This window comes from Aeromonas sp. 603757 (genome assembly GCF_049171255.1).
Classification (GTDB): Bacteria; Pseudomonadota; Gammaproteobacteria; order Enterobacterales; family Aeromonadaceae; genus Aeromonas; species Aeromonas veronii_A.
Genome location: NZ_JAAKOE010000028.1, coordinates 1 through 45,697, shown reverse-complemented (window position 1 = coordinate 45,697; position 45,697 = coordinate 1). Strand labels below are relative to the sequence as shown.

At 60.5% G+C, this 45,697-nt stretch carries 47 protein-coding genes, 1 tRNA gene and 1 pseudogene; 22 read left to right on the top strand and 27 right to left on the bottom strand.

The window, feature by feature from the left end; genetic code table 11:
* Positions 1-26 precede the first annotated feature (26 nt).
* Positions 27-566, top strand: a complete 540-nt coding sequence (locus G5332_RS19605; RefSeq protein ID WP_421173182.1) for a gamma carbonic anhydrase family protein — start codon at positions 27-29, stop codon at positions 564-566.
* A 90-nt stretch (positions 567-656) separates the two neighbouring features.
* Here the strand turns inward: G5332_RS19605 and polA are convergent, their stop codons facing one another.
* Positions 657-3,422 carry a DNA polymerase I gene (gene polA, locus G5332_RS19600; protein WP_421173177.1) on the bottom strand — a complete coding sequence of 922 codons (2,766 nt, stop codon included), beginning with the start codon at positions 3,420-3,422 and terminating at the stop codon, positions 657-659.
* Positions 3,423-3,822: 400 nt separating this feature from the next.
* Here polA and elbB point away from each other — a divergent pair, with 400 nt between their 5' ends.
* On the top strand, positions 3,823-4,473 hold the full coding sequence (gene elbB, locus G5332_RS19595; RefSeq protein WP_227341734.1) for an isoprenoid biosynthesis glyoxalase ElbB: 651 nt from the start codon (positions 3,823-3,825) through the stop codon (positions 4,471-4,473).
* 77 nt (positions 4,474-4,550) lie between these two features.
* Here elbB and G5332_RS19590 read toward each other — a convergent pair whose 3' ends face one another.
* The 4 genes from G5332_RS19590 to G5332_RS19575 all read right to left on the bottom strand — a co-directional run bounded on the left by G5332_RS19590 (position 4,551) and on the right by G5332_RS19575 (position 8,007).
* Entirely contained in the window at positions 4,551-4,760 is a 210-nt protein-coding gene (locus tag G5332_RS19590; RefSeq protein WP_005342050.1) for a cell division protein ZapB, read from the bottom strand.
* Positions 4,761-5,006: 246 nt separating this feature from the next.
* Positions 5,007-6,287 carry a hypothetical protein gene (locus G5332_RS19585; RefSeq protein WP_227341733.1) on the bottom strand — a complete coding sequence of 427 codons (1,281 nt, stop codon included), beginning with the start codon at positions 6,285-6,287 and terminating at the stop codon, positions 5,007-5,009.
* A gap of 20 nt (positions 6,288-6,307) precedes the next feature.
* The gene (gene cysE, locus G5332_RS19580) at positions 6,308-7,087 is read right to left on the bottom strand and encodes a serine O-acetyltransferase (protein ID WP_005339552.1); all 780 of its coding nucleotides are present in this window, start codon (positions 7,085-7,087) and stop codon (positions 6,308-6,310) included.
* Positions 7,088-7,095: 8 nt separating this feature from the next.
* On the bottom strand, positions 7,096-8,007 hold the full coding sequence (locus G5332_RS19575; RefSeq protein WP_227341732.1) for a cation diffusion facilitator family transporter: 912 nt from the start codon (positions 8,005-8,007) through the stop codon (positions 7,096-7,098).
* 85 nt (positions 8,008-8,092) lie between these two features.
* Between G5332_RS19575 and G5332_RS19570 the strand changes: the two genes are divergently transcribed.
* The 3 genes from G5332_RS19570 to trmL all read left to right on the top strand — a co-directional run bounded on the left by G5332_RS19570 (position 8,093) and on the right by trmL (position 10,679).
* On the top strand, positions 8,093-8,788 hold the full coding sequence (locus tag G5332_RS19570) for a response regulator (protein WP_227341731.1): 696 nt from the start codon (positions 8,093-8,095) through the stop codon (positions 8,786-8,788).
* Positions 8,770-10,140: an ATP-binding protein gene (locus tag G5332_RS19565; RefSeq protein WP_408082979.1), complete on the top strand. Its 1,371-nt coding sequence runs from the start codon at positions 8,770-8,772 to the stop codon at positions 10,138-10,140. Before G5332_RS19570 ends, G5332_RS19565 begins: the two co-directional genes overlap by 19 nt.
* 74 nt (positions 10,141-10,214) lie before the next feature.
* Complete coding sequence (gene trmL / locus G5332_RS19560) at positions 10,215-10,679, top strand: tRNA (uridine(34)/cytosine(34)/5-carboxymethylaminomethyluridine(34)-2'-O)-methyltransferase TrmL (RefSeq protein WP_005339545.1); 465 nt, start codon at positions 10,215-10,217, stop codon at positions 10,677-10,679.
* A gap of 13 nt (positions 10,680-10,692) precedes the next feature.
* Here trmL and dinF read toward each other — a convergent pair whose 3' ends face one another.
* The 4 genes from dinF to lexA form a co-directional block, all read right to left on the bottom strand.
* Positions 10,693-12,054, bottom strand: a complete 1,362-nt coding sequence (dinF, locus tag G5332_RS19555; RefSeq protein ID WP_227341730.1) for an MATE family efflux transporter DinF — start codon at positions 12,052-12,054, stop codon at positions 10,693-10,695.
* Positions 12,055-12,056: 2 nt separating this feature from the next.
* A complete protein-coding gene (locus G5332_RS19550) occupies positions 12,057-12,683 on the bottom strand; it encodes an SCO family protein (protein ID WP_158114375.1) in 627 nt (208 codons plus the stop codon).
* Positions 12,684-12,893: 210 nt separating this feature from the next.
* Positions 12,894-13,109 carry a hypothetical protein gene (locus G5332_RS19545; RefSeq protein ID WP_019446524.1) on the bottom strand — a complete coding sequence of 72 codons (216 nt, stop codon included), beginning with the start codon at positions 13,107-13,109 and terminating at the stop codon, positions 12,894-12,896.
* A gap of 484 nt (positions 13,110-13,593) precedes the next feature.
* Positions 13,594-14,217 carry a transcriptional repressor LexA gene (lexA, locus tag G5332_RS19540; RefSeq protein ID WP_139433841.1) on the bottom strand — a complete coding sequence of 208 codons (624 nt, stop codon included), beginning with the start codon at positions 14,215-14,217 and terminating at the stop codon, positions 13,594-13,596.
* Between the two features lie 204 nt (positions 14,218-14,421).
* Here lexA and plsB point away from each other — a divergent pair, with 204 nt between their 5' ends.
* Positions 14,422-16,845 (top strand): glycerol-3-phosphate 1-O-acyltransferase PlsB, encoded by a 2,424-nt coding sequence (gene plsB, locus G5332_RS19535; RefSeq protein WP_421173179.1) that lies wholly within the window; start codon positions 14,422-14,424, stop codon positions 16,843-16,845.
* 69 nt (positions 16,846-16,914) lie between these two features.
* Here plsB and ubiA read toward each other — a convergent pair whose 3' ends face one another.
* Complete coding sequence (gene ubiA, locus G5332_RS19530) at positions 16,915-17,784, bottom strand: 4-hydroxybenzoate octaprenyltransferase (protein WP_005339536.1); 870 nt, start codon at positions 17,782-17,784, stop codon at positions 16,915-16,917.
* Entirely contained in the window at positions 17,781-18,317 is a 537-nt protein-coding gene (locus G5332_RS19525; protein WP_005339534.1) for a chorismate--pyruvate lyase family protein, read from the bottom strand. Before G5332_RS19525 ends, ubiA begins: the two co-directional genes overlap by 4 nt.
* A gap of 145 nt (positions 18,318-18,462) precedes the next feature.
* On the opposite strand from G5332_RS19525, the gene G5332_RS19520 reads away from it, so the two are divergent.
* Positions 18,463-18,903 carry a flagellar basal body-associated FliL family protein gene (locus G5332_RS19520; RefSeq protein WP_216952370.1) on the top strand — a complete coding sequence of 147 codons (441 nt, stop codon included), beginning with the start codon at positions 18,463-18,465 and terminating at the stop codon, positions 18,901-18,903.
* Between the two features lie 112 nt (positions 18,904-19,015).
* Positions 19,016-19,180, top strand: a complete 165-nt coding sequence (locus tag G5332_RS19515; RefSeq protein ID WP_098971330.1) for a hypothetical protein — start codon at positions 19,016-19,018, stop codon at positions 19,178-19,180.
* A gap of 18 nt (positions 19,181-19,198) precedes the next feature.
* On the opposite strand, the gene G5332_RS19510 is transcribed toward G5332_RS19515, so the two are convergent.
* The 4 genes from G5332_RS19510 to G5332_RS19495 form a co-directional block, all read right to left on the bottom strand.
* Positions 19,199-19,531, bottom strand: coding sequence for a DUF2799 domain-containing protein (locus tag G5332_RS19510; RefSeq protein WP_216952374.1), 333 nt, complete (start codon positions 19,529-19,531; stop codon positions 19,199-19,201).
* Positions 19,532-19,668: 137 nt separating this feature from the next.
* Positions 19,669-19,806, bottom strand: a complete 138-nt coding sequence (locus G5332_RS19505; protein WP_216952376.1) for a hypothetical protein — start codon at positions 19,804-19,806, stop codon at positions 19,669-19,671.
* Positions 19,807-19,880: 74 nt separating this feature from the next.
* Positions 19,881-20,861 carry an MDR family oxidoreductase gene (locus tag G5332_RS19500; RefSeq protein ID WP_421250003.1) on the bottom strand — a complete coding sequence of 327 codons (981 nt, stop codon included), beginning with the start codon at positions 20,859-20,861 and terminating at the stop codon, positions 19,881-19,883.
* Positions 20,862-20,895: 34 nt separating this feature from the next.
* Positions 20,896-21,918: a LacI family DNA-binding transcriptional regulator gene (locus G5332_RS19495; RefSeq protein ID WP_041210783.1), complete on the bottom strand. Its 1,023-nt coding sequence runs from the start codon at positions 21,916-21,918 to the stop codon at positions 20,896-20,898.
* 251 nt (positions 21,919-22,169) lie between these two features.
* On the opposite strand from G5332_RS19495, the gene G5332_RS19490 reads away from it, so the two are divergent.
* The 3 genes from G5332_RS19490 to G5332_RS19480 are packed head-to-tail and all read left to right on the top strand — an operon-like array spanning position 22,170 to position 24,247.
* Positions 22,170-22,613: a PTS sugar transporter subunit IIA gene (locus tag G5332_RS19490; protein ID WP_215802633.1), complete on the top strand. Its 444-nt coding sequence runs from the start codon at positions 22,170-22,172 to the stop codon at positions 22,611-22,613.
* 35 nt (positions 22,614-22,648) lie between these two features.
* Complete coding sequence (locus tag G5332_RS19485; protein ID WP_005356014.1) at positions 22,649-22,936, top strand: PTS sugar transporter subunit IIB; 288 nt, start codon at positions 22,649-22,651, stop codon at positions 22,934-22,936.
* Between the two features lie 51 nt (positions 22,937-22,987).
* Positions 22,988-24,247 carry a PTS ascorbate transporter subunit IIC gene (locus G5332_RS19480; protein ID WP_042030406.1) on the top strand — a complete coding sequence of 420 codons (1,260 nt, stop codon included), beginning with the start codon at positions 22,988-22,990 and terminating at the stop codon, positions 24,245-24,247.
* 78 nt (positions 24,248-24,325) lie between these two features.
* On the opposite strand, the gene waaA is transcribed toward G5332_RS19480, so the two are convergent.
* Both waaA and waaF read right to left on the bottom strand, forming a co-directional pair.
* A complete protein-coding gene (gene waaA, locus G5332_RS19475) occupies positions 24,326-25,591 on the bottom strand; it encodes a lipid IV(A) 3-deoxy-D-manno-octulosonic acid transferase (protein ID WP_421311564.1) in 1,266 nt (421 codons plus the stop codon).
* A gap of 1 nt (position 25,592) precedes the next feature.
* The gene (gene waaF, locus G5332_RS19470; protein ID WP_421311562.1) at positions 25,593-26,627 is read right to left on the bottom strand and encodes a lipopolysaccharide heptosyltransferase II; all 1,035 of its coding nucleotides are present in this window, start codon (positions 26,625-26,627) and stop codon (positions 25,593-25,595) included.
* 276 nt (positions 26,628-26,903) lie between these two features.
* Here waaF and G5332_RS19465 point away from each other — a divergent pair, with 276 nt between their 5' ends.
* Positions 26,904-27,680: a glycosyltransferase family 2 protein gene (locus tag G5332_RS19465; protein ID WP_421311560.1), complete on the top strand. Its 777-nt coding sequence runs from the start codon at positions 26,904-26,906 to the stop codon at positions 27,678-27,680.
* Between the two features lie 51 nt (positions 27,681-27,731).
* On the opposite strand, the gene G5332_RS19460 is transcribed toward G5332_RS19465, so the two are convergent.
* Positions 27,732-28,769 carry a glycosyltransferase family 9 protein gene (locus G5332_RS19460; RefSeq protein WP_005339514.1) on the bottom strand — a complete coding sequence of 346 codons (1,038 nt, stop codon included), beginning with the start codon at positions 28,767-28,769 and terminating at the stop codon, positions 27,732-27,734.
* Positions 28,770-28,903: 134 nt separating this feature from the next.
* On the opposite strand from G5332_RS19460, the gene coaD reads away from it, so the two are divergent.
* Complete coding sequence (coaD, locus tag G5332_RS19455; protein ID WP_005356008.1) at positions 28,904-29,386, top strand: pantetheine-phosphate adenylyltransferase; 483 nt, start codon at positions 28,904-28,906, stop codon at positions 29,384-29,386.
* Positions 29,387-29,492: 106 nt separating this feature from the next.
* On the opposite strand, the gene G5332_RS19450 is transcribed toward coaD, so the two are convergent.
* The 6 genes from G5332_RS19450 to radC all read right to left on the bottom strand — a co-directional run bounded on the left by G5332_RS19450 (position 29,493) and on the right by radC (position 33,155).
* Positions 29,493-30,365: a VirK/YbjX family protein gene (locus G5332_RS19450; RefSeq protein WP_216952390.1), complete on the bottom strand. Its 873-nt coding sequence runs from the start codon at positions 30,363-30,365 to the stop codon at positions 29,493-29,495.
* A 177-nt stretch (positions 30,366-30,542) separates the two neighbouring features.
* Positions 30,543-31,355, bottom strand: a complete 813-nt coding sequence (mutM, locus tag G5332_RS19445) for a bifunctional DNA-formamidopyrimidine glycosylase/DNA-(apurinic or apyrimidinic site) lyase (protein WP_005357390.1) — start codon at positions 31,353-31,355, stop codon at positions 30,543-30,545.
* Positions 31,356-31,379: 24 nt separating this feature from the next.
* Positions 31,380-31,835, bottom strand: a complete 456-nt coding sequence (locus G5332_RS19440; protein WP_216952392.1) for a hypothetical protein — start codon at positions 31,833-31,835, stop codon at positions 31,380-31,382.
* Between the two features lie 93 nt (positions 31,836-31,928).
* The gene (gene rpmG / locus G5332_RS19435) at positions 31,929-32,096 is read right to left on the bottom strand and encodes a 50S ribosomal protein L33 (protein WP_005307500.1); all 168 of its coding nucleotides are present in this window, start codon (positions 32,094-32,096) and stop codon (positions 31,929-31,931) included.
* A gap of 11 nt (positions 32,097-32,107) precedes the next feature.
* Positions 32,108-32,344, bottom strand: a complete 237-nt coding sequence (rpmB, locus tag G5332_RS19430) for a 50S ribosomal protein L28 (RefSeq protein WP_005307492.1) — start codon at positions 32,342-32,344, stop codon at positions 32,108-32,110.
* Between the two features lie 136 nt (positions 32,345-32,480).
* Entirely contained in the window at positions 32,481-33,155 is a 675-nt protein-coding gene (radC, locus tag G5332_RS19425; protein ID WP_033113596.1) for a RadC family protein, read from the bottom strand.
* 148 nt (positions 33,156-33,303) lie between these two features.
* Between radC and coaBC the strand changes: the two genes are divergently transcribed.
* The 6 genes from coaBC (at position 33,304) to G5332_RS19395 (ending at position 38,873) form a co-directional block, all read left to right on the top strand.
* Positions 33,304-34,506 carry a bifunctional phosphopantothenoylcysteine decarboxylase/phosphopantothenate--cysteine ligase CoaBC gene (coaBC, locus tag G5332_RS19420; protein ID WP_005357385.1) on the top strand — a complete coding sequence of 401 codons (1,203 nt, stop codon included), beginning with the start codon at positions 33,304-33,306 and terminating at the stop codon, positions 34,504-34,506.
* A gap of 80 nt (positions 34,507-34,586) precedes the next feature.
* The gene (gene dut, locus G5332_RS19415; protein WP_005339498.1) at positions 34,587-35,045 is read left to right on the top strand and encodes a dUTP diphosphatase; all 459 of its coding nucleotides are present in this window, start codon (positions 34,587-34,589) and stop codon (positions 35,043-35,045) included.
* 68 nt (positions 35,046-35,113) lie between these two features.
* On the top strand, positions 35,114-35,710 hold the full coding sequence (slmA, locus tag G5332_RS19410; protein ID WP_005339495.1) for a nucleoid occlusion factor SlmA: 597 nt from the start codon (positions 35,114-35,116) through the stop codon (positions 35,708-35,710).
* 165 nt (positions 35,711-35,875) lie between these two features.
* Positions 35,876-36,712, top strand: a complete 837-nt coding sequence (locus G5332_RS19405) for a mechanosensitive ion channel domain-containing protein (protein WP_041210774.1) — start codon at positions 35,876-35,878, stop codon at positions 36,710-36,712.
* 338 nt (positions 36,713-37,050) lie between these two features.
* Positions 37,051-38,700, top strand: coding sequence for a glucose-6-phosphate isomerase (pgi, locus tag G5332_RS19400; RefSeq protein ID WP_005339491.1), 1,650 nt, complete (start codon positions 37,051-37,053; stop codon positions 38,698-38,700).
* A complete protein-coding gene (locus G5332_RS19395; protein WP_378006418.1) occupies positions 38,688-38,873 on the top strand; it encodes a hypothetical protein in 186 nt (61 codons plus the stop codon). Before pgi ends, G5332_RS19395 begins: the two co-directional genes overlap by 13 nt.
* Here G5332_RS19395 and ilvC read toward each other — a convergent pair.
* Positions 38,870-40,351 (bottom strand): ketol-acid reductoisomerase, encoded by a 1,482-nt coding sequence (ilvC, locus tag G5332_RS19390; RefSeq protein WP_041210772.1) that lies wholly within the window; start codon positions 40,349-40,351, stop codon positions 38,870-38,872. The two genes, G5332_RS19395 and ilvC, sit on opposite strands and share 4 nt — an antisense overlap.
* A gap of 221 nt (positions 40,352-40,572) precedes the next feature.
* On the opposite strand from ilvC, the gene ilvY reads away from it, so the two are divergent.
* Positions 40,573-41,466: an HTH-type transcriptional activator IlvY gene (ilvY, locus tag G5332_RS19385; RefSeq protein ID WP_005342097.1), complete on the top strand. Its 894-nt coding sequence runs from the start codon at positions 40,573-40,575 to the stop codon at positions 41,464-41,466.
* On the opposite strand, the pseudogene G5332_RS19380 reads toward ilvY, so the two are convergent.
* Positions 41,458-42,315 (bottom strand): annotated as a pseudogene (locus tag G5332_RS19380) (hypothetical protein); the annotation flags it as partial. The gene ilvY and the pseudogene G5332_RS19380 sit on opposite strands and share 9 nt — an antisense overlap.
* 192 nt (positions 42,316-42,507) lie before the next feature.
* On the opposite strand from G5332_RS19380, the gene G5332_RS19375 reads away from it, so the two are divergent.
* A complete protein-coding gene (locus G5332_RS19375; RefSeq protein WP_124930448.1) occupies positions 42,508-42,699 on the top strand; it encodes a hypothetical protein in 192 nt (63 codons plus the stop codon).
* A gap of 73 nt (positions 42,700-42,772) precedes the next feature.
* Positions 42,773-45,355: a GNAT family N-acetyltransferase gene (locus G5332_RS19370; RefSeq protein WP_421250006.1), complete on the top strand. Its 2,583-nt coding sequence runs from the start codon at positions 42,773-42,775 to the stop codon at positions 45,353-45,355.
* Positions 45,356-45,620: 265 nt separating this feature from the next.
* Here G5332_RS19370 and G5332_RS19365 read toward each other — a convergent pair.
* Positions 45,621-45,697: transfer RNA gene (locus G5332_RS19365), tRNA-Asp, on the bottom strand.

The window sequence follows — 45,697 nt, the reverse complement described above, 5'->3', positions numbered from 1 at the left end:
GAATGGCCGAAAACAAGGAGGCAAAGATGGACTTGCGACTGAGACCCTACAAAGGACAACGCCCGCAATTGGGCAAACGGGTATATGTAGACCCCTGCGCCACCCTGGTGGGCGATATCGAGCTGGGTGACGATACCAGTATCTGGCCCATGGTGGCGGCACGGGGGGATGTGAATCATATCCGTATCGGTGCCCGCAGCAACATTCAGGACGGCACTGTGCTGCACCTGACCCGCAAGAGCGCCAGCAATCCGACCGGCTATCCACTGCTGATCGGTGAAGATGTCACGGTCGGCCATAAGGCGATGCTGCACGGCTGTACCATCGGCAACCGGGTATTGGTCGGTATGGGAGCCATTCTGCTTGATGGCGTCGTGGTTGAAGATGATGTGATGATCGGAGCTGGCAGTCTGGTGCCGCCGGGCAAGCGACTCGAGTCAGGCTTTCTATATATAGGTAATCCCGTCAAACAGGCTCGCCCACTTAAACCTGCCGAGATCGCCTTCCTCAAAACCTCGGCCGACAATTATGTGCTGCTCAAGGACGAGTATCTGCAAGAAGCCTGACACCCCGCCACCATAAACAAGAAGCCCGGCATGATGCCGGGCTTCGCTTCTTATATAGCTATATAGCAGCTCAGAAAGGCTGGCTGGAAATCAGTGGGCCTGATCCCAGTTGTCGCCGGTGCCCGCTTCCACCACCAGCGGCACATCCAGTTCGGCTGCGGCTGACATCTTCTCCTTGATGATGGCGATGTACTCCTCCAGCTTCTCTTCGCGGATCTCGAACACCAGTTCATCGTGTACCTGCATCAGCATGCGGATCGACTCATCTTCTATCCCGCGGATCCAGCTGTCCACGTTGATCATGGCGCGCTTGATGATATCGGCAGCCGTACCCTGCATGGGCGCGTTGATGGCTGCCCGTTCGGCAGCCTTGCGCAGACCGGCGTTGCGGGACTTGATATCCGGTAGATATAAACGACGGCCAAACAGGGTTTCGACATAACCCTGGGCCTCCGCCTGCTGACGGGTGCGCTCCATATACTCCAGTACGCCCGGATAGCGCTCGAAGTAGAGATCCATGTACTTCTGCGCCTCGGCACGGCCGATACCCAACTGCTTGGCCAGACCAAAGGCACTCATGCCGTAGATGAGACCGAAGTTGATCGCCTTGGCACTGCGGCGCATGTCACTGGTCACCGCATCAAGCGCTACACCAAACACCTCGGCGGCAGTCGCCTTGTGGATATCCTTGCCCTCGGCAAAGGCGGTCAGCAGCCCCTTGTCACCGGAGAGGTGCGCCATGATACGCAGCTCGATCTGGGAGTAGTCCGCCGCCACCAGCTTATAACCGGCGCACGGGATGAAGGCCTGCCGGATGCGGCGCCCCTGTTCGTTGCGTACCGGGATGTTCTGCAGGTTGGGATCGGTGGAGGAGAGCCGACCGGTCGCCGCCACCGCCTGATGATAGGAGGTGTGTACCCGTCCGGTCTGCGGCTTGATCATCAGCGGCAGCTTGTCGGTGTAGGTGGACTTCAGTTTGGCCAACCCACGGTGCTCCATCAGGAGGCGCGGCAGCTCATAGGTCTCCGCCAGCTCGGCCAGCACCTCTTCCGCAGTGGATGGCGCCCCCTTGGGGGTCTTTTTGATGATCGGCAGCCCCAGCTTGGTGAAGAGGATCTCCCCAAGCTGCTTGGGTGAGGAGAGGTTGAACTCCTGTTCGGCCAGCTCGTGGGCCTGCTTCTCCAGCTCCGCCAGACGCACTTCGATCTCCTGGCTCTGCTGGTGCAGCAGCTTGGGATCGATGGTGGTACCGAGCAACTCCATCCGCGCCAGTACAGGTAACAGCGGCAGCTCGATCTCGCTGAATACCTTGGCGAGACCCGGCACGGCCTCCAGCTGACCCCACAGGGTCTGGTGTAGACGCAGGGTGATATCGGCATCTTCCGCCGCATAGGGAGCGGCCTGCTCCAGCTCGATCTGGTTAAAGGTGAGTTGTTTCACTCCCTTGCCGGCGATATCTTCAAACGAGGTGGTCTCGACCCCGAGGTAACGCTTGGCCAGCGAATCCATATCGTGACGACTGGCGGTGGAGTTGAGCACATAGGATTCGAGCATGGTGTCGTAGGCAATGCCCTGCAGGTCGATGTCGTGGTTGAGCAGCACGTTGCGATCGTACTTGAGATTCTGCCCCACCTTGAGACGGGTCGGATCTTCCAGCAGCGGTTTGAGCTTGCCCAACACCACAGCCTCGCTCAGCTGTAACGGTGCCCCCAGATAGTCATGGCCAAACGGCACATAAGCAGCCTTGCCCGGCTCAACCGCGAAGGAGACGCCGACGATCCGCGCCTCCATATAGTCGAGACTGGTGGTTTCGGTATCAAAGGCAAACAACGGTGCCGCTTTCAGCTGTTCCAGCCAGCCGTCAAACTCGGCTTCGTCCAGAATGCAGCGGTAGTCGGTTTCGATGGCGGCAACCGGAGCGGCGCTCTCATCGCCAGCCTCGTCTTGTCCGGCGCTCTCGCTGCCCTCTTCACCACCGGATTCCAGCTCCTTGATCAGGTTGCGCAGCTCGTATTCGCGATAGACCGCCAGCAGGGACTCCTTGTCGACCGGCTTGAGCAACAGCTCTTCCAGACTCTGTTCCAGCTCGACATCGGTCTTGATGGTCGCCAGTCGATAGGAGAGGCGAACCTGCTCCTCCTGCTCGCGAAACTTGTCGGCGAACGCCTTGGAGCCACGGAAGCCGAGCGCAGCTACCTTGTCGAGGTTGGCGGCAATCTCGTCGATGCTGCCAATCCCCTGCAACAGGGCCAGTGCAGTCTTTTCACCGACGCCGGTCATGCCGGGAATGTTGTCGACCTTGTCCCCCATCAGAGCCAGATAGTCGATGATGAGCTCGGGCGGTACGCCAAACTTCTCGATCACCCCTTCCCTATCGGTCTTCACATCTTTCATGGTGTCGATCAGGGTGACATGGTCGGAGACCAGCTGTGCCATATCCTTGTCACCTGTGCTGATCAGTACCGGCAGCTGCTTCTCGGTCGCCTGGCGGGCCAGGGTGCCGATCACGTCGTCAGCCTCCACCCCCTCCACCATCAGGAAGGGGAAGCCCATCGCCTTGATCATCTGGTGGATAGGCGCGACCTGGCTGCGCAGATCGTCCGGCATGCTGGCACGGGTCGCCTTGTACTCGGGATAGATGTCATCGCGGAAGGTCTTGCCCTTGGCATCAAACACCACGGCCACATGACAGTCAGGATATTGCTTGCGCAGGCTGCGCATCATGTTGGCCATGACACGGACGGCGCCGCTTGGCAAACCGGTCGATGTGCGCAGATCGGCCTGCTGGGAGGCGAAGAAGGCGCGGTAAAGATAAGAGGAGCCGTCGACCAGAATAAGGGGGTTGCTAGGGGCCATGAAATCGTCCTGCCAGAGATAAACAGCCGCTAGGATGCCACAGGCCCCCCCTCACACCAAGGGGCGTAGCAACAGTACACAACGCCTGATAAATGGACTCAGCCTGTGGATAACTCTGTGTTCAAAAATGGAGTGCATCAGAGTGCACAGTGACAAAGCTGTGCATAAGAATATAAAAAACCATTAAAAACAATATATTGAGATCGCAAAAACCGATCGCAAGACAGTTAGAATGATCTCGATCAATGTGGAAAAAGATTTAAGGGAGTAGGTACGGCAGGATCCAAAACGAAACAATCCTAGCACAGCAAGATGACTTGACCAGCAGATGGCGAGCGATAACCATACAAAAGTACAACAATCCATCTTGGCTCACATTTTCAACAACGAGGAGTTTGCCATGAAAAAAGTGGCCGTGATTTTGAGTGGCTGCGGTGTCTTTGACGGAGCCGAAATCCATGAGGCCGTCATCAGCCTGCTGGCGCTGGCCCGTCAGGGAGCCGCCGTCCAGTGCTTCGCCCCGAACGTGGCGCAGCTCCATGTCATCAACCACCTGACCGGTGAAGTGAGCAAGGGAGAGAGCCGCAACGTGTTGGTCGAAGCGGCCCGCATCTGCCGTGGCCAGATCAAGGATGTGGCCGAGCTGGATGCGGTAGATTATGACGCCCTGCTGGTGCCCGGTGGCTTTGGCGCTGCCAAAAACCTGTGCGACTTCGCAATCAGGGGCGCCGAATGCCAGATCCAGCCCGATGTGCTGAAAGCGTGCCAGAGCTTTGCCAAAGCCAATAAACCGGCCGCCTATATCTGCATCGCGCCCGCCATGATCCCGCTGATATATGGTGCTGGAACGCTGGCGACCATCGGCCATGACGAGGGTACCGCCAACGCCATCGAGGAGATGGGTGGCAGCCATCTCAACTGCCCGGTCAACGAGTTTGTGGTGGATCAGGAGCGCAAGGTGATCTCCACCCCCGCCTACATGCTGGCCAACAACATAGTCGAAGCCGCGGACGGCATCGAGAAGACAGTCAAACAACTGCTGGCGCTGTAATTCCCATCCCGCCAAAACAAAAATAGACGGGCCGCTCATAGAGCGGCCCGTTTTCAATTCTGCCTGAAGGCGATGAATTAGATGGTTTCGCCCATCTGATCCATTTTACCCAGCAGGGCACGCAGACGCTCCTGCCATGCAGCGTGCTCGTTACGCAGCTGATGGTTCTCGTCTTGCAGCTTGCTGTTCTGTTCTTTCAGCTCGTCCAGCTCCATCTTCAGCAGGGAGATGTTGTCGACAGCGGATTGTACTTTGGATTCGAGTTGCTCAAGGACTTCTAGTGACATATGCATACCTGTTTGTTCAATTGCGATGCCCCACAGAGGGCGATTCAAGCGCGTGGAGCCAGCATACCCCGAGCCTATCGGCACAAACAAGCCAGTGCGCTGTAAAATGCGCCTTCCATAGATGTATTGTCTAAATATGCGTCTATTTTTCTCGCATCCTGCGCCAGAGCCGCGACAACACTCTAAACCGTACCTAAAAAGCGCCGCTACCAACGCATCATTGATGCCATCCTGATGGCACGGTCGCTATCCATGCAAGGCGATATAAGCCCCCAGCAACAGACAGGCGACCACATACATCAGCAGGCCGTAAAGCAGGTTCCAGCGCAGGATCAGCCCGGCACTGAGGTTGTAACGGGAGGCCAGCGCCAGATTGGATCCGGAGAGCGGACTGGTGCCGGTGGCAAGCCCCCATCCCAGCAGGAAACACATACCGAGCAGGCTGGGATCCGGCGCCAGCGGCCAGAGCAGTGGCGCCAGCCCGGAGATACTGATGAGCGGATGCACCCCGACGATGGCCACCAGCAGGATCAGCAGCAGAGTGAGGGATGCCTCCAGCCAGCCAAAGTGATTGAACAGCGGCAGGCCGTGACCGGCACCGAAATCGATGACCGACAGCGCACTGTTGATGCCTGCCGCCAACAAACCGGCCCCCAGAAACAGCACCAGCTGACCGCCGATGGCGGGGAAACGCTCCACCACCTGCCGCTTGAGGGCCGCCTTGCGCCCTGTCCTCGGCATAAAGAGCAGCGCCAGCAGCGGGGCCACCAGTGCGATCACCGCCAGAATGCCGAGCTGGGGCCAGATCTGCTTGATGAGCAGTACCAGCAACGCCAGCGTGACTGGCAACCCCAGTGTCTGCAACCGCAGCGGATAACCGGCAAAGTCGGCCACTCCGATCCTCTCCACCTGCCAGGCAGTCAGCCCCATCGCCAGCAAGGCGGCGAGGATCCCGAACGGCAGAATATGGGAGAGCTGCAAGCCCGGCGCATAGGTGAGCGCCACCGCCATGGCGACAAAGAAGGGTGACCAGAAGGCGGCGGCACAGAAGATCCGGCTCAGCACCATCACCTGACGCCGCTCCAGGGTGCCATTACGCTCCAGCCGATCGCCGATGATAAAGAGCACCGAGAGATTGATGACCGCCCCCAGCAGATTGAGGCTGGCCATGGTGCTCCACAGCCCCTTGCGCCCGGTCCAGGAGGTGGTGCCGGTCAGCAAGCCGGAAGTGGCAAGGTTGAGGGTGCTCACCGCGGCAAACATGGTGAGCATATTGATATTGGGCAGCAGCCAGTCACCGGCAATGAGGGTCGCGCCCTGCCACCAGGAGAAGATCAACAGCAGCAGGGCGGCACTATACAGGGCCAGCGCCTGCCGCCTGGCGGCCCCTACCAGCCAGGGCCAGGTGAGCAGTGACGCCCCCCAGGCTGCAATGGCCGCGGGCCAGGGGGAGAGACCCAGATAGAGATGAAGCAGGTTGAGCAGCCACATCCCCAAAATCAGATAACCCGACCAGCGTTTGGCCATCGACGCCTCCGGTCAGGAGATCAGAGACACTGATCCATATCCAGTGAAGGCTTGTCGCACTCCGGACGGCCGACGATCTTGGCGGGTACGCCAGCAACCGTGGTATGAGGTGGCACCGGGTTGATCACCACGCTGCCGGCGCCGATTTTGGCACCCACGCCCACTTCGATATTGCCGAGCACCTTGGCGCCCGCCCCTATCATCACCCCTTCGCGGATCTTGGGGTGGCGATCGCCGCTCTCCTTGCCGGTACCACCGAGGGTAACGCTCTGCAGGATGGAGACATCATCTTCAATCACCGCCGTCTCGCCGACCACTATGCCGGTGGCATGGTCAAACATGATGCCCTTGCCGATGCGGGCGGCCGGGTGCACATCCACCCCGAACACCACCGAGATCTGGTTCTGCAAATAAAGAGCCAGCGAGCGGCGCCCCTGACGCCACAGCCAGTTGGCGACCCGATACCCCTGCAGGGCATGGAACCCCTTGAGGTAGAGCAGCGGGGTGGAGAAGAGGTCGACCGCAGGATCGCGCTCCTGCACGGCGCAGATGTCGGCCGCCACTACCGTCAGCAGCTCGGGCTCGCTGCGCAGGGCCAGCTCGATCACCTCGCGCAGGGCGATGGCGGGCATGGTGGCGCTGTCGAGTTTGTTGGCCAGCTGGAAGCTCAGCGCCGAACGCAGATTCTTGTGATTGAGAATGGTGGAGTGGAAGAAGCTGGCCAGCATCGGCTCCTGGGCCGCCATGCACTCCGCTTCTTGCTGAATTTTGTGCCAAGTTTTGGCAACCAGTTCATCCATGTTGCAGCCTACTGTTGTTCTGGGTGAGGGCTCTGTTGTTCTTTTGTCAGCACCGAGATGGGGTCCATGTGGATGATGACATCCATCCGCTCGAATGCCTGGCGAACCGCCAGCTCGGCTTCATCGGCGATCTGATGGGCCTTGACCAGGGGGATCTGATCATCCAGTTCCAGATGCAACTGTACGAATCGGGTCGGCCCGGATTGACGGGTGCGCAGGTCATGTACGCCGTGTACCCCTTCGACGGCGCAGCAGAGGGCCATTATTCTCGCTTGTTCTTCCGCTGGCAACTGACGATCGAGCAGGGCCTGCACCGACTCGTAGCCGATATGTCCCGCCCCCCACAACAGGAACAACCCGATCAGGATGGCAAACAGGCCGTCAGCCCAGTACCACCCCTGCCCCGCCAGCACCAGCGCCAGCAAGACACCGGCGTTGAGCAGCAGATCGGAGCGGTAGTGCAACATGTCCGCCTTGATGGCCACGCTGTTGGTCTTGCGAATAACGAAACTCTGGAAACTGACCAGCAGCAGGGTCAGCACAATGGAACCGCCACTAACCCAGAGACCCGCCTCTAACCGTTCAATAGGTGCCTGTTTGAGCAGGGAGGAGATGCCGTGCATCACCAGCAGCAATGCGGAACCGGAGATAAAGGCCGACTGGATCAGCCCCGCCAGAGACTCCGCCTTGCCGTGACCGAAGCGGTGTTCATCATCGGCGGGGGCCAGCGCATAGCGAATGGCCAGCAGGTTGATGATGGAGGCACTCACATCCATGAAGGAGTCGGTGAGCGACGCCAGCAGGGTCGACGAGTCTGTCATCAGCCAGGCGATCAGCTTGCCGGTGATCAGCAAGGTTGCAGTGGTAACCGCCGCCATGCTGGCAAAGGTAACCCAACGGGAATATTGTTGATGGCTCAAAACCGGCTTTCCTCTGGCGATGAAAAACTTATTATACCCTGACCCCGGCGTCAGTTTGGCGCGAAAATCTGCGGAATAACACCCGATGAACAGAATACTCCTGGTCGACGACGATCTTGAATTGACCCAGCTGCTCACCGAAATTCTGACCCTGGAGGGATTTCAGGTCACGGTCGCCGAGGATGGTGAAGAGGGGCTGCAACGGCTGGCGGAGCAGAGCTTCGATCTGGTGTTGCTGGATGTGATGATGCCCAAGCTCAACGGCTTTGCCATGCTGACCAAGCTGCGCAAGACCCATGAAACCCCGGTGCTGATGTTGACCGCTCGTGGCGACAGCCAGGATCGGGTTAACGGTCTGGAAGCGGGTGCCGACGACTATCTGGCCAAGCCGTTCGACGATCGGGAGCTGCTGGCCCGGGTTCGCGCCATCCTGCGTCGTACCCAGAGTGCCCCGCCCCAGCGTGGCAGCTCCTCCGACGAAGTGCACTTCATGGATATCGTGCTGCAACCCGGCCTGCAGCAGGCCCGCTGCGGCGTACAACTGCTGGAGCTGACCGCCACCGAATTCGGGCTGCTGGAGTGCCTGCTGCGCAATCCCGGCCAGATTGTCAGCAAGAGCCACCTCTCCGAACAGGTGCTTGGCAAGAAGCTGGAGCCCTTCGATCGGGCCATCGACATGCACCTGAGCAACCTGCGCAAGAAGCTGCCGGACCGCAGTGATGGCCAGCCCCGCTTCAAAACCGTACGGGGGCGCGGTTACCTGTGGCTAGAGCAAGAATAAAGAGTACCAGCTCCCTCAACGGCATATCGACCCACATCTTCCTCTGGTTCTGGTTCATGCTGCTGGTGATGCTGGCCGCCGTGATCAGCCTGCCCACTCTGGATCCTCGCAACCAGATCCCGCTGCCGACCCATGAGGCGGTGCGAATGCAGAAAAATGTGCAGGCCCTGCTCAACGCTGCCGATCCGAATCAGGATTTCGATCTGGCCAAAACGATGGACAAGATCGCCATGCTCCCGGTGGACAATGTCTACCTGCGCGACGAGAGGGGGCAGATCCAGTCCACCACCCATCCGCGCAAGTTTGTGGTGCGCTTTATGGTGGACGCCGATGACCCGGCCAACCCCATGCTGGGCAACGAGGATCGCAAGGCGATCGCTGGTCCCTTCCTGATGGAGCACCGCGGCCATCGCTATCACGTCTATTTCGGCCTCAATGCCGAGAACCCCTACCTGTTCCTGTTCATACAGGTGCTGGATCACCCGATCCGCATTCTGGGCATATCAATGCTGGTCAGCACCCCGCTCTGCCTGCTGCTCGCCTGGCGGCTGACCCGCCCCATCCTGCAGTTGCAGAAGTCGGTCTCCCAACTGGCGGCTGGCAATCTGGAGGTACAGATCCCCAACCTGGGACGGGGCGACGAGATCGGTCAGCTGGCGGATAACGTCAGCCGCATGGTGGAGACACTCAAGAGCATGATCCAGAAGCAGAAACAGCTGCTTTCCGATATCTCCCACGAGCTGCGCAGCCCCCTCACCCGGATGCAACTGGCGCAGGCGCTGATCCGCCGCAAGCAGGGTGACAGCGCCGAGCTGGCGCGGATCGAATCGGAGATCGGACGGCTGGACAAGCTGATCGGCGATCTGCTGGATCTGTCGCGAGTGCAGCAGCATGTGGAGGCGCCGGTGGTACATCCGCTGGCCGACCTGCTGGAACCCATCCTCGAAGATGCCATGTTCGAAGCGAATCAGAGTGGCAAACAGCTCAGACTGCCGCCGCTGCCCGCAGAGTCGATCCAGATGTGGCCCGAGCTGCTGGCCCGGGCCGTGGAGAACCCCCTGCGCAACGCCCTCAAATATGCCCGCGAGTTCATCAAGGTGGACTGGTATCGGGAGGGACTGGAGTGGGTGATGACCATTCGGGATGACGGCCCAGGGGTGCCAGACGAGCAGCAGGCGCTGCTGTTCCAGCCCTTCTTCCGGGTCGATGACGCCCGCAACGCCAAGACTGGCGGCACCGGGCTGGGGCTGGCCATCGCCTCGGAGGCGATCCAGCGCCACGGCGGCACCATTGCGGCCAGCAACAATCACCCGACTGGGCTAACCATCACCATCCGCTTGCCCATCGCCTGATCCTTTTCATCCGGACGGGCGCTGGGTATGCTGGCGCCCCTTCTTGGCTTTACATCTCTTTGCAGGAGCTCGTCATGCTCGATATCGTCCTCTACCAGCCGGAAATTCCGCCCAACACCGGCAATATCATCCGGCTCTGCGCCAATACCGGTTACCGGCTCCATCTGATCGAGCCGCTGGGATTTGAGTGGGATGACAAGCGGGTAAAGCGGGCGGGACTCGACTATCACGAGTTTGCCGAGGTGAAGCGCTGGCCGAGCTATGAGGCCTTTCTGGCCGCCGTGGCGCCCAAGCGGGTATTTGCCTGCACCACCAAGGGGCGCACCGCGCACTCGGCAGCACAATATGCCCTTGGCGACGCCCTGCTGTTTGGCCCGGAGAGTCGCGGCCTGCCCATCGAGATCATCGAGAGTCTGCCATTCGAGCAGCGGCTGCGCATCCCTATGGTGCCCCAGAGCCGCAGCATGAACCTCTCCAACGCGGTGTCTGTCTTTGTCTACGAGAGCTGGCGCCAGCTCGGCTACGACGGTGCCATGTAAGCGCCACCGATGATCAGTGGCGGGCGTCGAGCAGATGCCCGCTGCGCTCCAGCCGCCAGCAAGTGACCCCCAGCGACAGACCGCGCCCCACCATCAGCGCCGCCATCGCCGCCCATAACGCGGCCACGCCCCACGACTGACAGAGCCACCAGATCGGGAAGAAGCCGCCAAACGCGGCCAGCAACATGCTGTTGCGCATCTCCCGCGCCCGGGTCGCCCCGATAAATACGCCATCCAGCAGGAAGCACCAGACCGCCAGCAAGGGCATGGCGATCAGCCAGGGAAGCTGACGATTTGCCTCCGCCACCACGGCCGGAATGTCGGTGATATAGCCGATAAGGTGGCTACCAAAGAGGGCAAACACCAGGGTAAAACCACTGGCAATGAGGGCGGCCCAGCCCAGATTGAGCACGATGGCCTCCCGCAGTTTCTGCCGATCCCGCTGACCGATGGCTCGTCCTACCATGGCCTCCACCGCATAGGCAAAACCATCGAGTCCGTAGGAGATAAGCATCAGGAAGTTGAGCAGCACCGCATTGGCGGCCACCGCCACATCCCCCAGTCGTGCCCCTTGCAGAGTCATGAAGGCGAAACAGAGCTGCAAACAGAGGGAGCGCAGAAAGATATCGCGGTTGAGGCCGAGCAACCGCACCATGGGCGCAAGCTGCCGCCAGCGCTGCCAGCCATCCTGCCACACCGTCGGCGCCAGTTGCCGCAGCTGACGGCGTACCAGCCAGATCCCGACCGCCAGCGCGCAGTAGTCCGCCATGACCGAGGCCGCCGCCACACCCCGCACCTGCCAGCCGAGCCCCAGCACAAACAGAGCATCGAGCGCCATATTGACCAGATTGGTGAGGATCAACATTACCATGGGGCTGCGGGCATCCTGCATCCCCAACAGCCAGCCCATGACCACCAGATTGCAGAGCGCCGCCGGGGCGCTCCAGATCCGCACCGCCACATATTGGCCCGCATAAAGCTGCACCTCGGGCGAGCCGCCACTCAGGGCGATCAGTCGTGGCAACAGGGGGAAGAGCAACAACAGCAGCGCCAGACCGAGAGCAATGGCCAGCCCCAGCGCCCGCAGCAGGGTATCGAGCTGGGCACGACCATCGGCGGCGCCGTGCGCCTGCGCCGTCAGGCCGGTGGTCGACATCCGCAAAAAGCCGAGCAGCCAGAAAATGAGGTTGATCAGGGTTGCACCGACCGAAACGCCCCCCAGAAACCAGGCCTGACCGAGATGACCGATCACCCAGGTGTCCACCAGCCCCAGCAAGGGGGTGGTGATATTGGAGAAAACCATGGGCAGTGCGAGCGCAAAGACGGCGCGGTGGCGAGAGGGATCTCGCCACCAGGGGGCAACAGCTGGGGTCACGCTCAGTGGCCTGCCAGCTTCAGAATGCGGGCGAAGTCAGAGAGCATGGTGGCCATCTGCACCCGGGGCACCTGACCCGGCGCCACCTGCGGGCGGAATACCGCCTGCAGCTTGCCCTTGGGATTGATGAGCACGATGGAGGCGGAGTGATCGATCAGGTAATCCTTCTCCCCCTGATTGGCGATGGAGTAGATCAGCCCCAGATTGCGCACGAACGGGAACAGCTTGTCGTGGGGGGCAGTGGCCGCCTTGAATTCGGGATTAAAGAAGGCGGTATAGGTCTTGAGACGGGGAATGTCGTCACGCTGGGGATCCGCCGAGATAAACACCACCTGACTGTCGGGCGCCATCTTCTTCAGCTGGTCATAGACGGAGCGCATATCTGCCAGGGTGGTGGGGCAGATATCGGGGCAGAAGGTGTAGCCGACGAACAGGAAAGTCCAGTGCCCCTTCAAGTTGGCAGGGGTGAACGGCTGGTTGTCCGCATCGGTAAAGACAAAATCGTTGATGTCCCGCCCCGCCGGATAGTAGTCGGCCTGTTCCGGCTGCTCTGGCTGCGTGGCGTAGAACACCAGGATCAGGCAGGCTGTCAGCAGCAGAAAGAGCAGGGGATAGCGGAGCTTCATCATAACAAGAGACCCTTTCAGTTCGAGGCAGATGGCCAGCAGTGACCGGACAAGAGAGGGGCATTGTACCCCAGCGAGCCGCCAAGGTGGTTCAACCTTGTGCAATGCCCTGTCAGGAGTCGACCATTTGGCATAATTAATCGCCAGTTGCGGCCATAAAAAAACCGGCCCCCTCAGGTGCCGGTTATGGATGGATTTGTTTGTCTCTTCTGCTCAGGGGCGAGCGTTACGCCCCTGCTGCAACATCTTGCCGATGGCCCGCACGCCGATGGGAATCACGGGGGCCAGCCAGCCCTCTTCCCCCTGGCGATCACCGTGACCACGCTTGAACAGCAACACCAGACGTACCACCTTCTCTTTCGGACATCCCAGCCAGAGCGTCCAGTGCGAACCACGATGGTGCAGCCAGAGACCGTAAAACCAGGTCATCCGGCTACCTTTGACGAAACGGGTGATTGACGATTCCGCTGGCGCAGCCCCAGCCTCTGAATCCCATGGCGATCTTGATGCCATACCAGTCCTCCTTGACCGACAGGTCATGTTGCTTCGTCGGCCTGAACTGGGAACAGGCCCGTCACGACTATCTGCAACCATTACGAGTGGTTCCCTTTGCCCGACAAGGCTCGGGATCTCCCCACTCCCCCTTCATATCCCGTGAAGGTGTACTGCCCTATTCTCGTTGTTACCGGCCCTTCCGTACCGATGCATTGTGATGGTCAGAGGGAGGTGCCAAGCCCTGTCTCGGCGACAGGGCACTGATCTGAGCATATATCTGAAATGGATGATTGGTAGCCGGTCGCGCAGGACAAAAATGCCGCCGCCGATGATCTGTTTGATATGACAGGGAAAGTGCGCCAGAAACAGCACGGCCTCCCGAAGGAGGCCGTGTGGCAAACGCAGTTGGCGGGGAGGATTACATCCAGTCGGCGTTGCGGATCACCCCGACCGCCAGCCCTTCGATGGTGAGCTGCTGGCAGGAGAGGTCCACCTCGATGGGGGAGAGCTCTTCATTTTCCGGTAGCAGCCATACCTGACTGCCCTTGCGCTGGAAGCGCTTGACGGTGACATCCTCATCGAGACGGGCCACTACCACCTGACCGTTGCGCACCTCCTGGGTCTTGTGCACCGCCAGCAGATCGCCATCCAGAATACCGATGTTCTTCATGCTCATCCCCTGCACCCGCAGCAGAAAATCTGCGCGCGGGTGGAACAGGGTAGGATCAACCTGATAGTGGCTCTCGATATGCTCCTGAGCCAGGATGGGTTCACCGGCAGCGACCTTGCCGATAAGCGGCAGGCCGCTCTCCTCCAGCACCTCTTCCTCTTCGAGCAACAGGCGAATGCCGCGGGACGTGCCCGGCATGATCTCGATGACCCCTTTTTTGGCCAGGGCCTTCAGATGTTCTTCGGCCGCATTGGCCGACTTGAAACCAAGCTTCTGGGCAATCTCGGCACGAGTCGGCGGCATACCGGTTTCGCTCATATTCACCTTGATCAGCTCCAGCACTTCGGCCTGGCGGGGGGTAAGGGGTTTCATAGAATTGGCACCTGTCTTTTTATACAGCACACTGGCAGTATATACAGTGCAGTGGCCAAGGCAAGGCGCAGCTGACATTTGTCGCGACCAACCCCTCATTTACTACTGTTTTGATCCTGCGCAGCCGACTCATCGTACCTCTCGGCGACAAGGGGCTGTCGATTTGCTATGCTCACGCCGCATTTTTTTGGAGAGCAGACGCACATGTCCCTAGGACAGAAGATTTCCAGAGCCATCTTGCAATGGCCGGTCAGCGGCTTGGTCAATCACAAGAGCCTGCCGGAAAATCCCATCACAGAACTCAATCTGGATCCGGCCAGACCCATCGTCTATGCCCTGAAAACCAGTTCGATCACCGACCTGATGACCCTGCAGCAGTGCTGCGAGGATCTCGGTCTGCCCGGTCCCTTCACGCCGCTGGAGCTCAACGGCCAGCTGCTGCCGCGCTATGTCTGTCTGGATCGTCCGCCTCCGCTGTTTGGCAAACGCAGCAAACCGCTCCCCTTCCTGCAGGAGTTCCACCAGCTGCTGGATCTGCACAAGCAGGATCCCGAGCTGGATATCCAGGTGGTGCCCGTCACTCTGTTCTGGGGTCGTGCGCCGGGTCGGGAAGGCGAAGAGGCTTCCGGCTGGAACATCATCAGCAGTCTGGCGCCGAACCGGCTGAAGAAAGCGCTCATCGTGATCCTCAAGGGTCGCGAGAATCTGGTGCGCTTCTCGCCGCCGCTCTCTCTGCGCTACATGGCGGACAAGCACGGCACAGACGAAGGGATCGCCCACAAACTGGCGCGGGTGGCTCGCACCCACTTCAGTCGCCAGCAACTCGCTGCCACCGGCCCGAAACTACCGAACCGCCACCTGCTGTTCAAACAGCTGCTCGATTCCGAAGTGATCCAGCAGGCGATTGAAGAGGAGGCCCAGCGCGAAGGGATCAGCCTCGAGAAAGCCAAGAAGCGGGCTCACGGCTATATGGACGAGATCGCCTCCGACTTCTCCTATCGGCTGATCCGTCTCGGCGAGAGTTTCCTCGGCTGGCTGTGGAACAAGCTCTACCGCGGGCTCTCCGTCAACGGCGCCGAGAAGGTACGCCAGCTGGCACAGGAGGGGCACGAGATCGTCTACGTCCCCTGCCACCGCAGCCACATGGACTACCTGCTGCTCTCCTACGTCATCTATCACCAGGGGATGGTGCCGCCCCATATCGCGGCGGGCATCAACCTCAACTTCTGGCCGGCGGGCCCGATTTTCCGCCACGGCGGCGCCTTCTTCATCCGCCGCACCTTCAAGGGCAACCCGCTCTACAGCACGGTATTTCGTGAATACCTCAACCTGCTGTTTGCCAAGGGGTACTCGGTGGAGTTCTTCACCGAGGGTGGCCGCTCCCGTACCGGTCGCCTGCTGCCACCCAAGACCGGCATGCTGGCGATGACACTGCAGGCGATGATGCGCGGGCTGGACAGACCGGTCACTCTGGTGCCCGTCTATCTGGGTTACGAGCACGTGATGGAGGTGAACACCTACCACAACGAGCTCAAGGGCAGCCGCAAGGAGAAAGAGAGCTTCCTGCAGGTGCTCGGCATCCTGCGCAAGCTGCGCAACTATGGCCGTGGCTTCGTCAACTTCGGCGAACCGCTGACCCTCAACAGCTACCTGAGCGAGCATATTCCCGACTGGAAACAGCACATCGGAGAAGAGGAGCGTCCGGAGTGGATGGCGGGTACCGTCAACGAGCTGGCCGAGCTGCTGATGACCCGCATCAACGGGGCTGCCGCGGTCAATGGCCTGACCCTGAGCGCACTGGCACTGCTGGCCGCCGAGCGTCACGCCCTGACCCGCGACGAACTGCAGGCCCAGCTCAACACCTATCTGGATCTGCTCAAAGCGGTGCCCTACAGCCCGCACAGCACCATGCCGGCCGAAGATGCCGCCACCCTGCTGGATCAGGCCATGGAGCTCAACAAGTTCGAGGTGAGCGAGGACAAGCTGGGCCAGATCATCAGTCTCGACCGCTATCAGGCGATCCTGCTGACCTACTACCGCAACAACATCCTCCACCTGTTCGCCATGCCTTCGCTGGTAGCGGCCCTGATCGAGCGTTGCGAAGGGATCTCCCACAGCGAGCTGCTGGCCCGCTGCATCGACATCTATCCGCTGCTCAAGACCGAGCTGTTCCTGCGCTACGAAGAGGATGAGCTGCCGGAGCTGGTCGATGCCCTGCTGGCAGAGCTGCAGCGTCAGCAGCTGATCGAGGCGCGCGATGGCGGCTACTGGGTCAACCCGGCCAACCAGATGCGCCTGCTGCTGCTGGCGGAGAGCATTCAGGAGACCCTGCAGCGCTACGCCATCGTGCTGACCCGGGTGCTGGCCCAGCCCCATATCGAGGCGGAGCAGCTGGAAGCGGACGGCCTGATGATGGCAGAGCGCCTCGGCACCCTGCACGGCATCAACGCCCCCGAGTTCTTCGACCAGAAGCTGTTCAGCACCCTGATCCACACCTTGCGCAAAGAGGGTTACCTCTCCCCAGAGTGCAAGCCGGATCTCGGCCGCTTCCAGGCGCTGGCCGACAATATAGTGCCGCTGCTGAGCAACAAGATCCGCCGCACCATTCAGGCAGGCAATCAGCTCTGATCTGCAACGCAAACAAAGAAGGCCGCATCATGCGGCCTTCTTTTTTATCGGAGTCTGCGCGGGAACATGTCACGCCAGCAGGTAATCGAGCACCAGACCGGCAAACACCAGCGCCCCCACATAGTTGTTGTTGAGAAACGCCTGGAAGCAGGCTTCCCGCTGCCGCTCGCGAATGAGCCGCTGCTGATAGACAAACAGCACCGCCGCCCCCAGCAATCCCCAGTAATACCAGCCCCCCAGCGTCATCAGCTGCCCGACCGCCAGCAACAGCAGCAGCGTCGAGAGTTGCAGTGCGCCGATGATCCGCTTGTCGTAACGACCAAACAGGATGGCGCTGGATTTGAGGCCGATCTTGAGGTCGTCATCCCGATCCACCATGGCGTACTGGGTGTCGTAAGCCACCGTCCAGAGCAGGTTGGCGAAAAAGAGCAGCCAGGCCACCAGCGGCAGAGCATCCGCCTGCGCCGCATAGGCCATCGGGATCGACCAGGAGAAGGCCATCCCGAGCACCAGCTGAGGGTTCGAGATAAAGCGCTTCATAAAGGGGTAGCTCACCGCCAGCAGCAGGGCGACAAACGACAGACCGATGGTGAGCGGATTCATGGTCAGCACCAGACCAAAGGAGATAAGCGCCAGCACGAAGAAGAGCGCCAGCACCTCCCACGGCTTGACTCTACCCGTAGGCAAGGGGCGACCAGCGGTGCGTTTGACGTGGCCATCGAAGTTGCGATCCGCATAGTCGTTGATGACGCACCCTGCCGAGCGCATCAGAAAGACCCCGACCACAAACACGGTCAGCACCCAGAGATTGGGCAGGCCACCAGCGGCCAGCCAGAGCGCCCACAGGGTTGGCCACAGCAGCAGCAGAGTACCTATGGGTTTGTCGACGCGGGCCAACTGCATGTAGGCAAGTCCCCGCTCCTTGGTTAACAGGTTCACTCCAGCTCCTTGTCACAGACGAGAGAGGGCAGAAACAGCTCGTGCACCAGCAGTGGCCACTGCCCCAGAAACAGACGGGAACGACGCCCCCAGACAGTGGCGGCCGGGCAACGAGGATTGGCGGCAATATCGAAACGGGCCAGCTGCAGGTGATCACGGCGGGCAGGCTCATGGCCAAATACCCGCTCACCCAGCGGCTGCTCGCCAAGCTCGGCAATGCCGCTCCCTTGCAATGCGTCATCGGCAAACAGGGTCCAGCCCAGCACGGCGGGCCCACGATCCCCGTGCAGGATCACCTCGCGGCAGGTACCGGCCGGCGAGGCCGAATCCACCAGCCACTGCTCATCGGCAGTAAGGGCGACCGGGTGATTGCCCAGCCACTCCACCGAAAAGTGGCGATTGTGCTGACGCAGCCGCCGGGTCATGGAGCCGGGCTCCAGCAGCCAAGGGCGCAGGCTGGCGGGCAATTCGCAACATTCGGGGGCCAGCCACCCGCTTAACGGCGTGAGGGGAACAGTCAACTCGGACTTCACAGCTTCACCATCCAGAGATTTCCGTGTTCAGGTTAAAATCCGGTTTATTATCCGTAAATCAATAGCGAAATGTAAGAACATCCGTGCTTGACGGCCCCGATGGCAACATCAAAAATGGGTTATCTCTTGCTGATGAGCCATCTATATGAAGATCTTCAAAATTCTGCTGGTGTTGTTACTGAGCTGTGGTGCGCTGCATGTACAAGCCTCATCCGAAGAAGAGCCGCCCGCAGAGGGAGAAGAAGCAGCCGCAGCCGCCAAGCCGGGCTTTTCCTACCACGCGCTCGACCCCGACATCATCACCAACTACCTGAGCAACGGCAAAACCCTCGGTTATGTCCGAGTCACGGTGGAGCTAATGGCGGAAAACGAAGCCGACCTCAAGCTGCTGGAGCAGCATGACCCGCTGATCCGAGATACCATCATTCGTTTGATGGGCAGCAAGAGCGCCGAGCAGATCAAATCCCTGGTCAGCCGTGAAGAGTTGCGCAAGGAGTGCGAAACCAAGGTCAACGAACTGCTGGTGAAAGAGACCGGCAAGAAAGCGGTGCGCGAGCTCATCTTCACCAAGTTCCTTTACCAGTAATCCCTCCCGAAACAATCGCTTATTGGCATAACGGCCAATAAGCGAGCTTTACCGATTCACTCGAAATGAAAATCGATTACAATACGGCCGTCGAGTCTTAGAGGTAGTCGTTATGGGCAGCAAGACCCTGTGTGAGTGGCGTCGCCACGAGATCCCCACTGATCTCAAAGCGTTGCGCAAAATTGTTCGCAAGCCGAAATTCGTCTGCGGCAAGTGCGCCCGCAGCGCCAATGACAAGGGTTACCTCTGCCAGCCACTCCGCTTGAAAGAGGAGTAACCCCTCACGGTCAGTGCACTATTGATCGGTCCAACCCTGTCGTCCCTGCTCGAACAATCTGCGCGCCTGGGTATCGTTCGGGCAGACACCGCGATACTCCTCGCCTGAGCGGCCAGCCAGATAGAGATGCTCGGGGCGGCAATACCATGCCAATCCCTTCTGATGTCCCTGCTTCCACAGCTCGGTATCCACCTTCTTGCCACACTGGCCCTGATGGAACTCAACCCGTTCGGTGGTGAAGCCCAGCTTGCCGTCAGCCTCCCCCACTTCGCTCCACACCTTCTCGCAAGGGTCATCGTTGGAGACACAGCCCCCCAGCAGGGCCGCCAGCAATATGATGGAAAGTCGCATAGTCATCCTTGAGTGTCGTCTGAGCTGTTCATTCTTGACCAGCCAGGGGATGACCACAAGCAACTTGCATCCACCCTGTGAGCGCACCAAAAAAATCAGGCGGGCACAATGCCCGCCTGTTCATTCAATGCTATGGATCACGGGTTGTTGAAGGGGTCATCGAAGGGATCATCGTCCTGCCAGCCTTCTTCTTCCCACTGATCCAGCTCTTCTTCCCAGGAATCCGGCTCCCAATCATCATCAGAGGAGTCGTAATCCGGCTTGTGTCCACCCATCTTCACTCTCCTTGGATAGTTCACCCGCACTCCAATTTTATCCGGAATTGTCGGGCTCGCCAGTCAGAGGGAGTTCAAAGTTTGACCAAGGTGCGGCCGGCGATCTGGCCTTGCGTGATGGCCTCGGCGGCCTCCACTACCTGCTCCAGCCCAATCTCGGTGACCGCCTGTTCAAAGAAGCTGGCAGGCAGATCCCGTGCCAGTCGCTGCCACGCCAGTTGGCGACGTTCAAACGGGCACATCACCGAATCGACCCCCTGCAACCGCACATTACGCAGGATAAAGGGCATCACACTGGTCGGCAGATCGAAACCGCCCGCCAACCCACAGGCCGCCACGGCGCCGCCATAGTTCATCTGGGCCAGCAGTTTGGCCAGTACCTGACTGCCGACAGTATCGATGGCACCGGCCCACAGCTGTTTCTCCAGCGGTTTGGCTGGCACCAGCAGTTCACTGCGTGGCACGATGCGGCTGGCACCGAGCGCAGTCAACATGGCACCCTGCTCTTCGGGACGACCGGTCAGCGCCGCTACCTGATAGCCAAGGGCCGCCAGCAGGGCGACCGAGGCGGAGCCCACGCCACCCGCAGCGCCAGTGACCAGCACCTCACCGCTTGCCGGGGTAATGCCCGCCTCTTCCAGCGCCAGCACGCAGAGCATGGCGGTAAGACCGGCAGTACCGATGCACATGGCCTGCCGCTCATCGAGCCCGGCGGGCAACGGCACCAGCCAGTCGCCCTTGACCCGCGCCTGTTCGGCCATGCCGCCCCAGTGCCCTTCGCCCACGCCCCAACCGGTCAGCACCACCTTGTCGCCGGGCTGATAGCGGCTGTCGGCGGATTCGAGCACGGTACCGGCGAAGTCGATGCCGGGCACCAGCGGCCACTGACGCACAATCTTGCCCTTGCCGGTGATGGCCAGCCCGTCCTTGTAGTTGATGGAGCTGTAGCTTACCGCTACCCGCACCTCTCCCTCCGGCAACTGGCTCTCGGTCAGTCGGGTCAGGGTCGGAATGGTCTTGCCGTCTTGGTTTTCCAGTAACAGAGCCTTGAACATGGTTGCCTCTTTGATGGGGATTGAAACGGAACAGTTAGCTGCTTTGGCGCTTTTGCAGCTGAAAATCGAGAGCCAGTGCCGTACCGGTTACCAGCTCTCCGGCCAGTTGGCGCAGGATCAGCCCGGCGGCCTCCTGCCCCATTTTGCGATAGGGGATCCGAACCGAGGTCAGGGTCGGATAACAGGCGCGCGCCACATCCAGATCATCAAATCCGGCGATGGCGAGTTTGCCCGGCACATTCAAATGGCGACGCTGGCACTCGAATAGCACGCCGGCCGCCAGCTCGTCGTTGACGCAGATAAGTGCATCGAGCTCTGGCCAGCGCAGCAGGAATTCACCCAGCATGGTCGCCCCCGTGCTGAAGTTGGGGCGCTCCGAGGTGTTGATGATGGCATCGGGGGAGAGGTAGTTGTCGAGCAGCGCCTTGTGCCAGCCCTGCATCCGCTGTTGCAGCATCCACTGCTCCTGACGGGCACAGAGAAAACCGATATTGCGATAGCCCCGTTCGATCAGGTGGCGGGTCAACTCATAACCGGCATCGAAGTTGGAGACTCCCACATTCATGTCGATGGGGCTGCGGGCCATGGCGCCCACCTCCACCACCGGCAAACGGGCAGCTTTCAGGCGGGCACGGATCGTCTCGCCGGGATCGCCACCAAACAGCACCACCGCCGCCGGATTGTGCTGCAAGAAGCTGGTCAGCAAGCTCTCTTCCTGCTGTTTCAGATGCTGGGCATCCCCCAGCATGATCTGATAACCCTCGTCGAGCAGGGCCTGTTGCAGGCCCGCAATCATCTCGCCACAACCGGCATCCGCCAGACTGGGCACTATGACCACTATGGTCTGGGAGATACCCGACGCCAGCGCACCGGCGGCACGATTGGGGATATAGCCGAGCTCTTCCACCGCGGCTTCGATACGCTCGCGCATCTTGTCGGAGACCAGTTCGGGAGTGCGCAGGGCACGGGAGACCGTCATGGCCCCCACTCCGGCCAGCTGGGCCACATCGTTGAGGGTCACCCGACCCGTGCTACGGCGCTTTTTCGCTTCTGACATCCATCCCTTCCTCGGCTTGCGGCTGCTCACTTTAAGGCAAAAGGGCGCCACTGACTATTTGCTCAGGGCCGATTCTACTCTCTTTCCCCTGCCGCAGGGGCAGGATGGCTCCCGTTAATGGGTGAAGTGATAGCGCTATCACAGTTTCATGTTAGCGCTATCTGATAGCGCTAACTTTCGCGATCCCCCTCACAGTTTCACCACCGCAAGATCGATAGATTGGCGCCATCTTAACTAGCCGGATCACCACCATGCTGACTCAACTGCTGACCGAGGATGTCATCCGCATCGAACCCGTAGCCCGCGACTGGCGCCACGCCATCGAGCTGGCGACGGCGCCCCTGCTGGCCAATGGCACCATCGAACCCTCCTACGTGGCGGCGCTGTTTCGCTCTCATGAGGAGCTCGGCCCCTACTACGTACTGGGCCCCGGTCTGGCGATGCCCCACGCTCGCCCCGAGGACGGCGTCAACCGGTTGGGTCTGGGGCTGACCGTCATCAAGCAGGGGGTCAACTTCGACTCCGAGGGCAACGACCCGATCCAGCTGCTGATCACCCTGGCCGCCAGCGACAGCAACTCCCACGTGGAGACCATCGCCCAGCTGGCCGAGCTGTTTATGAATGAAGAGGACGTGGCGGCCATTATCGCGGCCGACACCAAAGACGACATCCTGCGCATTCTGGCGCGCTACTGATCTGCGCCACGGCGCACCTGACAGAGGAAGAGACAATGAAAATTCTGGTTGTATGCGGTCACGGTCTGGGCACCAGCCTGATGATGGAGATGAGCATCAAGAGCATCCTGAAAGAACTGGCAGTCACCGCCGAGGTGGATCACCGCGATCTAGCCTCGGCCGGCAGCGAAACCGCCGAGATCTTTGTCGCCACCCGCGACATCGCCGAGCAGTTACAGAGCATGGGCGTCAACGGCCGTCTGGTGGCCCTCGACAACATGGTCGACAAGGCCGCGATGAAAGAGAAGCTCGCCACCGCACTGCGCGAACTGGGCGCCCTCTAAGGATCCTCCATGCGGCCTGCGGGCCGCATCTTCCATTGCCAGGAGCTGACCATGGAATTTTTCAACTTTCTGATGTTTGACGTGCTGTCCGAGCCCGCCGTACTGGTCGGCCTGATCGCGCTTATCGGCCTGATTGCCCAGAAGAAACCGGTGACCGAGTGCATCAAGGGCACGGTCAAGACCATCATGGGTTTCGTCATTCTGGGAGCCGGTGCCACCCTGGTGATCAACTCGCTGGGTGACTTTGCCGTCATCTTCCAGCACGCCTTCGGCATCAAGGGGGTCGTCCCCAACAACGAAGCCATCGTCTCCATCGCCCAGACCTCGTTTGGCAAGGAGATGGCGATGATCATGTTCTTCGCCATGCTGGTGAATATCCTGATCGCCCGTCTGACTCCGTGGAAATTTATCTTCCTGACCGGTCACCACACCCTGTTCATGTCGATGATGGTGGCGGTAATCCTCTCTGCCGGCGGCATGAGCGGTGTGCCGCTGATCGCGGTGGGCAGTCTGGTGGTCGGTGTCGCCATGGTCTTCTTCCCGGCCATCGCCCACCCCTTCATGAAGCAGATCACCGGCTCCGACGACGTAGCGCTGGGCCACTTCTCCACCTGTTCCTACGTGCTCTCCGCCCTGATCGGCGCCAAGTTCGGCAACAAGGCCCACAGCTGCGAAGATGTGCAGGTACCCAAGAGCCTGCTGTTCCTGCGCGATACTCCGGTGGCCATCTCCTTCACCATGGGCATCATCTTCCTGGTGACCTCCGCCTTCGCCGGCCCCGAGTTTGTCTCCAGTGTCGCCAAGGGCAAGCACTGGTTCATGTTCTCCCTGATGCAGTCCATCACCTTCGCCGCCGGTGTCTACGTCATCCTGCAGGGTGTGCGGATGGTCATCGCCGAGATCGTACCGGCCTTCAAGGGGATCTCCGACAAGCTGGTACCGAACGCCAAGCCGGCACTCGACTGCCCCATCGTCTTCCCCTATGCCCCCAACGCCGTGCTGATCGGCTTCCTGTCGAGCTTTGCCGCCGGTCTGGTGGGGATGGCGCTGCTCTACGCCATGGGCCTGACCGTCATCATCCCGGGCGTGGTACCGCACTTCTTCGTCGGCGCCGCTGCCGGGGTCTTCGGCAACGCCACCGGTGGTCGTCGTGGCGCCATTCTGGGTGCCTTCGCCAACGGCCTGCTGCTGCTCACCATTCTGCCGGTGTTCCTGCTGCCGGTGCTGGGCGACCTCGGCTTCGCCAACACCACCTTCAGCGACTCCGACTTCGGTGTGGTCGGCATCCTGCTGGGGCTGATCGTTCGCTAATCCCAGCCACCGCCAAAAACAAAACGGAGCGCATCGCGCTCCGTTTTTTTATGGCCGGGCTGTATGAAAGGCTGATACTCAGTCGTTCTCCAGCACAGTGAGGCAGTGCGAGAGAGTACGCGCCAGCGCTCCCTGATTGCGCAGCACCACGGCGCGGGCCTGCTCGCCCATCTCGCGGCGGGTGCTCTCGTCGGCAAACAGCTGGCTCACCTGCTCGCCCAGCTCGGCGGCATCGGCCACGATGGCGGCGCCCCCCTGAGCCACCAGCTGGCGAGTGATATCGCTGAAGTTGAAGTAAGCGGGACCCGTCAGGCAGGGCTTGCCGAGGGCTGCCGGCTCCAGCAGGTTGTGACCGCCGATCTTCACCAGACTACCGCCAACAAAGGCCACATCGGCCGCCGCCAGCATCAGCGGCAGCTCGCCCATGGTATCGCCGAGATAGATCTTATCCTCCGCACGCACCACAGTACCATCAGTGCGCCGCACACAGCCGTAAGGGGCACACAGCTCGGCCACCCGGTCGAACCGCTCGGGGTGGCGCGGTACCAGAATGAGCAGCGCGTCGGGATGGCGTTTGAGCAGCAGATCGAAGGCGGCCAGCACTTGCTCATCCTCACCCAGATGGGTGCTGGCGGCGATCCAGACCGGCCGATCCGCCCCCAGTTGCTGGCGCAGGGCACGCCCTTTTGCCTGCACCTCGTCACCAAACTGGATATCGAACTTGATGGAGCCGGTCACCGCCAGCCGCGAACGATCGATGCCGAGGTGGGCGAAGCGGTCGGCGTCATCCTGATGCTGGCAGAGCAGATGGGTCAGTGGCCGGCTCAGGGCGTCGAAGGCACCGTGGAAGCGGGCATAACGCTGGCAGGATCGCTCGGAAAGACGGGCGTTGATGATGGTCACCGGCAGATGGCGCGCCTCACAGGCGGCCAGCCAGTTTGGCCACAGCTCGGTCTCCATCACCCAGAGCGCGCGCGGCTTGAAGATGTCGAGAAAGGCGGCAATGGCCCAGGGGTAGTCGAGCGGCGCGTAGCGATGGATCACCAGATCCCCCAGCTTGGCCGCCTGATCGGCGCCGGTGCGGGTGGTGGTGGTGAGCAGGATCGGCAGATCGGGCCGCTCCGCCTTGAGGGCGCGAATGAGCGGCGTGATGGCCAGCGTCTCCCCCACGCTCACCGCATGGATCCAGAGCGGTGCCTCCTGTCCGGTGGCGGGCAGTCGGCCGAGATGCTCGGCCCAGCGCTCGCCAAAGCCGGGCTTGCCCTTCTTTGGCTTGTAGAGGGCCAGCAGCGCCAGCGGCAATCCCAGGTGGATCAGCAGGTTGTAGAGCAGACGATAGGGCATCTTACTGACTCTGCTCCAGCTTCTTGCAGGCATCGACCACCTGCTCCGGCGCCAGATCGATCAGGCACTTGAGATGACCGAACTTGCAGGTGCGCTTGAAGCAGGGGCGGCACTCGATGTCGGTATGAACGATCTCGACCCGATCCGCCAGCGGCGGGGTGTAGAGCGGCGAGGTGGAGCCATAGACGCCCACCAGCGGCCGGTTGAGGGCGGCGGCGATGTGCATCAGGCCGGAGTCGTTGGAGATGACCCGGCTGGCCAGCGCCATCAGATCGATCGCCTCGTGCAGGCTGGTCTTGCCCGCCAGCACGTGGCAGTTGGGGCGAGTCAGCAGATTGACCCGATCCCGGATGGTATTGGCCACCGGCACATCCTTGTTGGAACCGAAGATCCACACCTGCCACCCCTCGTCCAGATGCTGCTGGGCCACCACGGCGTAGTGCCCTTCAGGCCAGCGCTTGGCCGGACCAAACTCGGCACCGGGGCAGAGCACCAGCACCGGGCGGGCGCGATCCAGCCCCAGCCGCTCCAGCGCCTTGCTCTGGTTGATCAGATCGACGTGGAGCGCCGGATGCGGAATGGTCGAAATATCGGCCCGGCTCTTCATCTGCTCCTTGGGATAGGCGAGCGCCAGATAGCCCTCCACCATCAGCGGGAAGGCGGACTTGTTGCTGCGCAGGTCGTTGAGCAGACCGTAGCGGCTCTCGCCCTTCCAGCCGGTACGGACCGGAATGCGAGCAAACCAGGGGATCAGCGCCGACTTCATGGAGTTGGGTTGGACGATGGCCTGATCGTACTTCTCCGCCGCCAGCTGCTTGCCGAGGCGGCGGCGCGCCACCAGTTTGAAGTCACCGTGGCCAAGGGGCATGGTGATCGCCTTGTCCACCTCCGGCATCCGCTCCAGCAGGGCGCAGCACCAGGCGGGGGCCATCACGTGCAGTTCGCACTCCGGATGGTTGGCCTTGATCGCCTTGTAGAGACTCTGGGACATCACCATATCGCCGACCCAGGAGGGGCCGATCACCAATATTTTCATCACGCGTCTTCTCTCGGGACTAGCCCGGCTGTTAATCATCACTGGGCGAGATTATGCCCCAAGAATGACTGGATAAATAACAGAAGATCCTTGGCAGACGCTGCCGTCACCCCATTTTTCCAGCGGTGCCCCGCTTCCAACCGGACGAGACGAGACAGGCAAACAGCTGATAGAAACGGGCAATGGCGGCTCTCTCTTTGACCCGTTTTTCCGTTAGAATGGCCCATCAATACGCATTCGACCCGCCAGCCGGGCAATAACCGTGAGCCCACATTCGTGAAAAAACCGACTCTGGCTGCCGTTCTGATCGTCAAGAATGAAGCCGACAACCTGCGCAAGTGCCTCGCCTCCCTCGACGGACTGGTGGACGAGATCGTCATTCTGGACTCCGGCAGCCAGGACGAGACCCCGGCCATTGCCGCCGAATTTGGGGCCCGCTTCTTCGTCAACGCCAAGTGGCCCGGCTTTGGCAAACAGCGCCGACTGGCCCAGTCCCACGTGCAATCCGACTGGGTGCTGTGGCTGGATGCCGACGAGCGGCTCACCCCCGAGCTGAAAACCGCCATAGCCAACGTGATGACCAATCCGGCCAGCGATACCATCTACTCGATCCCGCGCCTCTCCTGGGTGTTTGGCCGCTTTATCCGCCACAGTGGCTGGTATCCGGATCGGGTGCTGCGCCTCTATCCCAAGGCACTCACCAGCTACAACGAGGCGCTGGTGCACGAAAAGGTGGAAGTACGGGCCAACATGAAGATCGTCAACATTCATGGTGACCTGCTCCACTTCACCTATCGGGATCTGGAGCACTATCTGGTGAAATCCGCCGGTTATGCCCGCGCCTGGGCCGATCAGCGCACCGCTCGCGGCAAGAAGGGCTCCCTCAGTCAGGGGCTGATGCACGCGGTCGGCTGCTTCCTCAAGATGTACCTGCTCAAAGCGGGCTTCCTCGATGGCAAGCAAGGGTTGCTGCTGGCGATCCTCTCCGCCCACTCCACCTTCGTAAAATACGCCGACCTCTGGGTGCGCCAGCAACCGCAGCAGCCGGAATAACCGTCATACGAAACAGGGCCCCGCGGGGCCCTGTTTGCATTGCTGCATACGTTACTTGCGCCAGAAAGGCGCCGCCCAGCGGGCCATCACCGGCACCATGGTCTTGGGATCGAGCTGGCTCATATCCTCAGGATGGTCGCTATCCTCCGGCGGGCTGAAGGCAAGGTGACGCCCTTCGCTGTTGAGGGGCTTCCAGCGCAGCGGAGTCGCGGAGCGCCGCATCGGGAAGAAACCGATAGTCGGCACATCGAGCGCACCGGCGATATGGAGCGGGCCGGTACTGCCAGCGATAAACAGGGCTGCGTTGGCCAGCACCTGACAGAACATCGGCAGACCATCGCTGGAGCGGTAGATCCAGCCGTTGCCACCGTGGGCCAGCAACTCGGCCGCCAGCTGTTCGGCCATCTTCTCCTCGCCCGGGCCTGCGGTCAGCACGCACTGCAGCTCGGGGCAGGCCTGATTGAGCTTGATGATGATGCGAGCATACTGCTCGATGGAGAGGTTGTTGGCCGAACCGCCGCTGCCGGCGTGAACCATCAGCCAGGGGCGGCTGGCATCGAGCTTGAGCTTGAGTGCCAACTGCTCGCGCACCTGTAGCAAGGTCTCGTCATCGAACTGCAGGAAGGGGGTCTTGGGCTCCACCACGGCCACCTGCTGATCGGCCAGGAAGCGGCGGATCAGCTCCAGGTTGTACTCGGACTCCGGCTTCTGGGAGCGGGAGCGACGCTGCACCAGTCGCTGGTTGTAGAGCACCTGCGCCAGCTTGGTCGCCGGGGCCAGCCGATAAGGGATGTGTGCCTTCCACACCAGCATGGCGTTGCGGGAGTTGGAGAAGAGGCAGATGGACGCGTCGAACGCCGCCGCCTTGATCCGCGCCAGCAGCGCTCGCTGTTGCTCCTTGTCGGCCCGCACGCCCGGATCGATGATCACCTCGTCAATCCAGGGGCAGAGCCGGGCCAGCGGCGCCGTGTAGGCCGGAACCAGGGCAGTCACATGACACTCCATGGAGCCTTTGAGCATGGCGAAGCTAGGCCACGCCAGCATGAAGTCACCAATCTTGTCATTGCGAACGACCAGAATACGTTTCATAAAAAATCCCTTTGCTCCCTGTCACCAATGCAAGGAGGCTTGATGCGCGATGGCGTATTCTTGCCTGATGCACTGCTATTCTCAAGCGACGACCTTATAATGCGACCAAATTTCCAGGTTGCAGGACCGCAAAGATGACTACCAGGGTAATTTATCCCGGGACTTTTGATCCCGTTACCAATGGCCACGCCGATCTCATCGGCCGCGCCGCCAAGCTGTTTGACGAGGTGGTGGTCGGGGTCGCCAACAGCCCGAGCAAGCGCCCGCTGTTCGATCTGGCAGAACGTGTCCAGCTTGTCCAGCAAGTGACCAGCCAGCTTCCCAACGTCAAGGTGGTGGGCTTCTCCGGCCTGCTGGTCGATTTCGCCAAAGAGCATCAGGCCAACGTGCTGATCCGCGGCCTGCGCGCCGTCTCCGACTTCGAGTACGAGTTTCAGCTGGCCAATATGAACCGCCGCCTGATGCCTGAGCTGGAAAGCGTCTTCCTCACCCCGGCCGAGGAGAACTCCTTTATCTCCTCCACCCTGGTGAAAGAGGTGGCGCTGCACGGTGGCGACATCCGCCAGTTTGTCGACCCCGTGGTGGCCCAAGCCATCGCCGCCAAACAGAAAGGGTGATTCCCTTCCACACTGGCCATTCCCGACGGCAACAACGAACAAGGGCTACCCACGGGTAGCCCTTGTTGTATCTTTCTCGTTATAGAGAGGTCAGCATGCTTGCCGGTTACTGACGGGCAAACCGCTCATTCATCTCCTGCACCAGCAGATCGAGCCACTCGTAGCGGCGCCGGTACATGGCCCGCTTCTTGGAGGCGATCTCCTCCAGCGGCTTGCGCGGCTGGGCTTGCAGGGCGACGAAGTTGGCATCCACATCCCGGGCGCCGAATTCCTGCCACAGCTCGTCATAATCGGCCTGCAGGTTGGCTTTTTGCTTGCTGCTGTAGCGCCTAGCCTGAAACACGTGGGCACGCTTGCGCACCGCCAGCACCTCCGCCGCCCCCATGCTCTGCGCCAGTTGCAGCACCAGCTGCACCAGCAGGGATTTGGGCCGCAGGCCGTGTCCCTCTTTGGTCAGCTCGCGCACCCGATCCTGAGCATTGTCGACCGCAGGCTCCGGCCCCTGCATGGAGCCGATCATCAGAATCAAACGATCCACGCTACCCGCCAGCGAAAAGGCGCAGCTGTAGAGGCGCTGCCCCTCGCCGTTGACGATGGAGAGCGCCAGCTCGGCCTCGCGGCGGAAGGTGCCATCGTGGCGCAGCAGAATGCGGCAGCCACTCTGGGGATAGTGCCCCAGCGCGATCCCCTCGCCCAGATAGAGGGGGTCGATCAGCTGCGGGTAGCACTCCAGCAGCAACCGGTAGTGATTTTCCAGCATCTCGGCCCGCTCACGGGCGCTGGCACAGGCGAAGCGATAGGGTCGCATAGGCTTGTCGAGCAGCTCGGGATAGACCGCTGGCAGTGCCTTGAGCGAGTCGCACTGAAACAGGCTGAAGACCCGGCTCAGCGACTTGCGATAGAGCAGGCTGCGCAGCACGAACTTGCCGCGATTGAAGGTTTTCCGGTCACATCCCTCGGGGTAGAGGAAGCGGGCCATGGATTTTGCGCAATAGCGCTCCTGCCGGGATAAATATTCCCAGTCTATTGATTTTAAAGTCATTTCTAGTTCTCAAACCGCCTGAACGGCCGCTGATACTAGTAATGACTGCGCAAATATTCAACAGCCTGGAAATATGCTGTTACAACTTCCCCCGGATCGGGGAAAAAAGTACGCTCAGCGCTGGCAATGACTGCAAAAAACCGTGGTACGCTGCCCCATTCTTGTCTCGGTCAGCAGGGTGTGACAGTGGAAACAGGGCTGACCGCCACGGCCGTAGACCTGCAACTGCTGCACGAAATAGCCTGGCTTGCCATCGGCACTGGTGAAATCCTTGAGGGTGGTGCCGCCCTGCCGGATGGCTTCGGCCAACACCCGCTTGATCTCGGCCACCAGGGTTCCCAGCCGCTCGGCGCTGATATTGCCCGCCGCCCGTTTGGGGTGAATGCCGGCGGCATAGAGCGCCTCGTTGGCGTAGATGTTGCCTACCCCGACCACCACCTGATTGTCCATCAGGAACTGCTTGATGGCAGTGCTGCGCCCCTTGGCACGCCCCTGCAGGTAATCAGCACTGAAGGCATCGGTGAGCGGCTCGGGCCCCAGCTTGGCGAGCAGCGCGTGGGCTTCGGCCGGTTCCCTGGTCCAGAGCAGGGCGCCGAAGCGGCGCGGATCGTTTAGCCGCAGCAGCTTGCCATTCTCCAGCTCGATATCCACATGGTCGTGCTTCTCGGCCGGGGTGCCGATATCCAGTACCCGCAGGCTGCCGGACATCCCCAGATGGAGGATGGCGGTGCCGAAATCGGTCTCCAGCAGCAGGTATTTGGCACGGCGGCGCACCCGATGGATGGTGAGGTCCACCAGCTCCTGAATCTCACCGGGGATCGGCCAGCGCAGGCGGCCATCCCGCACCACCACGCGCGTCACCTTGATACCGGTGAGCCAGGGGGAGATCCCCTGACGGCTGACTTCAACTTCTGGCAATTCAGGCATGGGTACCTCACAAGGAAAAGGAACTCAGGGGGCAGGGCGCAGCAGATCGCGATACTGCTCGGCTGTGAGGGCGAGCCAGAGACCGGAGGGCAGCTGGGCACCATACTGACCGCTATTCTGATAGAGGCCGATCTCGACCGGATCGTTCTGGCCGGCAATCCACACCTTGATGGTCACCGGCGCACCGCGTACCGCTTCACCGGGGGGTAACAACCAGCCCTGCCAACGTGCCAGACGGGCATCCAGCTGCGCGCTGTCGAGCCCCAGATCCGGCCCGCTGCGCCAGCCCTGACCGATCCGCTCAATCTGCCAGCTCGGCCCCTGCCAGGTGAGCACCACAGCCGCATCAGGCAGCAAGGGGCGAGCCCGCTTGGCGCTATTCTCCTGCTGGGCCAACTCCATACGATGCAACAGGGTGATCACGATCAGCACCACCACGATGATCACGTTATTCCAGCCTTTGCGGCTCAATTTGAACATGGCAAGTCTCCCTTTGAACCGGCAGTGTACTGAATTCGACGCATAAAAAAACCCGGCACGAAGCCGGGTTTTTGGGAATGCAGCATCAAGTAATTACTTGATTTTGCCTTCCTTGTAGATCACATGCTGACGAACAACGGGATCAAACTTTTTGATCTCCATTTTTTCGGGCATGGTGCGCTTGTTTTTGGTAGTGGTATAGAAGTGACCAGTACCGGCGCTGGAGTTCAGGCGAATTTTCTCGCGAATACCTTTAGCCATGATCTAATTCCTTATACCTTAACACCGCTGGCGCGCAGTTCAGCCAGAACCACTTCAACGCCACGCTTGTCGATGATACGCATGCCTTTTGCGGATACGCGCAGGCTTACGAAGCGTTTTTCACTCTCAACCCAGAAACGGTGAGTGTGCAGGTTCGGCAGGAAACGACGCTTGGTAGCGTTGTTAGCGTGCGAACGGTTGTTACCAACTGCCGGGCGCTTGCCGGTTACTTGGCATACTCTAGACATGTCAGTCTCTCCAAATCTTACTTCATTGCTCGAGCAAATATCTGCCCCGCTGGCCTTCGATTGCGGGGCAAACAGAAGGCGGCATTTTATACAGCATCCGTGATCAAAGATCAACTAATACGGTGCCAGAGCACAGTTATAGCCAACCGCGCTCGGCAAAAGAAACCGTGATGCCGTCACCGATCACCAAGTGATCCAGCACTCTGATATCGATCAGGGCCAAAGCGGCCGTGATCCGATCCGTGATCTGGCGGTCGGCCCTACTGGGCTCGGCGACGCCGGACGGGTGATTATGCGCCAGAATCACCGCGGCTGCATTATGTTTGAGCGCGATCTGCACGATTTCTCTTGGCCAGACGCTCGCCGAATCGATTGTGCCGTAAAAAAGCTCAACAAATTGAATGACTCTGTGCTGATTGTCGAGCAGCAGCAGGGCAAACACTTCGCGCGGCCGATCCCGCAGCTGGGCCTGCAGATAGTCGCGGGTCAGCTGGGGTGAGGTGAGGGCATCGCCCCGCTGCAGCTGCTGCGCCAGATGGCGTTTGGCCATCTCCAGCACCGCCTGCAACTGGGCATATTTGGCTGGGCCAAGACCGTGTGCCTCGCAGAAAGCGCGCTGATCCGCGCCTAGCAGATTGCGCAGCGATCCGAACTGATTCAACAGGTTACGGGAGAGATCGACCGCACTCAGGCCATTGACGCCGGTGCGCAGGAAGATGGCGAGCAGCTCGGCATCGCTGAGCACCGTCGGCCCCTGTCGCAGCAGCTTCTCTCTGGGGCGTTCATCTTCCGGCCACTCCTTGATGCTCATTTGTCTCTCCTCTCTCCCTGTTGAGGAAAAACATAGCAAATATTTGCGTGTTCCCCGCCACAACCCCTTGATGCCAACCCCTGTCGTCATCCCCTGCCTGTGGTATCTTAGCCGACCAGTCAAAGTGAGCCGGATAGAGAAACAGCAGATGAGATTGGCCGATAAACGCATCCTGTTGGGTGTCAGCGGCGGGATCGCCGCCTACAAGAGTGCCGAGCTGGTACGCCGTCTGAAAGATCAGGGTGCCGAGGTGCGGGTGGTGATGACCCGCTCCGCCAAGGAGTTCATCACCCCGCTGACCCTGCAGGCGGTCTCCGGTCATCCGGTGGCCTACAGCCTGCTGGACCCCTCTGCCGAAGCGGGCATGGGCCATATCGAGCTGGCCAAGTGGGCCGATCTGGTACTGATCGCCCCCGCCAGCGCCAACCTGATGGCGCGGATGGCTGCAGGCATGGCCGACGAACTGCTGACCACCCTCTGTCTGGCCACGCCGGCGCCCATCGCGCTGGCGCCCGCCATGAACCAGCAGATGTATCTCAACGCAGCGACCCAGGCCAACCTCAAGACCCTGGCCAGCCGCGGCATTCTGCTGTGGGGGCCGGATGCCGGCAGCCAGGCCTGTGGCGATGTGGGCCCGGGGCGGATGCTGGACCCCCTCGAACTGGTGGATCGCTGCTGTCAGCAACTGGCCGCCGAGCCCTTGCTGGCAGGCGTCAAACTGCTGCTGACCGCAGGGCCAACCCGCGAGGCGCTGGATCCGGTGCGCTACATCAGCAACCACAGCTCCGGCAAGATGGGCTACGCCATCGCTCGCGCCGCCCGTGAAGCAGGCGCAGAGGTGACGCTGGTGAGCGGCCCGGTGACGCTGGCTACGCCAGCAGGTGTTACCCGCGTCGATGTCGAGAGCGCCGAGCAGATGCATCAGGCGGTGATGAGCCGGGTCGGCGAGTGCGACCTCTTCATCGGCTGCGCGGCGGTAGCCGACTATCGTCCTGAGCAGGTGGCCAGCCAGAAGATCAAGAAAACCGGCGACAACGACCAGATGGTGGTGAAGCTGGTGAAAAACCCCGACATCATCGCGGCCGTTGGTGCCCTTTCAGACAAACCCTTCACCGTCGGATTTGCCGCCGAAACCGTGGATGTGGAACAATACGCCCTCGACAAGTTGCAGCGTAAGCGGCTGGACATGATCGCCGCCAACGATGTGTCCCGTGAGGGGCAAGGCTTCAACGCCGATGACAACGCCCTGACCGTGTTCTGGCAAGGGGGCCAGGCCCCGCTGCCGCTGGCCGACAAGCTGACGCTGGCCCGTCACCTGATCGCCCTGATTGCACGCCACTACCGGCACTGAGCGTCCCGAAAGAACAAGACTCACGGCGCCCCGCCTGCCAAGAGGGGCGCCAATACAAGATCCAACTGAAAAAGCGATTCATGACTACACAAATTGAACTGAAGATTCTGGATGCCCGTATCGGTACCGAGTACCCGCTGCCCGCCTACGCCACTCCCGGCTCTGCCGGCATGGATCTGCGCGCCCTGCTGGATGCGCCGCTGACTCTGGCTCCGGGCGATACCACTCTGGTGCCGACCGGTCTGGCTATCCACATCCAGGATCCGGGTCTGTGTGCCACCATTCTGCCCCGCTCCGGTCTCGGCCATAAGCACGGCATCGTGCTGGGCAACCTGGTCGGTCTCATCGATTCCGACTATCAGGGTCAGCTGATGGTCTCGGTCTGGAACCGCGGCAAGGATGAGTTCACCATGCAACCTGGCGAGCGCATCGCCCAGCTGGTGATCATGCCGGTAGTTCAGGCCAGCTTCCAATTGGTCGATGAGTTCAACCAGAGCGAACGGGGTGAAGGCGGTTTTGGTTCTTCTGGTCGCCAATAACAGACCACACCAGCCTGATGGGCGGTGCCTAATAACAGAATCAAGCCATTGTTTTTTTAGGGGAATCCATGGCAAGCAGTAATCAGAAACAGAGTCGGCGCGATCAGATCCTGCAGGCGCTCGCCCATATGCTGGAAACCAGTCCCGGCCAGCGCATCACCACGGCCCGTCTGGCGGCCGAGGTCGGCGTCTCTGAAGCAGCCCTCTATCGACACTTTCCAAGCAAGGCGCGGATGTTCGAGGGGCTGATCGACTTTATCGAGGATTCCCTGCTGTCACGGGTCAATCTGATCATGGCGGAAGAGAAAGACACCATGGCGCGCTGCCACCACATCCTGCAGCTGCTGCTGGTGTTCGCCGAGCGCAATCCCGGCATCACCCGCATCCTCAATGGCGATGCCCTGTTGGGCGAGCACGACCGGTTGCGGGATCGCATCAGCATCCTGTTTGACAAGCTGGAGACCCAGATCAAGCAGGTACTGCGCGAGAAGCGGCTGCGCGAGGGGCAGGGCTTCCAGCTCGACGAAACCATGCTGGCCAATCTGCTGCTGGCCTATACCGAGGGCCGCATCAGCCAGTTTGTCCGTTCCGAGTTCAAGCTCAAGCCCACCGCCGGCTTCGAGGATCAGTGGCAGTTTATCCGCAGCCAGCTCCTGCAGAGCTGAGCGACAGCGCTTTTCACCGAGCATGAAGAAGGGAGGCCTTGGCCTCCCTTCTTTTTTGTGGCAGCTTTTTATGGCAGTAAAATAAGCACCAGATGCGACCCGGACTGTCGCGCTGCGATGTTAGATTCATGCGCCATAAACCTTTAGCACCCGAAAGGACATTCTATGGAACCCGAAATCATTACCGAAGCGCAGACCTGGCTGGTCAATAACCAGGGCCTGCTGATCGAGTATGCCGTCAACATCGCGGCCGCCCTGCTCACCCTGCTGGTCGGCTATATCGCAGCCAATCTGCTCAGCGGTGGCGTGGTAAAAGTGATGCAGGCGCGCAAGCTCGACACCACCGTCACCCACTTCGTCGGCAGCATCCTCAAATACGCCATTCTGGTGTTCGTGGTGATCGCCGCGCTGGGCCGGGTCGGGGTGCAGACCGCCTCCTTCGTCGCCATTATCGGTGCCGCCGGTCTGGCCATCGGTCTGGCGCTGCAAGGCTCGCTCTCCAACTTCGCCGCTGGCTTTCTGCTGATCATCTTCCGCCCCATCAAGGCGGGCGAGTTTATCGAAGTGGCAGGCACGTCTGGTGTGGTGCAATCCGTTCAGCTGTTCACCACCACCCTCACCTCCGGTGACAACAAGATGGTGGTAGTACCGAACTCCGCCATCCTCAACGGCACCATCGTCAACTACTCGCGCATGGATACCCGCCGCGTCGATATGACCTTTGGTATCGGCTACGGCTCCGACCTGCGCAAGGCCAAGCAGATCCTCGAGCGTCTGGTGAACGAAGAGCCGCGCATCCTGAAAGATCCGGCCGCTACCATCGCCGTCGCCGCGCTGGCCGACTCCTCGGTCAATATCGTGGTGCGCCCGTGGGTCAAGACCGGCGACTACTGGGGAGTCTGGTTCGACTTCCACGAGAAGGTAAAACTGACCTTTGATGCCGAAGGGATCGAAATTCCCTTCCCGCAGATGGTGATGCACATGCAAAAACCGCAGGCATGATCGCGGTAAAACAGCAACCCACAATGCCAGCCTTCGGGCTGGCATTGTCATTTCTGGCGCGCCATCCGCTGCATAATCAGGCCGGCGGAATGAAAACAATTTCAGAGCCGCGGGCCAGCCCCAATCATGAGCGAGCGCAAGATCCCCCTTGCTTTCGTGACTCATAATCCCGATGTTCTGGTTGTATACTCCCGACGGTTGCCCCATTGCGGTAAAAGACAATCGGTAAAACTCTGTTACACGGGCCGCCCGGCCGGCTCGCTATAATGCTCGGATAATAAGGTTTGGCGGGACCTTGCCTGCAAGGTTCAAACACAACTTGGCATTTCAGGAATCCTATGAAAAATATCAATCCAACCCAAACCCAGGCCTGGCAGGCACTGGAAGCCCACTTTGCAGCAAACAAAGAGACCCGACTCAAGGATCTGTTCGCGCAGGACCCGAAGCGCTTTGACAAGTTTTCCCTCACCTTCGGCGGCGACATCCTGGTTGATTACTCGAAGAACCTGATCACCGAAGAAACCCTCAAGTTGCTGGTTGATCTGGCCAAAGAGACCGATCTTCGCAGCGCGATCGATGCCATGTTCAATGGCGACAAGATCAACATGACCGAAGGGCGCTCCGTACTGCACGTGGCCCTGCGCAACCGCTCCGACCGCCCCATCGAGTGCGACGGCAAGGATGTGATGCCGGAAGTGAACGCCGTACTGGCCAAGATGAAAGGCTTCTGCGAGAAGATCATCTCCGGCGAGTGGAAAGGCTACACCGGCAAAGCGATCCAGCACGTGGTCAACATCGGTATCGGTGGCTCCGATCTGGGCCCGGTGATGATCACCGAGGCACTGCGTCCCTACAAAAACCACCTGCAGATGCACTTCGTCTCCAACGTCGATGGCACCCATATCGCCGAGACCCTGAAGAAGATCGATCCGGAAACCACCCTGTTCCTGGTGGCCTCCAAGACCTTCACCACTCAGGAGACCATGACCAACGCCCTGACCGCTCGCGACTGGTTCATCAACATCGCCGGTGACAAGGCTCACGTTGCCAAGCACTTCGCCGCCCTCTCCACCAACGGCAAGGCCGTGGCCGAGTTCGGCATCGACACCAACAACATGTTCGAGTTCTGGGACTGGGTTGGCGGCCGCTACTCCTCATGGTCTGCCATCGGCATGCCCATCGCCCTGTCTGTCGGTTTCGAGAACTTCGAAGCCCTGCTGCAAGGCGCCTTCGAGATGGACATGCACTTCGCCACTGCCTCCTATGAGCAGAACGTGCCGGTGCTGCTGGCGCTGATCGGCCTGTGGTACAACAACTTCTACGGTGCCGAGTCCGAAGCCATTCTGCCGTACGACCAGTACATGCACCGCTTCCCTGCCTACTTCCAGCAGGGCAACATGGAATCCAACGGCAAATACGTGGATCGCAACGGCAAGCCGGTTGACTACCAGACTGGCCCCATCATCTGGGGTGAGCCGGGCACCAACGGCCAGCACGCCTTCTACCAGCTGATCCACCAGGGCACCAAGCTGATCCCCTGTGACTTCCTGGCGCCGGCCATCAGCCACAACCCGATCGGTGACCACCACCCGAAACTGCTGGCCAACTTCTTCGCCCAGACCGAGGCGCTGGCCTTCGGCAAGAGCAAGGAAGAGGTCGAAGCCGAGTTCCTGGCTGCTGGCAAAACGCTGGAGCAGGTCAAGGATCTGGTGCCGTTCAAGGTGTTCGAAGGCAACCGCCCGACCAACTCCATCCTGTTCAAGAGCCTGACCCCGAAAACCCTGGGTGCCCTGATCGCCATGTACGAGCACAAGATCTTCGTACAGGGCGCAATCTGGAACATCTTCTCCTTCGACCAGTGGGGTGTGGAGCTGGGCAAACAGCTGGCCAACAAGATCCTGCCGGAGCTGGGCAACAACGAGGCTGTCACCAGCCACGACTGCTCCACCAACGGTCTGATCAACACCTGGAAAGCGTGGAAAGCCTGATTTATCCGGCCTTCCTGAATGCAAAAGCCCCGCTCGATGAGCGGGGCTTTTTTATGACCATCTTTTATGACTGTCAGGCTGATTTTTCTGGCTGGCCGGTCGGGTGTCCAGCCCGACCGGCGACGGGGATCGTCATCTCCGCCCCTTCATCATCCAGCCCGATGCTGGCTTAACCACCAACGGCGATGCGCTTCATGTCCTTCATATAACCACGCAGTACCTGACCGATTTTCTCGATCGGGTGGTTGCGAGTCGCTTCGTTGGCCGCCAGCAGCGCCAGGTTATCCACGCTCTGCCCTTCCGCCTTGCTGGCACCCAGATCGCCCGCTTTCAGGGTCGGCATGAAGTGCTCGCGCAGCAAGGGCACAGCAGCATTGGCGAACAGGTAGTTACCGTACTCGGCGGTGTCGGAAATAACTACGTTCATCTCGTACAGACGCTTGCGAGCAACGGTGTTGGCGATCAGCGGCAGCTCGTGCAGGGATTCGTAGTAGGCAGACTCCTCGTAGATACCGGAGGCCACCATGGTCTCGAACGCCAGCTCGACACCCGCCTTGACCATGGCCACCATCACCACGCCATTGTCGAAGTACTCCTGCTCGGCAATCTTGCCTGCGAACGCCGGCGCATTTTCGAAGGCAGATTTGCCGGTCTCTTCGCGCCAGCCGAACAGCTTGGCATCGTCTTCGGCCCAGTCGGCCATCATGCCGCGGGAGAACTCACCGGCGATGATGTCGTCCATATGCTTCTCGAACAGCGGGCGCATCAGGGTCTTGAGCTGCTCGGAAAGCTCGAAGGCGCGCAGCTTGGCCGGGTTGGAGAGGCGGTCCATCATCAGACTGATACCACCCTGCTTCAGAGCTTCGGTGATGGTCTCCCAACCGAACTGGATCAGCTTGCCGGCGTAGGCCGGGTCGGTGCCTTCGGCAACCAGCTTGTCGTAGCAGAGCAGGGAACCGGCCTGCAGCATGCCGCAGAGGATGGTCTGCTCGCCCATCAGGTCAGATTTCACTTCCGCCACGAAGGAGGACTCCAGCACCCCGGCACGGTCACCGCCGGTGGCAGAGGCCCACGCCTTGGCGATGGCCATGCCTTCGCCTTTCGGGTCATTTTCCGGGTGAACGGCGATCAGGGTCGGTACGCCGAAACCGCGCTTGTACTCTTCACGCACTTCGGTACCCGGGCACTTGGGCGCCACCATCACGACCGTGATGTCGGAGCGGATCTGCTGACCCTCTTCCACCACGTTGAAGCCGTGGGAGTAACCCAGCGCAGCGCCCTGCTTCATCAGCGGCATCACGGTTTTCACCACGTCGGAGTGCTGCTTGTCCGGAGTCAGGTTCAGCACCAGATCTGCGGTCGGGATCAACTCTTCATAGGTGCCGACCGCGAAGCCGTTATCGGTAGCTTTCTGCCAGGAGGCACGCTTCTCGGTGATGGCGGCCTTGCGCAGGGCGTAGGAGATATCCAGCCCGGAGTCACGCATGTTCAGACCCTGGTTCAGACCCTGGGCACCACAGCCCACAATCACCACCTTCTTGCCCTTCAGCACGTTGCAGCCGTCCGCGAATTCTTCGCGCTGCATGAAACGACACTTGCCCAGCTGGGCCAACTGCTGACGCAGGTTCAAGGTGTTGAAATAGTTAGCCATGGTGATTGCTCCGTTCGATTGATTCCATGCCGGATAGCGGCGTTGTCTGAACCACTATAGCGCGGGACACTTATTGCCTGAACTGATATATTCGAAACAGTACGTTGCAATAACTGAAAGACTCACCCTTCATAATTGCCTGCTGAATGTACCGCGAGATGGCAGAAACAAGCCACCAACCGCTGGGTATCGGGCACACAAGCCGCGCCAGGAGCTGAAAGATGGACCTTCGCAATCTCGAGCTGTTTCTCCACCTCGCCGACTCCCTTCATTTCGGCAAGAGTGCCGATGCCATGGCGGTCAGCCCCTCCACCCTGAGCCGCGCCATCCAGCGACTGGAACAGGAGACCGGCTGCATCCTGTTCGAGCGGGACAACCGCTCGGTACGGCTCACCCCCGCCGGCGAGAAGCTGCGCGAATTCGGCGGCGGCCTGTTGCAGGAGTGGCGTCAGCTCAAGCAGGAGCTCAAACGCAGCGATGAACCGCTGCAGGGGCGGCTGCGGGTATTCTGCTCGGTCACTGCCAGTTACTTTCTGCTGCCCGAGGTGCTGGAGCGCTTTCGCCGCCGCTATCCCCAGCTGGAGATCAAGCTGGAGACCGGCGACCCGGCGCTGGCGGTGGACAAGATCCTGGCCGATGAAGCCGATCTCGCCATCGCCGCCCGTCCCGACGCTCTGCCCGCCAAGCTGGAATTCGCCAGCCTGCAGCTGGTGCCGCTGGTCTTTATCGCGCCGCGCAATGCCCCCCAGCTGAACCAGTGGTTCCGTCAGGGCGAGCCGGACTGGGAGCAGCTGCCAGTCATCCTCTCCGAGCAGGGCTTGGCCCGCAAACGCAGCGATCAGTGGTTTCGCAACAAGGGGATAGCGCCCAACATCTATGCCGAAGTGGCGGGTAACGAGGGAATTGTCGCCATGGTGGCACTTGGTTGTGGCGTAGGATTGGTGCCGGCAGCAGTGATCGACCACAGCCCGCTCGGCGACAAGGTGCGGATCATCGACCTCAAACCCGCCTTCAAGCCATTTGATGTGGGGATTGGGGTGCTCAAGAAGCGGCTGGAAGAGCCGCTGATCCGCGCCTTCTGGGATACCGCGCAGAATCAGGGCTCTCTGCGCTGACACCGGTTTATAGATAAGGGCCGGATCGGCCATCATGATGCGGCTAGGCAGCGGCAAGTCGGGGTTGTGCAGCTCGAGACGCACCCGCTCATCCAGTTTCAACCGCCGAATGGTGCTGCCAAATCCCTCTTCAAAGACCCGGTCAAAAGCACCAGACTGCCGCGCCCGCCGCAGGCCAAGCTCGATGCGCTGGGCCAGCTCCGGATATTTTGGCGAGACAAAGAAGAGCAGCGCCAGCGGATAGCGAAACACCAGACGGGGCTCGATGACGAGATCCGGATGCTGCCTTAGCTCATCCTCGACCTCGATGACCGATCGCAGGAAGCAGTCAAAGCGCTTCTTGCGCAGCATATTGAAGAGCGCCTCATAAAGATTGCCCACCGTCACCTTGAGGCCGTTAGCCCGCAGCAACTGGGTGTCTGGCCAGGATCTGTGCTGACCGATGGAGAGCCCGGCGCGATGCCAGTCCGCCAACGATCTGATCGCGGCAAAACGCCCCTCATCCCCCTGCCGAACCAGACACACCCGCCATCCCAGCAGCCCCTTGGCCAGCGGAATGTGGATTGCCAGCAACTCCCGTTCTCGCTCACCATCCGGGGCAAAGACACCGACCTGAACCAGCTCACCGCTGCGCAGCTCCTTCACCGCCCGCCCCTGCTCCATTTGCGGGCTGGAAACCAGCTGGTAGGGGCCATATTCGGGCACGGTAAGGTCGAGGGAGAGGCGCAGCAACTGGACGACGGCGGGGTTGGGATGATCCAGCAGCAGATTCCAGGCGCGGATAGGCTGCTCGGCTGCCGATACGCCAACCGTCCACAGTGCCATGCACCACCACCAGACTCTGATCATCCTGTGCACCATCCGTGCCTCGTGCTCCTCGCCATACTATAACGCCAGCCAGCGCCTCAACGGCGCCCTCTCTGAAAGATGTGTGAGCGCTCTCGTGTCAAATCTCGTGTCAAAAGTGACAATAGGCAAACCCGGCAGGTCATCGCAGACTGGGCGTTCATCAACACACGCCAAGGCGCAGGGAGGAGAGCCATGAAACAGCATCTGGTAGAGATCAAGGGTTCAACCCTGTTTGAGGAGTATCTGCAAAGCATGGGCGTGCCCAGCACGGCGCTAGATCGGGAGCAGGATATCTATCTTCAGGAACGCCACCTGGGAGCCATTCGCCGGGTGCAGGGCGAACTGCGCTTTTATCTGCGTGCCAATGCCCTGAACAAACGGTGATCAGGATCCGGTCACAGAACCCGCAGCAAAGGCGTATTAGACTGGTATCTTCCCCCTTTTGTCGGGAGTGCCCATGAAAGCAAGCGGTCTGGATCGGCTGTTCAAACCCCACTCAATCGCCGTGATCGGCGCCTCGACCGACCCGCTCAAGGCGGGTCATGTGATTGTGCGTCACCTGCTGGCGGGCCAATTCAAAGGGCCCATCCTACCCGTCACTCCGCGCAACAAGGCCATCGCCGGCGTGCTGGCCTATCCCGATATTGCCAGCCTGCCGCTGATCCCGGATCTCGCCATCATCTGCACCAGACGGGAACGAGTCTTGCCACTATTGGAAGCGCTCGGCCAGAAGGGCTCTGGTGCAGCCATCATACTGGCCGCCGACTTTTCCCCCGAGGAGCGGCTGGAGCTGAAACGGGTCTGCCAACAATACGGAATTCGCCTGCTCGGTCCCAACAGCATGGGAATGCTGCTGCCCGGCCAGGGGATCAACGCCAGCTTTTCCCCCACTGCCGCCAAGCCGGGGCAGGTCGCCTTTCTGTCGCAATCCGCCGCCGTCAGCACCACCATCCTGGATTGGGCCAAGCAGCATGAACTGGGCTTTTCCGCCTTCATCTCCCTTGGTGATCACTGCGACATCGACTTCGGCCAGCTGCTGGATCAACTCTCCCGCGATAGCGTCACCCGCGCCATTTTGATCTACATGGACAAGTTGCACGACGCCCGCCACTTTCTCTCGGCAGCGCGAGCAGCCTCGCGCAACAAGCCGATCCTGGTACTGAAAAGCGGGCGCCACGATCCGGCCCACGGTCTCGACAATGTCTATGATGCGGCCATCCGCCGTGCTGGCATGCTGCGGGTACGGGATACCCACGAACTGTTTGCCGCGGTGGAAACCCTCAGCCACTCCATGACCCTCAAGGGGGAGCGGCTTGCCATCATCTCCAACGGTCGCGGGCTGGCTAATATGGCAGTGGATGTACTGCTAGAGCGGGGCGGCAAGCTGGCTCGTCCGCCGCTCGATATCGGCAGCGATGCCACCATCACCACCTATCAGGAGGCGCTGGACAACGTGTTGCAGGAAGATGGCATCGACGCCATCCTGATCATCCACGCCCCCTCGCTCACGGCACCGAGCGCGCCGCTGGCCAGCCATCTTATCGCCCATCTGAAGCAGCATCCCAGAGCGCGCCGTTTCAATATCCTCACCAACTGGGCAGGCGAGTACTCGGCGCAGGAGGGGCGCAAACTCTTTACCGAAGCGGGCATCCCGACCTACCGTACCCCGGAAAGCGCCATGGCCGCTTTCATGCATATGGTGGAGTACCGCCGCAACCAGAAACAGCTGATGGAGACCCCCGCCTCCCTGAACGGCAACCAGCTCAATATCGAGCTCTGCCAGCAGCTGATCCGCCAGGCGCAGGAGCGCAAGCAACTGAGGCTGGATACCCATCTGGTACACCCGATTTTGCAAGCCGCCGGTCTCTCGACTCTACCAACCTGGATCGTTACCGATGCCATCGAGGCGACCCTGACCGCCGAGCAGATCGGCTATCCGGTGGCGGTAAAACTGCGCTCGCCCGATATCCTGCACAAGTCTGCCGTACATGGGGTAGTGCTCAATCTGCGCACCTCGGCCGAAGTTGCGCAAGCCGCAGATGCCATTCTGGACAGGGTCAAACAGCATGATCCGGGCGCTCGCATCGAAGGCTTGCTGGTGCAACGCATGGCTCGCCGCAGCGGTGGCCTCGAGCTGCGGGTACGTATCCAGCAAGACGCCATCTTTGGCCCCGTCATTCTGCTGGGTGAATCTGGTGCGGAGCCGCAGGAGATGGTAGCTGCCTTGCCACCGCTCAATCAGGCGCTGGCTCGTTACCAAATCATCGGCGCACTCAAGAGCCGTAAGATCCGCGAACAAGCCACGCCGGAACGACTGGATATCGATGCCCTCGGTCAGGTGCTCTGCCAACTCTCCGAGCTGCTGCTCGCCTTTCCGGAAATTCAGGAGCTGGATCTGCACCCGCTACAAGCGTGCGGTACCGAGATGGTGGTACTGGATGCCAGCCTCATGCTGGCTGACCCCACCCTCCCGGCCAGCAACCGACTGGCGATCCGTCCCTATCCTACCGAACTGGAGGAGGGTGCCTGGCTTAAGGATCAGCGCCATATCCTGCTGCGCCCGATCCGGCCGGAAGATGAACCGGCTCACAAGCAGTTCGTGCTGCAGGTCTCCGATGAAGACAGATACAAACGCTTCTTTGCCGATGTGGGCGAGCTGGGGCATGAAGAGCTGGCTCGCATGACCCAGATCGATTACGACCGGGAGATGGCCTTCGTAGCGGTGGGGCAAGGTGGCGAGCTGCAGGATCAGATCCTCGGCGTGGTACGCGCTATTTCGACCCCGGACCAGAGCGATGCCGAGTTTGCCATTCTGGTGCGATCGGACTTGAAAGGGGTGGGGCTCGGCAAATTGATGATGGAGAAGATCATCCGCTACGCCAAAGAACAGGGGATTGGCCAGCTATCCGGCATGACCATGCCCAGCAATCGTGGCATGGTCAACCTCGCCAAGCGACTTGGCTTCAAGATCGACGTGCAGATGGAAGAGGGGGTGGTCAATATGGAACTTCCCTGTAGTCAGCAGGCAGCAGAAGGCTGATTTGACCATCTGTAGAGCTGTTCAAATGGCTGTGAATGAAACTGATAAGGCTCAGATATAGCCAGAAAATGGTGGAAATAAACGGCTATCTGGCTCTCTTTTGGCAGGTAAAAACCAAACGTTGGCTGTTTAACACGCTAAAAATACAAAACCCCGGTTATGAAGCCGGGCTTTGTGTCGATTCTGGTGTGCAAATCTGTGGGTCTTATGGACAAAATCGCCCATAGCAAAAAGGCCTTCCCAATCGGGAAGGCCTTCAAATTATTGGCGGAGCGGACGGGACTCGAACCCGCGACCCCCGGCGTGACAGGCCGGTATTCTAACCGACTGAACTACCGCTCC

What these genes read in the sequence shown, in the direction of transcription:
- G5332_RS19605 (WP_421173182.1), top strand. Translation starts at nt 27, where the DNA reads ATGGACTTGCGACTGAGACCCTACAAAGGACAACGCCCGCAATTGGGC.
- polA (WP_421173177.1), bottom strand. Translation starts at nt 3,422, where the DNA reads ATGGCCCCTAGCAACCCCCTTATTCTGGTCGACGGCTCCTCTTATCTT.
- elbB (WP_227341734.1), top strand. Translation starts at nt 3,823, where the DNA reads ATGAAAAAAGTGGCCGTGATTTTGAGTGGCTGCGGTGTCTTTGACGGA.
- G5332_RS19590 (WP_005342050.1), bottom strand. Translation starts at nt 4,760, where the DNA reads ATGTCACTAGAAGTCCTTGAGCAACTCGAATCCAAAGTACAATCCGCT.
- G5332_RS19585 (WP_227341733.1), bottom strand. Translation starts at nt 6,287, where the DNA reads ATGGCCAAACGCTGGTCGGGTTATCTGATTTTGGGGATGTGGCTGCTC.
- cysE (WP_005339552.1), bottom strand. Translation starts at nt 7,087, where the DNA reads ATGGATGAACTGGTTGCCAAAACTTGGCACAAAATTCAGCAAGAAGCG.
- G5332_RS19570 (WP_227341731.1), top strand. Translation starts at nt 8,093, where the DNA reads ATGAACAGAATACTCCTGGTCGACGACGATCTTGAATTGACCCAGCTG.
- trmL (WP_005339545.1), top strand. Translation starts at nt 10,215, where the DNA reads ATGCTCGATATCGTCCTCTACCAGCCGGAAATTCCGCCCAACACCGGC.
- G5332_RS19550 (WP_158114375.1), bottom strand. Translation starts at nt 12,683, where the DNA reads ATGATGAAGCTCCGCTATCCCCTGCTCTTTCTGCTGCTGACAGCCTGC.
- G5332_RS19545 (WP_019446524.1), bottom strand. Translation starts at nt 13,109, where the DNA reads ATGACCTGGTTTTACGGTCTCTGGCTGCACCATCGTGGTTCGCACTGG.
- lexA (WP_139433841.1), bottom strand. Translation starts at nt 14,217, where the DNA reads ATGAAACCCCTTACCCCCCGCCAGGCCGAAGTGCTGGAGCTGATCAAG.
- plsB (WP_421173179.1), top strand. Translation starts at nt 14,422, where the DNA reads ATGTCCCTAGGACAGAAGATTTCCAGAGCCATCTTGCAATGGCCGGTC.
- G5332_RS19520 (WP_216952370.1), top strand. Translation starts at nt 18,463, where the DNA reads ATGAAGATCTTCAAAATTCTGCTGGTGTTGTTACTGAGCTGTGGTGCG.
- G5332_RS19515 (WP_098971330.1), top strand. Translation starts at nt 19,016, where the DNA reads ATGGGCAGCAAGACCCTGTGTGAGTGGCGTCGCCACGAGATCCCCACT.
- G5332_RS19510 (WP_216952374.1), bottom strand. Translation starts at nt 19,531, where the DNA reads ATGCGACTTTCCATCATATTGCTGGCGGCCCTGCTGGGGGGCTGTGTC.
- G5332_RS19505 (WP_216952376.1), bottom strand. Translation starts at nt 19,806, where the DNA reads ATGGGTGGACACAAGCCGGATTACGACTCCTCTGATGATGATTGGGAG.
- G5332_RS19500 (WP_421250003.1), bottom strand. Translation starts at nt 20,861, where the DNA reads ATGTTCAAGGCTCTGTTACTGGAAAACCAAGACGGCAAGACCATTCCG.
- G5332_RS19495 (WP_041210783.1), bottom strand. Translation starts at nt 21,918, where the DNA reads ATGTCAGAAGCGAAAAAGCGCCGTAGCACGGGTCGGGTGACCCTCAAC.
- G5332_RS19490 (WP_215802633.1), top strand. Translation starts at nt 22,170, where the DNA reads ATGCTGACTCAACTGCTGACCGAGGATGTCATCCGCATCGAACCCGTA.
- G5332_RS19485 (WP_005356014.1), top strand. Translation starts at nt 22,649, where the DNA reads ATGAAAATTCTGGTTGTATGCGGTCACGGTCTGGGCACCAGCCTGATG.
- G5332_RS19480 (WP_042030406.1), top strand. Translation starts at nt 22,988, where the DNA reads ATGGAATTTTTCAACTTTCTGATGTTTGACGTGCTGTCCGAGCCCGCC.
- waaA (WP_421311564.1), bottom strand. Translation starts at nt 25,591, where the DNA reads ATGCCCTATCGTCTGCTCTACAACCTGCTGATCCACCTGGGATTGCCG.
- waaF (WP_421311562.1), bottom strand. Translation starts at nt 26,627, where the DNA reads ATGAAAATATTGGTGATCGGCCCCTCCTGGGTCGGCGATATGGTGATG.
- G5332_RS19460 (WP_005339514.1), bottom strand. Translation starts at nt 28,769, where the DNA reads ATGAAACGTATTCTGGTCGTTCGCAATGACAAGATTGGTGACTTCATG.
- coaD (WP_005356008.1), top strand. Translation starts at nt 28,904, where the DNA reads ATGACTACCAGGGTAATTTATCCCGGGACTTTTGATCCCGTTACCAAT.
- G5332_RS19450 (WP_216952390.1), bottom strand. Translation starts at nt 30,365, where the DNA reads ATGGCCCGCTTCCTCTACCCCGAGGGATGTGACCGGAAAACCTTCAAT.
- mutM (WP_005357390.1), bottom strand. Translation starts at nt 31,355, where the DNA reads ATGCCTGAATTGCCAGAAGTTGAAGTCAGCCGTCAGGGGATCTCCCCC.
- G5332_RS19440 (WP_216952392.1), bottom strand. Translation starts at nt 31,835, where the DNA reads ATGTTCAAATTGAGCCGCAAAGGCTGGAATAACGTGATCATCGTGGTG.
- rpmG (WP_005307500.1), bottom strand. Translation starts at nt 32,096, where the DNA reads ATGGCTAAAGGTATTCGCGAGAAAATTCGCCTGAACTCCAGCGCCGGT.
- rpmB (WP_005307492.1), bottom strand. Translation starts at nt 32,344, where the DNA reads ATGTCTAGAGTATGCCAAGTAACCGGCAAGCGCCCGGCAGTTGGTAAC.
- radC (WP_033113596.1), bottom strand. Translation starts at nt 33,155, where the DNA reads ATGAGCATCAAGGAGTGGCCGGAAGATGAACGCCCCAGAGAGAAGCTG.
- coaBC (WP_005357385.1), top strand. Translation starts at nt 33,304, where the DNA reads ATGAGATTGGCCGATAAACGCATCCTGTTGGGTGTCAGCGGCGGGATC.
- dut (WP_005339498.1), top strand. Translation starts at nt 34,587, where the DNA reads ATGACTACACAAATTGAACTGAAGATTCTGGATGCCCGTATCGGTACC.
- slmA (WP_005339495.1), top strand. Translation starts at nt 35,114, where the DNA reads ATGGCAAGCAGTAATCAGAAACAGAGTCGGCGCGATCAGATCCTGCAG.
- G5332_RS19405 (WP_041210774.1), top strand. Translation starts at nt 35,876, where the DNA reads ATGGAACCCGAAATCATTACCGAAGCGCAGACCTGGCTGGTCAATAAC.
- pgi (WP_005339491.1), top strand. Translation starts at nt 37,051, where the DNA reads ATGAAAAATATCAATCCAACCCAAACCCAGGCCTGGCAGGCACTGGAA.
- ilvC (WP_041210772.1), bottom strand. Translation starts at nt 40,351, where the DNA reads ATGGCTAACTATTTCAACACCTTGAACCTGCGTCAGCAGTTGGCCCAG.
- ilvY (WP_005342097.1), top strand. Translation starts at nt 40,573, where the DNA reads ATGGACCTTCGCAATCTCGAGCTGTTTCTCCACCTCGCCGACTCCCTT.
- G5332_RS19375 (WP_124930448.1), top strand. Translation starts at nt 42,508, where the DNA reads ATGAAACAGCATCTGGTAGAGATCAAGGGTTCAACCCTGTTTGAGGAG.
- G5332_RS19370 (WP_421250006.1), top strand. Translation starts at nt 42,773, where the DNA reads ATGAAAGCAAGCGGTCTGGATCGGCTGTTCAAACCCCACTCAATCGCC.